Origin of the sequence: Micromonospora arida (assembly GCF_003857035.1) — a bacterium.
Classification (GTDB): domain Bacteria; phylum Actinomycetota; class Actinomycetes; order Mycobacteriales; family Micromonosporaceae; genus Micromonospora; species Micromonospora arida.
In genome coordinates this window covers 1-54,693 of record NZ_QGSY01000282.1, presented here as the reverse complement: position 1 = coordinate 54,693, position 54,693 = coordinate 1, and the positions used below count along the sequence as shown (strand labels likewise).

At 70.3% G+C, this 54,693-nt stretch carries 60 protein-coding genes (1 of these 60 only partly in view); 36 read left to right on the top strand and 24 right to left on the bottom strand.

From position 1 onward, the window contains the following. On the bottom strand, positions 1-370 hold the 5' portion of the coding sequence (locus DLJ58_RS28740; RefSeq protein WP_124860977.1) for a GNAT family N-acetyltransferase. The gene continues 317 nt to the left of window position 1, outside the view; only the first 370 of its 687 coding nucleotides appear in the window; its start codon is at positions 368-370; its stop codon lies off the left edge, out of view. A 176-nt stretch (positions 371-546) separates the two neighbouring features. Further along, positions 547-1,080 (bottom strand): DUF6817 domain-containing protein, encoded by a 534-nt coding sequence (locus tag DLJ58_RS28735; protein WP_124860975.1) that lies wholly within the window; start codon positions 1,078-1,080, stop codon positions 547-549. Between the two features lie 160 nt (positions 1,081-1,240). On the opposite strand from DLJ58_RS28735, the gene DLJ58_RS28730 reads away from it, so the two are divergent. The 8 genes from DLJ58_RS28730 (at position 1,241) to DLJ58_RS28695 (ending at position 8,455) form a co-directional block, all read left to right on the top strand. After that, a complete protein-coding gene (locus DLJ58_RS28730) occupies positions 1,241-1,825 on the top strand; it encodes an NADAR family protein (protein ID WP_124860973.1) in 585 nt (194 codons plus the stop codon). Next, complete coding sequence (locus DLJ58_RS28725; protein ID WP_124860971.1) at positions 1,822-2,361, top strand: HAD domain-containing protein; 540 nt, start codon at positions 1,822-1,824, stop codon at positions 2,359-2,361. Before DLJ58_RS28730 ends, DLJ58_RS28725 begins: the two co-directional genes overlap by 4 nt. A gap of 174 nt (positions 2,362-2,535) precedes the next feature. Further along, the gene (locus tag DLJ58_RS34330; protein WP_208741386.1) at positions 2,536-2,772 is read left to right on the top strand and encodes a hypothetical protein; all 237 of its coding nucleotides are present in this window, start codon (positions 2,536-2,538) and stop codon (positions 2,770-2,772) included. Between the two features lie 36 nt (positions 2,773-2,808). Further along, the gene (locus DLJ58_RS28715; RefSeq protein WP_124860969.1) at positions 2,809-4,248 is read left to right on the top strand and encodes a glycoside hydrolase family 43 protein; all 1,440 of its coding nucleotides are present in this window, start codon (positions 2,809-2,811) and stop codon (positions 4,246-4,248) included. Positions 4,249-4,277: 29 nt separating this feature from the next. Further along, the gene (locus DLJ58_RS28710; RefSeq protein WP_244219172.1) at positions 4,278-5,753 is read left to right on the top strand and encodes an RICIN domain-containing protein; all 1,476 of its coding nucleotides are present in this window, start codon (positions 4,278-4,280) and stop codon (positions 5,751-5,753) included. 343 nt (positions 5,754-6,096) lie between these two features. Continuing rightward, complete coding sequence (locus DLJ58_RS28705; protein ID WP_124860967.1) at positions 6,097-6,324, top strand: hypothetical protein; 228 nt, start codon at positions 6,097-6,099, stop codon at positions 6,322-6,324. Positions 6,325-6,653: 329 nt separating this feature from the next. Further along, positions 6,654-7,364, top strand: coding sequence for a ThuA domain-containing protein (locus DLJ58_RS28700; protein WP_124860965.1), 711 nt, complete (start codon positions 6,654-6,656; stop codon positions 7,362-7,364). Then, on the top strand, positions 7,334-8,455 hold the full coding sequence (locus DLJ58_RS28695; protein WP_124860963.1) for a Gfo/Idh/MocA family protein: 1,122 nt from the start codon (positions 7,334-7,336) through the stop codon (positions 8,453-8,455). Before DLJ58_RS28700 ends, DLJ58_RS28695 begins: the two co-directional genes overlap by 31 nt. A 28-nt stretch (positions 8,456-8,483) precedes the next feature. On the opposite strand, the gene DLJ58_RS28690 is transcribed toward DLJ58_RS28695, so the two are convergent. Together DLJ58_RS28690 and DLJ58_RS28685 are read right to left on the bottom strand one after the other, a co-directional pair. Continuing rightward, positions 8,484-9,983 (bottom strand): FAD-dependent monooxygenase, encoded by a 1,500-nt coding sequence (locus tag DLJ58_RS28690; protein WP_124860961.1) that lies wholly within the window; start codon positions 9,981-9,983, stop codon positions 8,484-8,486. Positions 9,984-10,105: 122 nt separating this feature from the next. After that, positions 10,106-10,726 (bottom strand): TetR/AcrR family transcriptional regulator, encoded by a 621-nt coding sequence (locus tag DLJ58_RS28685; protein WP_091399920.1) that lies wholly within the window; start codon positions 10,724-10,726, stop codon positions 10,106-10,108. Between the two features lie 132 nt (positions 10,727-10,858). On the opposite strand from DLJ58_RS28685, the gene DLJ58_RS28680 reads away from it, so the two are divergent. The 11 genes from DLJ58_RS28680 (at position 10,859) to DLJ58_RS28630 (ending at position 19,936) form a co-directional block, all read left to right on the top strand. Continuing rightward, positions 10,859-11,218, top strand: a complete 360-nt coding sequence (locus DLJ58_RS28680; protein ID WP_124860959.1) for a DNA polymerase ligase N-terminal domain-containing protein — start codon at positions 10,859-10,861, stop codon at positions 11,216-11,218. A gap of 57 nt (positions 11,219-11,275) precedes the next feature. Continuing rightward, positions 11,276-12,010: a VOC family protein gene (locus DLJ58_RS28675; protein ID WP_124860957.1), complete on the top strand. Its 735-nt coding sequence runs from the start codon at positions 11,276-11,278 to the stop codon at positions 12,008-12,010. A gap of 424 nt (positions 12,011-12,434) precedes the next feature. Further along, positions 12,435-12,767: a TraR/DksA family transcriptional regulator gene (locus tag DLJ58_RS28670; RefSeq protein WP_124860955.1), complete on the top strand. Its 333-nt coding sequence runs from the start codon at positions 12,435-12,437 to the stop codon at positions 12,765-12,767. Positions 12,768-12,923: 156 nt separating this feature from the next. Then, complete coding sequence (locus tag DLJ58_RS28665) at positions 12,924-13,967, top strand: aromatic ring-hydroxylating dioxygenase subunit alpha (RefSeq protein ID WP_124860953.1); 1,044 nt, start codon at positions 12,924-12,926, stop codon at positions 13,965-13,967. Continuing rightward, a complete protein-coding gene (locus tag DLJ58_RS28660; protein ID WP_124860951.1) occupies positions 13,964-14,182 on the top strand; it encodes a hypothetical protein in 219 nt (72 codons plus the stop codon). Before DLJ58_RS28665 ends, DLJ58_RS28660 begins: the two co-directional genes overlap by 4 nt. Beyond that, positions 14,179-15,132, top strand: a complete 954-nt coding sequence (locus tag DLJ58_RS28655) for a PDR/VanB family oxidoreductase (RefSeq protein WP_124860949.1) — start codon at positions 14,179-14,181, stop codon at positions 15,130-15,132. The genes DLJ58_RS28660 and DLJ58_RS28655 overlap by 4 nt, the downstream gene beginning before the upstream one ends. A 54-nt stretch (positions 15,133-15,186) precedes the next feature. Continuing rightward, a complete protein-coding gene (locus DLJ58_RS28650) occupies positions 15,187-15,924 on the top strand; it encodes an IclR family transcriptional regulator (RefSeq protein ID WP_244219171.1) in 738 nt (245 codons plus the stop codon). Between the two features lie 112 nt (positions 15,925-16,036). After that, positions 16,037-16,963, top strand: coding sequence for an SDR family oxidoreductase (locus DLJ58_RS28645; RefSeq protein ID WP_124860945.1), 927 nt, complete (start codon positions 16,037-16,039; stop codon positions 16,961-16,963). 36 nt (positions 16,964-16,999) lie between these two features. After that, a complete protein-coding gene (locus DLJ58_RS28640; RefSeq protein ID WP_124860943.1) occupies positions 17,000-17,881 on the top strand; it encodes an amidohydrolase family protein in 882 nt (293 codons plus the stop codon). A gap of 17 nt (positions 17,882-17,898) precedes the next feature. Further along, positions 17,899-18,351 (top strand): MaoC family dehydratase, encoded by a 453-nt coding sequence (locus DLJ58_RS28635; RefSeq protein WP_124860941.1) that lies wholly within the window; start codon positions 17,899-17,901, stop codon positions 18,349-18,351. 58 nt (positions 18,352-18,409) lie between these two features. Next, a complete protein-coding gene (locus DLJ58_RS28630; protein ID WP_167493749.1) occupies positions 18,410-19,936 on the top strand; it encodes an acyl-CoA synthetase in 1,527 nt (508 codons plus the stop codon). On the opposite strand, the gene DLJ58_RS28625 is transcribed toward DLJ58_RS28630, so the two are convergent. The 7 genes from DLJ58_RS28625 to DLJ58_RS28595 all read right to left on the bottom strand — a co-directional run bounded on the left by DLJ58_RS28625 (position 19,860) and on the right by DLJ58_RS28595 (position 27,127). Further along, a complete protein-coding gene (locus tag DLJ58_RS28625; RefSeq protein WP_124860937.1) occupies positions 19,860-20,747 on the bottom strand; it encodes a PaaX family transcriptional regulator in 888 nt (295 codons plus the stop codon). The genes DLJ58_RS28630 and DLJ58_RS28625 overlap by 77 nt on opposite strands. A gap of 39 nt (positions 20,748-20,786) precedes the next feature. Continuing rightward, entirely contained in the window at positions 20,787-21,599 is an 813-nt protein-coding gene (locus DLJ58_RS28620; protein WP_124860935.1) for an ABC transporter ATP-binding protein, read from the bottom strand. Further along, on the bottom strand, positions 21,592-22,416 hold the full coding sequence (locus tag DLJ58_RS28615; protein WP_124860933.1) for an ABC transporter permease: 825 nt from the start codon (positions 22,414-22,416) through the stop codon (positions 21,592-21,594). Before DLJ58_RS28615 ends, DLJ58_RS28620 begins: the two co-directional genes overlap by 8 nt. Beyond that, positions 22,413-23,213: an ABC transporter permease gene (locus DLJ58_RS28610; protein ID WP_244219170.1), complete on the bottom strand. Its 801-nt coding sequence runs from the start codon at positions 23,211-23,213 to the stop codon at positions 22,413-22,415. The genes DLJ58_RS28615 and DLJ58_RS28610 overlap by 4 nt, the downstream gene beginning before the upstream one ends. A gap of 72 nt (positions 23,214-23,285) precedes the next feature. Further along, a complete protein-coding gene (locus tag DLJ58_RS28605; protein ID WP_124860931.1) occupies positions 23,286-24,260 on the bottom strand; it encodes an ABC transporter substrate-binding protein in 975 nt (324 codons plus the stop codon). Positions 24,261-24,466: 206 nt separating this feature from the next. Continuing rightward, positions 24,467-25,648, bottom strand: coding sequence for a 4-hydroxybenzoate 3-monooxygenase (locus tag DLJ58_RS28600; protein ID WP_244219169.1), 1,182 nt, complete (start codon positions 25,646-25,648; stop codon positions 24,467-24,469). A gap of 18 nt (positions 25,649-25,666) precedes the next feature. Beyond that, positions 25,667-27,127, bottom strand: coding sequence for a benzaldehyde dehydrogenase (locus DLJ58_RS28595; protein WP_124860929.1), 1,461 nt, complete (start codon positions 27,125-27,127; stop codon positions 25,667-25,669). A gap of 297 nt (positions 27,128-27,424) precedes the next feature. On the opposite strand from DLJ58_RS28595, the gene DLJ58_RS28590 reads away from it, so the two are divergent. From DLJ58_RS28590 to DLJ58_RS28555, 8 genes are read left to right on the top strand one after another with little or no spacing between them, the layout of a single operon-like run. After that, positions 27,425-28,243 (top strand): CoA transferase subunit A, encoded by an 819-nt coding sequence (locus tag DLJ58_RS28590; RefSeq protein ID WP_124860927.1) that lies wholly within the window; start codon positions 27,425-27,427, stop codon positions 28,241-28,243. Continuing rightward, positions 28,240-29,025 carry a CoA-transferase subunit beta gene (locus DLJ58_RS28585; protein ID WP_244219168.1) on the top strand — a complete coding sequence of 262 codons (786 nt, stop codon included), beginning with the start codon at positions 28,240-28,242 and terminating at the stop codon, positions 29,023-29,025. Before DLJ58_RS28590 ends, DLJ58_RS28585 begins: the two co-directional genes overlap by 4 nt. Next, positions 29,022-29,771, top strand: coding sequence for a protocatechuate 3,4-dioxygenase subunit beta (pcaH, locus tag DLJ58_RS28580; protein WP_124860925.1), 750 nt, complete (start codon positions 29,022-29,024; stop codon positions 29,769-29,771). The genes DLJ58_RS28585 and pcaH overlap by 4 nt, the downstream gene beginning before the upstream one ends. Then, positions 29,764-30,336: a protocatechuate 3,4-dioxygenase subunit alpha gene (pcaG, locus tag DLJ58_RS28575; protein ID WP_124860923.1), complete on the top strand. Its 573-nt coding sequence runs from the start codon at positions 29,764-29,766 to the stop codon at positions 30,334-30,336. Before pcaH ends, pcaG begins: the two co-directional genes overlap by 8 nt. Further along, a complete protein-coding gene (gene pcaB, locus DLJ58_RS28570; RefSeq protein ID WP_124860921.1) occupies positions 30,311-31,651 on the top strand; it encodes a 3-carboxy-cis,cis-muconate cycloisomerase in 1,341 nt (446 codons plus the stop codon). Before pcaG ends, pcaB begins: the two co-directional genes overlap by 26 nt. Further along, the gene (gene pcaD / locus DLJ58_RS28565; protein ID WP_124860919.1) at positions 31,648-32,424 is read left to right on the top strand and encodes a 3-oxoadipate enol-lactonase; all 777 of its coding nucleotides are present in this window, start codon (positions 31,648-31,650) and stop codon (positions 32,422-32,424) included. Before pcaB ends, pcaD begins: the two co-directional genes overlap by 4 nt. Next, a complete protein-coding gene (pcaC, locus tag DLJ58_RS28560) occupies positions 32,424-32,804 on the top strand; it encodes a 4-carboxymuconolactone decarboxylase (protein WP_124860917.1) in 381 nt (126 codons plus the stop codon). The genes pcaD and pcaC overlap by 1 nt, the downstream gene beginning before the upstream one ends. Next, a complete protein-coding gene (locus DLJ58_RS28555) occupies positions 32,801-33,622 on the top strand; it encodes an IclR family transcriptional regulator (RefSeq protein WP_244219167.1) in 822 nt (273 codons plus the stop codon). Before pcaC ends, DLJ58_RS28555 begins: the two co-directional genes overlap by 4 nt. Here DLJ58_RS28555 and DLJ58_RS28550 read toward each other — a convergent pair. From DLJ58_RS28550 to DLJ58_RS28540, 3 genes are all read right to left on the bottom strand, one after another. Then, positions 33,609-34,253, bottom strand: a complete 645-nt coding sequence (locus tag DLJ58_RS28550) for a DUF2306 domain-containing protein (protein WP_124860915.1) — start codon at positions 34,251-34,253, stop codon at positions 33,609-33,611. The genes DLJ58_RS28555 and DLJ58_RS28550 overlap by 14 nt on opposite strands. Positions 34,254-34,351: 98 nt before the next feature. Beyond that, positions 34,352-35,014, bottom strand: coding sequence for a response regulator (locus DLJ58_RS28545; RefSeq protein WP_124860913.1), 663 nt, complete (start codon positions 35,012-35,014; stop codon positions 34,352-34,354). Beyond that, positions 35,011-36,150: a sensor histidine kinase gene (locus tag DLJ58_RS28540; RefSeq protein WP_124860911.1), complete on the bottom strand. Its 1,140-nt coding sequence runs from the start codon at positions 36,148-36,150 to the stop codon at positions 35,011-35,013. The genes DLJ58_RS28545 and DLJ58_RS28540 overlap by 4 nt, the downstream gene beginning before the upstream one ends. 183 nt (positions 36,151-36,333) lie before the next feature. Here DLJ58_RS28540 and DLJ58_RS28535 point away from each other — a divergent pair, with 183 nt between their 5' ends. Continuing rightward, positions 36,334-37,599, top strand: a complete 1,266-nt coding sequence (locus DLJ58_RS28535) for a prolyl oligopeptidase family serine peptidase (RefSeq protein ID WP_124860909.1) — start codon at positions 36,334-36,336, stop codon at positions 37,597-37,599. Between the two features lie 52 nt (positions 37,600-37,651). On the opposite strand, the gene DLJ58_RS28530 is transcribed toward DLJ58_RS28535, so the two are convergent. The 3 genes from DLJ58_RS28530 to DLJ58_RS28520 all read right to left on the bottom strand — a co-directional run bounded on the left by DLJ58_RS28530 (position 37,652) and on the right by DLJ58_RS28520 (position 41,521). Continuing rightward, positions 37,652-38,176, bottom strand: coding sequence for a hypothetical protein (locus tag DLJ58_RS28530; protein ID WP_124860907.1), 525 nt, complete (start codon positions 38,174-38,176; stop codon positions 37,652-37,654). Positions 38,177-38,286: 110 nt separating this feature from the next. Then, positions 38,287-39,867, bottom strand: coding sequence for an RICIN domain-containing protein (locus DLJ58_RS28525; protein ID WP_124860905.1), 1,581 nt, complete (start codon positions 39,865-39,867; stop codon positions 38,287-38,289). A 139-nt stretch (positions 39,868-40,006) separates the two neighbouring features. Beyond that, on the bottom strand, positions 40,007-41,521 hold the full coding sequence (locus tag DLJ58_RS28520) for a family 43 glycosylhydrolase (protein ID WP_124860903.1): 1,515 nt from the start codon (positions 41,519-41,521) through the stop codon (positions 40,007-40,009). A gap of 258 nt (positions 41,522-41,779) precedes the next feature. Between DLJ58_RS28520 and DLJ58_RS28515 the strand changes: the two genes are divergently transcribed. Next, a complete protein-coding gene (locus DLJ58_RS28515; RefSeq protein WP_124860901.1) occupies positions 41,780-42,214 on the top strand; it encodes a glutaredoxin domain-containing protein in 435 nt (144 codons plus the stop codon). 4 nt (positions 42,215-42,218) lie between these two features. Here the strand turns inward: DLJ58_RS28515 and DLJ58_RS28510 are convergent, their stop codons facing one another. Beyond that, on the bottom strand, positions 42,219-43,406 hold the full coding sequence (locus DLJ58_RS28510; RefSeq protein WP_208741383.1) for an amidohydrolase family protein: 1,188 nt from the start codon (positions 43,404-43,406) through the stop codon (positions 42,219-42,221). Between the two features lie 371 nt (positions 43,407-43,777). Here DLJ58_RS28510 and DLJ58_RS28505 point away from each other — a divergent pair, with 371 nt between their 5' ends. Together DLJ58_RS28505 and DLJ58_RS28500 are read left to right on the top strand one after the other, a co-directional pair. After that, entirely contained in the window at positions 43,778-44,665 is an 888-nt protein-coding gene (locus tag DLJ58_RS28505) for a DUF1963 domain-containing protein (protein ID WP_124860899.1), read from the top strand. A gap of 111 nt (positions 44,666-44,776) precedes the next feature. After that, on the top strand, positions 44,777-45,730 hold the full coding sequence (locus tag DLJ58_RS28500; RefSeq protein ID WP_124860897.1) for a cyclase family protein: 954 nt from the start codon (positions 44,777-44,779) through the stop codon (positions 45,728-45,730). Positions 45,731-45,773: 43 nt separating this feature from the next. Here the strand turns inward: DLJ58_RS28500 and DLJ58_RS34755 are convergent, their stop codons facing one another. Both DLJ58_RS34755 and DLJ58_RS28490 read right to left on the bottom strand, forming a co-directional pair. Then, positions 45,774-46,451 (bottom strand): hypothetical protein, encoded by a 678-nt coding sequence (locus tag DLJ58_RS34755; protein WP_244219166.1) that lies wholly within the window; start codon positions 46,449-46,451, stop codon positions 45,774-45,776. Then, positions 46,448-46,975, bottom strand: coding sequence for a hypothetical protein (locus DLJ58_RS28490; protein ID WP_124860895.1), 528 nt, complete (start codon positions 46,973-46,975; stop codon positions 46,448-46,450). The genes DLJ58_RS34755 and DLJ58_RS28490 overlap by 4 nt, the downstream gene beginning before the upstream one ends. A 263-nt stretch (positions 46,976-47,238) precedes the next feature. On the opposite strand from DLJ58_RS28490, the gene DLJ58_RS28485 reads away from it, so the two are divergent. After that, on the top strand, positions 47,239-49,719 hold the full coding sequence (locus DLJ58_RS28485; RefSeq protein ID WP_124860893.1) for a M14 family zinc carboxypeptidase: 2,481 nt from the start codon (positions 47,239-47,241) through the stop codon (positions 49,717-49,719). 80 nt (positions 49,720-49,799) lie between these two features. Here DLJ58_RS28485 and DLJ58_RS28480 read toward each other — a convergent pair whose 3' ends face one another. After that, positions 49,800-50,267 carry a cupin domain-containing protein gene (locus DLJ58_RS28480; RefSeq protein WP_124860891.1) on the bottom strand — a complete coding sequence of 156 codons (468 nt, stop codon included), beginning with the start codon at positions 50,265-50,267 and terminating at the stop codon, positions 49,800-49,802. Positions 50,268-50,378: 111 nt separating this feature from the next. On the opposite strand from DLJ58_RS28480, the gene DLJ58_RS28475 reads away from it, so the two are divergent. After that, positions 50,379-50,855 carry an RrF2 family transcriptional regulator gene (locus DLJ58_RS28475; protein ID WP_244219165.1) on the top strand — a complete coding sequence of 159 codons (477 nt, stop codon included), beginning with the start codon at positions 50,379-50,381 and terminating at the stop codon, positions 50,853-50,855. Positions 50,856-50,894: 39 nt separating this feature from the next. Here the strand turns inward: DLJ58_RS28475 and DLJ58_RS28470 are convergent, their stop codons facing one another. Beyond that, the gene (locus DLJ58_RS28470) at positions 50,895-51,248 is read right to left on the bottom strand and encodes a VOC family protein (RefSeq protein WP_124860889.1); all 354 of its coding nucleotides are present in this window, start codon (positions 51,246-51,248) and stop codon (positions 50,895-50,897) included. Positions 51,249-51,307: 59 nt separating this feature from the next. On the opposite strand from DLJ58_RS28470, the gene DLJ58_RS33920 reads away from it, so the two are divergent. Next, positions 51,308-51,448 carry a hypothetical protein gene (locus DLJ58_RS33920; RefSeq protein WP_158629637.1) on the top strand — a complete coding sequence of 47 codons (141 nt, stop codon included), beginning with the start codon at positions 51,308-51,310 and terminating at the stop codon, positions 51,446-51,448. A gap of 45 nt (positions 51,449-51,493) precedes the next feature. Next, the gene (locus tag DLJ58_RS28465; RefSeq protein WP_124860887.1) at positions 51,494-52,156 is read left to right on the top strand and encodes a tetratricopeptide repeat protein; all 663 of its coding nucleotides are present in this window, start codon (positions 51,494-51,496) and stop codon (positions 52,154-52,156) included. Positions 52,157-52,214: 58 nt separating this feature from the next. On the opposite strand, the gene DLJ58_RS28460 is transcribed toward DLJ58_RS28465, so the two are convergent. After that, positions 52,215-53,429 (bottom strand): RNA polymerase sigma factor, encoded by a 1,215-nt coding sequence (locus tag DLJ58_RS28460; RefSeq protein WP_124860885.1) that lies wholly within the window; start codon positions 53,427-53,429, stop codon positions 52,215-52,217. Continuing rightward, on the bottom strand, positions 53,429-53,815 hold the full coding sequence (locus DLJ58_RS28455; protein ID WP_124860883.1) for a YciI family protein: 387 nt from the start codon (positions 53,813-53,815) through the stop codon (positions 53,429-53,431). The genes DLJ58_RS28460 and DLJ58_RS28455 overlap by 1 nt, the downstream gene beginning before the upstream one ends. Positions 53,816-54,251: 436 nt before the next feature. Between DLJ58_RS28455 and DLJ58_RS34975 the strand changes: the two genes are divergently transcribed. Beyond that, positions 54,252-54,693 (top strand): cellulose-binding domain-containing protein (locus DLJ58_RS34975; RefSeq protein ID WP_208741382.1); only part of this gene is annotated, 442 nt, incomplete at its 3' end.

The window sequence follows — 54,693 nt, the reverse complement described above, 5'->3', positions numbered from 1 at the left end:
GGCGTACCGCCTCGGTGCCCAGGCCGCGGTCGCGGCCGGCGGCGGTGAGCAGGGTGCGGAAGTTGCAGTTCCGGTTGGCGGGGTCCCAGTCGTTGAGGACGACCTCGCCGACGCAGGCCCCGGTGGCGCGGTCCACGACGGCCAGGTCGAGTCGGTCGGTCTGCGCGTTGCGGCTGCCGTACCAGGAACGCAACCGTTCCTCGTCGGGTACGTCGTCGGCCGGGCTGCCGGTCAGCCTGGCCACCTCGGGGTCTGCCACCGCCGCCCGGAAGGTGTCCAGGTCGTCGTCGACGAAGGGACGCAGGATCACCCGCTCACCAGTGAGGGTGGGTTTGATTGAGAAGTCGGGGGTTGCCTGGTCACTGGGCATCGACTGATCTTTGGCGCGACCCCGGCGACGGGCAACCGGTTTCCGGGGCAGGATACGGGGGGTGATCCTGATCGTTCCCGCGAACCCGCTGCGTCCACGCCGCCCGGACGAGCACTTCGTGGCCGAGGCTGAGGCGGCCCGTGCTGCGGGATTCCAGGTGGCGGTGGCCGACCACGTCACTGCCGCAGGACCCGCTGCGCATCGCTGATGACCTGCTCCGAGGCGATCGGGGCCCACGACGCGAACAGCTCCCGGAAGTAGACCCCGTGCCGGTCCGCCACCGCAGGATCGTGCTCGATGACGTCCAGCTCGTTGACGATGCTCAGGTCCACGAGCGACCGAAGTTGAGTCTCACCGGGCGTCCGCACCTGACGTGTGAAGCGGTCGAACACCTCGCCGGTCCTCGCCAGCTCCTGCCAGCTGCGTCCACGGTCGCAGGCGCCGTACAGATAGACGAGCTCCTCGGCGTCGGCGCCAACGAGATCCCGTAGCACCGCACGATCGGCCCGATCAACCAGGGTGACGTCGAACCCGTCGGTCCCGTAGACGGCGTGGGTGAGGCCCGCTGCTTGCACGTCATGGGCGCAGCCGAGCACGGCGAGTCGTTCGCTGACTCGACAGAGGTGGACGTACAGGTTGCCTCCGGGATGGGCGATCTGCTCAGCTCCCTGCCGGCGGAGCCAGACCCGCACGCCGTCGTCGATGGTCATGGTCCGACTGTAGGTATCGGCCGTCGGGTTCGATGGCCGCCGGACGTGGGCAATATGTCACAGCGCTGTGGGCATGCCCGGCGTCGCGGCGGCCGCGAGCACGTGGTCGCGGTCGAAAATACGGGGGTACGCGGAGCGCCGGTGCCGCACACTCGCCATCATGCTGGCATCGGTTCGTAGCGTCGCGGATCTGGCCGCTGCGCAGGCGCAGGGTCATCAGGTCAAAATTCTGTTCTTCTGGGGGCACCAGCCCGAACGTGACGGGGGTGTCGGTGCAGGCTGCCTGAGCCAGTGGTGGCCGGCGCCGTTCACCGCCGACGACATGCGGTTCGCCACTGCGGAGCACTACATGATGTGGCGCAAGGCCACCCTTTTCGGCGACCGCGCGATGGCGGAACAGATCCTCGCCGCGCCGCATCCCCACGCCGCGAAGGTGCTGGGGGGACGCGTCGCGGGTTTCGATCAGCAGACCTGGAGTGAACACCGCTTTGCGATCGTGGTGGCCGGCAACCTCGCGAAATTCGATCAGCATCCCGCGCTCCGGGCGTTTCTGCTTGCCACCCGGCAGCGAGTCCTGGTGGAGGCCAGCCCGGTCGACCGGATCTGGGGCATCGGCCTGAACCGCGACGATCCTGCTGCGGGTGACCCCGGCTGTTGGCGAGGGCTCAACCTGCTCGGCTTCGCGCTCATGCAGGTGCGTGAGGTGCTCGACGATCAAGGTCGGCAGGGGACGGTTCCGGCGTGACTCCCGGCGTCGACCGACGTCCGGTCATCTTCCTCGACGTGGACGGACCACTGATCCCGTTCAAGGCCCGACCGGTTGGCCGGAGACGTTCGTCGGGCGGTACCGCCAAGCGGCAGTCGGAAGACACCGGCAATCCCCTCCTTGATCGTCTCAACCCGGATGACGGTCGTCGGCTGCTCGCCCTGGGCTGCCGGTTGGTCTGGGCAACGACGTGGATGGCGGAGGCGAACGAGGTCGTCTCCCCCCGGCTCGGGCTTCCGAACCTGCCCGTCGTCGATTGGCCCGACGACGACGAGGAGACGGGGCGTGGCCTGCACTGGAAGACCGCGTTCCTGACCCAGTGGGCAGCAGGAGGCCCCTTCGTCTGGCTTGACGACGAAATCACCGACGCCGACCGCCGATGGGTGAGGGCTCACCACCCGGCACGGGCGCTGCTGTATCGCGTTGACCCGTACACGGGCCTGACCGAGGCGGACTTCGCCGTCGTCCATCGATGGATTCAGGTCGCAGGGGAGCGGCCACGGTCGATCCCTTGACACTCGTAGATGCGATCGCTAACACTTGTCCGCAACGCGAACTTAACGAGCCGAACACATTGCGTCTGTGGTCGTGTGAAGCGCCAGAGGCCCCGCTGCGAACACTCCACCCGGTTGCCAGGGCCGCCCAGGCCTGAGACCGGACGCCGCCTGCTCTTGTTAACGCTAACATAGATGATCTTGCGAGAGGGGCCGGGATGGTGGTTCTGTCGGGAGCATCGACGATGCGTCTACGTGCCCTCCTCGTGCTCTCCGCCGTGGCCGCCGTGGCTGTCGTGGTGGTCGCCGACCCGCATCGCCTACCACCGCTTCGCCGTGCCGATCGGCAACGGCACCAACCGCGAGACCGCCATCGACCGGATGGAGTTCAGCACCGACGGCACCATCCGGCCCGTCGTACCAACGCTCTAGCTGACTGGTAAGCCCCTGCGCGAAGGAGAGAGACACATGTCGAGAGTCCTCGCCCGGCTCTGCGCGGTCATGGTCGCCGCTTGTCTGCTGTTCACCACCTGGTCGGCGGCGACACCGAAGGAGGCGGCCGCGCTGGACCCGACCGTCGGCTACCTGATGGCGCACTTCACCGGCGAGTCGTCGACCGACCAGCAGATCTACTTCGCCCACAGCACCGACGGCCTACGCTGGACCGACCTCAACAACGGTGGGCTCGTGCTGCGGTCCACCGTCGGCACCCGCGGCGTCCGCGACCCCGCCCTGGTGCGCTCGCCGGCCGGCGACCGGTACTGGATCATCGCCACCGACCTGTGCATCGGCTGCGGCCAGGACTGGTCGACCGCGATCAACAACGGCAGCCGCAACCTCGTCGTGTGGGAGTCCACCGACCTGGTCAACTGGTCGGCGCCGTGGCTGCTGAACGTCGCCGGCGCAATTCCAGACGGGCGCAACGCCTGGGCTCCGGAGGCGATCTGGAACCCGGCCACCGGCGACTACGTCCTCTACTGGGCGACGAACGTCCCGCTCAACGGTGCGACCAAGCACCGCATCTACTCCGCACGGACGGCGAACTTCCGCAGCATCACCACACCGCAGGCCTACATCAACCGACCCGGTAACCAGGAGATCATCGACACCCAGATCGTCGAGGTGCCGGCCGGAGTCGGCGCCTACCGCTACGTCCGGGCCTCCCGGGACGGCCAGATCGCGATCGAAGGCAGCAACTCCATCCTCGGCACCTGGACCAGCCTCGGAAACCTCTCCGGCATCGGGCTGACCGGCGCGCAGGTCGAAGGCCCGATGTGGATGAAGACGAACACCCGCAACGAGTGGGTCCTCTACCTCGACCAGTACTCCAGCGGGCGCGGCTACCTGCCGGTCCTGACCACCGATCCGTCGAACCCGGGCAGCTACCGACTGCCGGCGTCCGGCTCGTACGCGATGGGCGGCACCAAGAAACGGCACGGAACGATCCTCAACCTGACCGCGGCCGAACAGAACCGGGTGCTCGCCCGCTGGCCCGCCACCGCGGTCAACCGGATCCAGTCGTACAACTTCCAGGACCGGTACGTGCGGCACTACGACTACGACGTCCGCATCGACCCGAACGTCAGCCCTGCCCAGGACGGCCAGTGGCGGCTGGTGCCCGGCCTGGTCGGCTCCGGCACCGTCTCCATCCAGTCGGTCAACTACCCGGGCCACTACCTGCGCCACTACGGATACGACTTCCGGCTGGAAGCCAACGACGGCACCGCCACCTTCGCCGCCGACGCCACCTTCCGACAGGTCGCCGGCCTCGCCAACTCATCGTGGACGTCGTTCCAGTCCTACAGCCATCCGGACCGCTACCTCCGGCACTACAGCTACCTGCTCCGGCTCGACCCGGTGTCCGACGCGCAGAGCCGTGCCGACGCCACCTTCCGCGTGACCAGCTGAACCTGGTCCCTCTCCAAGGAGTTCCGACTGTGGCACCACATCGACGGGTGCTCTGCGCCCTGGTGGCCGCGTTGACGGCGATGGTTGGCGTCGTCGCCGTCGCGTCGTCGCCGGCCACTGCCGCCACCAACCAGTTCCGCGGCATGAACTGGGCCATGTTGGGTGACAACTTCAAGACCAGCCCGCTCGTCGTGCAGGGCCTCAGCATGTCCGACAGCAACGCGACGGTGCGGGCCAAGGCCAATGCCCTCTACGACGACATGGCCTCCACCATGGGGGTCAACACCATCCGGCTGCCCATCAACACCCACACTGTGGGGACGGCCTGGTGGGAGGCGTACCGAGGCGCCATCGACGCGGCCACCGCCCGCGGCTTCAAGGTCATCCTCGCCTACTGGGAGGACGGCGCCGCGTCCGGCGGCAGGATCACGAACCTCGCCGCGTGGAACGCGATGTGGTCCACCGTGACCAACACGTACGGCACGAACACCAACGTCTACTTCGAGCCGATGAACGAGCCGCACGGCTACAGCTCGGCGGAGTGGCGCAACGTCGCGGCGAACTGGCTCAGCTACCACTACTCGGCGGTGCCCGGCCGGGTGCTGATCGGCGGTACCGGCTTCAGCCAGGACCTGCGCGACATCTGCAACGACAGCCGCTTCAACTCGACGCTGCTTTCCTTCCACTACTACGCCTTCTTCTACGGCGCGATGACCTACGACGCCTTCCGCAGCCACATCCAGGCCCGCCTCGGCAACTGCGCCTCCCGCGCGGTCGCCACCGAGTTCGGCGCACCGATGAACGACGGTCGCAACTACGCCGACGCGGGCAGCACCGACAACTTCGTGCGCTACATCCGGGCCATGGCCCAGGTCATGCGGGACAACCAGATGGGCGGCACCTACTGGCCCGCCCTCGGCGGCAAGACGGGCACCATCGGCTACGACTGGTACTCGATGTTCGCCCTCAGCGGCAGCGGCACCAACCTCAATCTCACCGTCCGCAACACCTCCGGCGCGGACCGGATCCGGTACGCGTGGGGTGACACCGTCGGCGACGGCCCGACGACACCCCCGCCATCGACGGGGACGTTCTACCGGATCGACGTGCGGCACAGCGGCAAGGCCATGGACGTCCAGCAGCCCAACACCGACAACGGCGCGCGCGTGGGGCAGTACACGTACGGCGGTGGTGCCTGGCAGCAGTGGCAGTTCCAGGACGCCGGCAGTGGCTACTGGCGCATCGTCAGCCGGCACAGCGGGAAGTGCCTCGACGTGGTGAGCGCATCGACCGCCGACGGCGCCGAGCTCGTCCAGTACACCTGCGGCACCGGCACCAACCAGCAGTTCCAGATGGTCGCCAACGGCGGTTACTTCCAGCTCCGGGCACGACACAGCAACAAGTGCGTGGACGTGCCGGCCGCGGCGACCGCGGACGGAGTGGTCCTCAAGCAGTATTCGTGCAACTCCGGCACCAACCAGCAGTGGTCCCGCACGGCCGTCTGAATTGTCGTCTCGACGGTGCCACTGAGCCACCCTCCGGCCCGCACAACCCGGTACTCGGGATGTGCGGGCCGCAGTGACGCCGGTCATTCGGCGTAGGCGTCGGCCACCTGGAATGAGTCCTCGTAGAGGTGGAGCTCGACGATCTGATCCCCGTGTACCCGGAAATTCTGAAGACGCCGTCCGCGCCGGCGGCCAGCAGGTAACGACTGTCCCGTCGGAGTGGGGGAGCACTGAGCGGGGCCTGGCGTTGCGCTACCGTCAAGGCGCGCGCCCCGGCGCCGACAGTCCGCGTCCGCCAGCCGTCGATGGCCCGCAGGACCCCACCAGATCCAAGGAGAACCCGATGCCGGAGCCTGAGCCCGCCCAGGACGACCCCACGGTGGTTGCCGAGACCTCACCAGCGGCCGAAACCGAGACCGAGACCGAGCCGCCGGCCGTTCCGGCGAATCGGGCTGCCCGGCGCGCGAAGGGCAAGGTGGCCTCGCCCCAACCACACGGAAAGGGCCAGCACTTCGGCGGCCGGGGCTCGGTCCAGAGCCCTCGCCAGTGGGGTAACCGCCGTAGCGGCTGATCCGCGACGGGCGCTTCGTCAGCGAAAACCCGTGATCGACACGGTCGTCAGCTCATGTCGATGCCGGTCGTGAGCCCTGTGGCGTCTCCGCCGCGATGCTCACGATCCAACCCGACCGGCCCCGACCCCTCTGCGCCGGTCCAGCACCGGTTTCGTCAGTGGTGCGGCGACTGCCGACCGGGCAAAGTGGAATCCGGAAGCCGGCGTACGTCGGCTTTGTCGGCGACCACGGGTACGGTTTCGGTGCTCGACACGTACGGGCATCGGCGGCATGTCGTCGGGGCGGGAAGGGCCAGCCCGGTGGCGACGGACCGTGGGAGGGAGCGACGGTGGCGCAGCGGAGAGCATTGGTGGTTCGGGGCGGTTGGGAGGGGCACCAGCCGGTCAAGGCGACGGAATTGTTCCTCCCCTTCCTCGAACGAAGCGGCTATGCCGTACGGGTCGAGGAGTCGACGGAGATCTACGCCGACGCCGCCGAGATGGCCGAGACCGACCTCGTCGTGCAGTGCATGACGATGTCGCAGATCACCGCGGACCAGGTGGCGGGCCTCAGCGCGGCGGTCATCGCCGGCACGGGCTTCACCGGCTGGCACGGCGGCATCGTGGACTCGTTCCGCGCGTCATCGGAATACCTGCACCTGGTGGGCGGCCAGTTCGCGACCCATCCGGGCTTGGAGCCGTGTGAGCGTCACGGCGGCCCGGAGGACAACTTCCTGCCACACACGGTGCGCGTCATCGACCTCGGCCGGGAGCACCCGATCACTGCGGGCATCGAGGCCTTCGACCTGGTCACCGAACAGTACTGGGTGCTGCACGATGACCTGATCGACGTGCTGGCCGTGACCACCCACCCGACGCAGGCGTGGCATCCGTGGCATCGCCCGGTCACCTCACCGGCGATCTGGACCCGGCAGTGGGGTGCCGGGCGCATCGTCGTGACCACCCCTGGGCACAGCCTCGACGTGCTGGAGCACGCGGATGTCCGTACCGTGATCGAGAGGGGGATGGTGTGGGCGACCCGCACCGCGTCGGCGTCATAGGTCTCGGGGTCATCTCCCGCGCGTACCTGGACACACTCGCGGACCACCCTGAGGTCAACATCGTCGCGGTGGCCGACCTCGACGCCTCCCGGTCGGCCGAGGTCGCGGCCACGATTCCTGGAGCCGAGGCGATGAGCGTCGAGCGCCTGCTCGCCCGCCCGGACGTGCAGACGGTGCTCAACCTCACCATCCCCGCGGCGCATGCCGACATCTCGCTGGCCACGATCGACGCCGGCAGGAACGTGTATGTGGAAAAGCCGCTCGCCGTGACGTTTTCGGACGGCCGCTCGATCATCGATCGGGCCGCGTCGGCGGGCGTGCGCGTCGGGTGCGCGCCGGACACCGTCCTGGGTACGGGTACGCAGACGGCGCGGGCGGCGATCGACGGCGGGCTCATCGGCCGCCCGATGTCCGCGTCGGCCGTCATGGTCACTCCGGGACACGAACGCTGGCATCCCAATCCCGACTTCTACTACGCCCCGGGCGGTGGCCCGATGCTGGACATGGGGCCGTACTACATCTCGGCGCTCATCCACCTGCTCGGGCCGGTCCGGGCGGTGACCGGAGCCTCCAGCCGTCTACGCGCCGAGCGCGTCATCGGCTCGGGCCCCCGCACCGGCCAGCGGATCCCGGTGGATGTGGACACCCACCTCACCGGCGTACTGGAGCACGCCAACGGTGCGCTCTCCACCATCACGACCAGCTTCGACGGCGTCAGGACGACGGCCGCGCCGATCGAGGTGCACGGGGAGACCGGCACGCTCGCCGTACCCGATCCCAACTACTTCGACGGTGAGGTCCGCCTCTTCCCGCTCGGCGGCACCGAATGGCGCGCTCTCGAACCGCAGGCTGGTTACGCCAAGGCTTCCCGGGGCATCGGTCTGATCGACCTTGTCAGGGCCGACGGTCAGCGTCCCCCGCGCGCTGACGGCGACGTCGCACTGCACGTACTCGAAACCATGACCAGCCTGCTCCGGTCGGCGAGCGAAGGCCAGCGGATCGAGCTGACGACGACGGCACAGCGGCCCGTGCCGGTTCCGCTCACTCCGCTCGAGGACTGGAAGGCGTACGACGCCGCAAAGACACGCTGAAGAGGGCCAGCCCGAGATGGGTTCGTGGTCATCGTGGAAGGCCGAAGTGGTGGGCGAGCGAGGCGCGCAGCGTGCCGGCGTCCCCGGCGGACCAGGCGATGAAGCAGTCGGGGCGTACGAGCAACGCGGCCGCTGTCGTGCCCTCCAGTGAGCCGGTGACCACGTCGACCCGGTCTCGCCATGGTGCGGCGATCCCGGCGTAGGCACCCGTGGAGTCCAGCAGCAGCGGCCGGGCGGTGCGGGTCAGCTCGGCGAGGCGTGTCGCACCGTGCTCGGTGTGCACGACCACGTCGGGCGCGCAGCGGCCGGCCAGAGGGTCGGCGGGATCGGCGGGGTAGCGGATGTCCGCACCGGACATCAGCGCCGCGATGTGCCCGGTCACCTCCGGCTTGCGCAGCAGTTCGGCGAAGAGTTCCCGCAAGCCGCTGATCTCGTCGCCAGGGCCGATGAGCGCCGACTGCGCCTGGGTGGACATGACGACCCGTTCGGCGACGGGGCGACGCTCGCTTTCGTAGGTGTCGAGCAGGCCCTTCGGTGCCCAGCCGCGCACCGTGGCGGCGAGCTTCCAACCCAGGTTGACCGCGTCCTGTAGGCCCAGGTTGAGGCCAGGGCCGCCCATCGCGGGGTGCACGTGCGCGGCGTCGCCAACCAGCAGCACCCGGTCGGCGCGGTAGCGGGCGGCGATGCGGGTGTTGCGGCCGGTCAAGCGCCGCAGCAGGCCGGGGCCGTCAGGCGGGCCGAGGGGGATGTCGGCACCGAGCACCCGGGCGACGCTGGCGCGGAGTTCCGCCAGGCTCATCGGGGTCTCGTCGTTCGTTGGCGGGTCGGGCCACTCCGTCGTGCTCAGGATCGCCGGGCGGCCGGGGAACGGGGCCCAGGCGATCAGGCCACGCGTGGTGCGGGTGTGCTGGAACGGCGGGACGACACCGTAACCGGGGACGCGCAGGCCGCCTGTCTCAGGGTCGAGGGACGACGCAGGCACGGTCACCGTGGCGGTGCGGGAGATCGACCGGTCGTTGGTGACACCGGGGAAGTCGATACCGGCGAGGCGGCGCACCACGCTGCGGCCGCCGTCGGCACCAACGACGAAGCGACTGGTGAGCTGCGTACCGTCGGCGAGGTGGACCTCGACCGCGTCGAGGCGTTGGCGGAGGTCGACGACCTCGTGGCCGCGGCGCAGGTCGACTCCGAGCTCGGCGGCTCGGACGGCGAGACCGGCCTCGAGCTGGGCTTGCGGCACTCCGAGCACGTAGTGCGGGTTCTCCGCGAGCATTGTGAGATCCAGCGGGAACGCGCCGAAGGTGAAGGCCGGTTGAGGGGCCGGCGGGGTGCTCTCACCGCTGAGCCGCGCGTAGAGGCCGCGTCGGTCGAGCAGGCGGACGACCTGTCCCACGAGGCCGTTGGCGCGGGGCTCGCCGGTGGGCGCGGCGTGGCGTTCGAGGACGACGGGGTGCACGCCGGCGAGGGCCAGTTCGCAGGCGAGCATGAGGCCGTTGGGGCCGGCTCCGACGATGGCGACGTCGATCATGGTCGTGATCCCTTCGGGGTGCGCGTCATCGCCACGGCAGGCGCGGCACGTGGCCGGCCCGCCGCGGGACTGTGATGCGGCTGGAGACGTGGGTGAGGTGGTGCCTGCGTGAGGGCGGAGCTTCAGCGGGGTGGGGCCGGGAGGCCGGCGGCGACCTGGGTGAAGGCGTCGGTGATGAGGCGTTCGATCGGGGCGGGTGGGTCGGCGCTGTCGAGATAGTGCTGCATGGCGACGACGACGGCGGCGCTGGCGGCGGCCGCGACGAGCCTCGGGTACATGTCGGTGGCGAGGTCGGTGCCGGTGCGCTCGGCGACCGCCGCGGCAAGCTCGGCCTCGGCGAGGGCGGTGGCGCGCAGCCGCTCGCCCTGTAGCGCGGGCTCGGCGAGCATGGTGCGTACGCCGGCCACCCACCGGGCATGGTCGGGGGAGGGCATCGCCTCGACCTCGGGACCGCGCGTGAACTGATCCAGCGCGGCCTGGGTGAGCGCCACCCAGAGCGGCTCGTCGGCGGGACGTTCGCGCAGCGCGGCGGCGGTGCGCAGGCTGCGGTCGAGGTGGCGGGAGGCGATCGCCTCGGCCTTGCTGGAGAAGTAGTTGTTGAAGGTACGCGGGGAGACGCCGGCAGCCTCGGCGATGTCCTCGACGCGGACGTTGTCGTAGCCACGCTCCGCGGTGAGGTGGATCGCAGCCCAACCAAGCGCCGCCCGCGTCTCGGCCTTCTTGCGCTCCCGCAGCCCCGTCATGCCGCCACGCTAGCACAAATTGCGTGACACGCAAATATGCGTGTCACGCAAAAAGTGACTGACGGTGGGTTCGGCCGCGTGAGGTGATCGCGTCGACAGGCGGGAGGGCCGGCCTGCGCCGACAATGGGGGAGTGGCACCCGCCTTCGTCCTGCACCACCACCGCAAACCACGACCGCACTTCGACCTGCGGCTCGAGGAAGATGGTGTGCTGCGCTCGTGGGCGGTGCCTCGCGGTCTACCGGACAGCCCCAGCGACAACCGGCTCGCGATCGCCGTGCCCGACCACGACCTCGCTCACCTCACCTACGAGGACGTCGACAAGTCGATCGCCGACATCGGCACCTGGGAGGAGCATGATCGCACCGACCGCCGGATGCTGTTCACGTTGCACGGCCGCACCGGTCGCCGGCGATACGCGCTCATCCGCACCGGCGAGGGGTGGCTGCTCCACCTGACGAAGGAGCAGCTCCCGGACGATCGCGGACGGTAGTGCGCTAGGCGGCGACGACGGTCAGCGAGACGTGGGCACAGGCCCTAGCATCGCGGCATGGCGACACGGCTTGTTCAGATCAACATGAAGGCTCGGGACGACTCCACGCTGGGCGGATTCTGGGCGCAGGCGCTCGGCTGGGAAATCTCCAGTGAGGGACCCGGCGTGACCAACCTCGAACCCGAGGGCTTCGTCTACCCTGACCCCGTCGCTGTCTGCGTCGACCTCATCGTCTCCTCGGAGCCCAAGACGGTGAAGAACCGCGTGCACGTGGACCTCGCCACCACCTCGGCGGCCCACCAGGCGCAGGTGGTCGCCCGCCTGACGGATCTCGGCGCAACCGCCGCCGACGTGGGCCAGGGCGGTGTGCCGTGGACGGTCATGGTCGACCCGGAGGGCAACGAGTTCTGCGTGCTGGAGCCCCGGGCGCTCTACCGGGACACCGGACCGATCGCCGCCGTGGTGGTCGACTGCGCCGATCCGCGAGCCATGGCCCGGTTCTGGAGCGAGGCCACGGACTGGACCCTGCACGAGGTGACCGATCAGGGTGCGAGACTGCGCTCCGCCAAGGGTGTCGGCCCCTATCTGGAGTTCGTCCGTACCCCTGACGTGAAGAGCGGGTGGAACCGCGTCCACCTCGACGTCCGCCCGTACCCCGGTGACGACCCGGAGGTCGAGGCGGCCAGGCTGCGGAGTCTCGGTGCGACCCCCATCGACCTGGGGCAGGACGTCCCGTGGCGGGTGCTCGCCGACCCGGAGGGCAACGAGTTCTGCCTCCTCACACCGGGCTGACCAACCGGCGACACCGTGCCAACGGAGAACCGGACGGCGTCGATCGATTCGGGCAACGGCCCTATTACGGCGAAAAGTGGCAGTTCGTGGCCGGAACGAGGTCCCGCCGCGAACGTTGGCATTAGGGCAACGCCACTCTATGGTTGGGGCATGCCGCCGGTGACCTTCCGCTCGCCCGCCGCCACCGAGGTGGCGGTGGGCGGTGCTGTGCGCGTGCCGACGGCGACCCGTCCCAAGGCCGACATGCGGGTGCCGGTTGTCCGCGCGCCGCACACCGCGCCCGCGCGCACAACGTCGAGCCCGATGCGAACCGGCCGAGGCCCACCTGCGGAGTCGTTGCATACCCAGAACGACCGCCAGGGCGAAGCTATCCAAGCTTCGGCCCTTTTTGTTTTTCCCACCCGTTTTCCCTGGAAGGCAGATCATGAGCGTCGATCATCGTCCTACTCTCGACCAGAGTTGGCTGGCTGACCTACGAGCGTCCCTGGCGGACGACTTCGCCACCCAGACGGCTCGGCTGCGGGAACTGACCGAGCTCAACGCGGACACCGGCGACCCCGGCGAGGCCCACAACCAGGCCGCGCTGCTGCTGGCCACCCGCCAGAACATCGAGCAGATCACCGGTGCGCTGAACCGGATCAGCGACGGCACCTACGGTGCCTGCCAGAGGTGCGGCCAGAGCATCCCGGCCGAGCGGCTCGAAATTCTCCCGCACGCTCGCTTCTGCGTGCCGTGCCAGGAGAAGCAGAACAGGTGACGCCCGGGTGTGGCTGCCGTACCGCCGGCACGGCAGCCACACCGTCAGGTGCGAGAGCCCGGCCTTTCATTCAGTGAAAGCTCCGGTTCCCCAGCGGGGACTCCGCACGGGACGATCCGGCTCCATCGACGTCCGTCGGCATGGAGGTCCGGTCGCATGACATTCGCGCGAAACCAGTGGTATGTGGCCGCCTACGGCAGTGAGGTGGGGCGAAACCTGCTCGCCCGGACGGTGCTCGGTGAGCCGCTGGTGCTGTACCGCACCGGTGCCGGGCAGGCGGTGGCGCTCGCCGACCGGTGCGTACACCGGCGCTTCCCGCTGTCGGAGAGCCGCCTCGACGGCGACACGATCGTCTGCGGCTACCACGGCTTCACCTACGATCCGACCGGCGCCTGCGTCTTCGTACCCGGTCAACAGCGCATCCCGCGCACCGCGCGGGTGGTCTCGTTCCCGGTGGTCGAACAGGACTCCTTCATCTGGGTCTGGATCGGTGACCTGGACCGGGCCGACCCGGCTGCGATCCCCCGCGCACCGTGGCTGGCCGATCCGCGCTACGCGGTGGTGCGGGGCATGGCGCCACTGAACGCACGGTACGGCCTGCTGGTCGACAACCTCCTGGACCTGTCCCACGAGACCTATCTGCACGGCGGTTACATCGGCACGCCGGAGGTGGCGAACACCCCGATCACCACCGAAGTGGACGAGGACCGGGGGATCGTCTACGTCAGTCGGCACATGGACGACGCCGAGTGCCCCCCGTTCTACGCGCGCTCCACCGGCATCCAGGGCCGGATCACCCGGTGGCAGGACATCGAGTACCACCCGCCCTGCCTCTACCTGCTGCACAGCCGGATCGCCCCGCAGGGTGTCTACCCGCCCGCGGAGGGCGAGGACCGCGAAGCGTTCCACGCCGAGATCGTGTACGCCATCACCCCGTCGACGGAGCACACCACCTATGACTTCTGGGCGGTGGCGCGCGACTTCGCGATCGACGACGAGTCGGTCAGCGAATACCTCCACCACAGCAATCACACAGTCGTCATGCAGGACGTGACCGCGCTCAACATCCTGGAGCAGGTGATCGCGACCGAGCCGGACAGGTATCAGGAGCTGAGCATCAACATCGACACCGGTGGCCTGGCCGCCCGGCGGCTGCTGGCGCGGATGGTCGGGTCGGGGACGGTGGGAGCGGCGCGATGAGGCCTCGGGCAGGCTCCCGCACCGGGGACCGGGTCTACCGGATCCACTGGGTGCCGGGCACCGACACCCTGCGCGGGATCTGCCACTGCGGGGCCGAGCGCCGCACCGAGGAACCGGTCGAGTTGTGGGAGTGGCTGCTCGGCCACCCGCAGGGCCACCAGGGTGCGGCCGTGCCGGTGCCCGGACCGCCGAGGCGGCTGGCGATGCGCGAGTGACGGCGGACGTGCTGACCGGTGTCGAGCTGATGGTCGCCGGCCGCGATCAGGTGGCGGCCGAGGTGGTGGCGATACGCCTCTGTCGTGCGGACGGCGGTGACCTGCCCGAGTGGGCGCCGGGCGCGCACATCGACCTGGAGTTGGGCGTCGGGCTGGCCCGTCAGTACTCCCTCTGCGGTGACCCGGCGGAGCGGTCCGTCCTGCGGATCGCGGTGCAGCGCGAACCGAACGGGCGCGGCGGCTCCCGGCTGGCGCACGAGCGGCTCACCGTCGGCTCGACCGTCCGGGTGAGCGGACCCCGCAACACCTTCCCGCTGGTCGCGGCACGCCGCTACCTCTTCATTGCCGGCGGCATCGGTATCACCCCCGTCGTACCGATGGTCGCCGCGGCCGACGCCGCGGGCGCCGACTGGCGGCTGGTGTACGGCGGACGCAGCCGCGCCACCATGGCCTTCGCCACCGCCCTGCGGGAGAAGTACGGCGACCGGGTGAGCCTGCACCCGCAGGACGAGACCGGGCTGCTCGACCTGGCCGGGTTGCTGGGCCGGCCCGGCACCGGGCTCGTCTACTGCTGCGGCCCGGAACCATTGATCACCGCGGTCGAGGAGCACTGCCGCGGCTGGCCACCCGGCTGCCTGCACGTCGAGCGTTTCACCGCCCGGGGCGACACCGGCGCGCCGGAGACGACAATCGAGGTCGAACTCGCGCTCTCGCAGCGGACGGTGACCGTGCCGCCGGGCACGCCGATCCTGCGAGCGGTGGAGGAGGCCGGAGTCCACGTCCTCTCGTCCTGCCGGGAGGGCACTTGCGGCACCTGCGAGACGCCGGTGCTCGCCGGTGTGCCGGAGCATCGCGACAGCCTGCTCACCGCCGAGGAGCGGGCCGTCGGGGACACCATGATGATCTGCGTCTCCCGGGCCCGTACGCCCCGACTCGTGCTGGAGCTGTGAGCGCCCGGCGTGGGCGGGGATGATGACGGGGTGCGCGCAGAACCGGGACGGTCGGTGACGAGCAAAGTGCTGGCGTTGCTCGACGCGTTCAGCCCGGCCACCCCGGCGTTGACCCTGAGCGAGTTGGCGCGTCGCACCGGGATGCCACTGCCCACCGTGTACCGGCGGGCCGCGGAGCTGGTCGCGTGGGGGGCACTGGAACGCGGCGACGACGGGCGGTACCGGATCGGTCTGCGGCTGTGGGAGGTGGGCTCGCTCGCCCCCAGGGGCCTGGGGCTGCGGGAGCTGGCCCTGCCGGTGATGGAGGACCTGTACGAGGTGACCCACGAGAACGTTCAGCTCGCCGTCCGGCAGGATCTCGAACTCGTCTTCATCGAACGGATCGCCGGGCGACACGCGGTGCCCGTGCTCACCCGGGTGGGGGGTCGCTTCGCGCTGCACGCCACCGGCGTCGGGCTGGTCCTGCTCGCTCACGCGCCCGCCGAGGTCCAGGAGCAGGTGCTGGCCGCGCCGCTGGAGCGGTACACCGAACTGACCATCACCGACCCGAAGCGGCTGCGTCGCTGCCTCGCCGAGGTACGCCGGGCCGGGTACGCGGTCAGCGACCGTCAGGTCACGATGGACGCCCTCTCGGTGGCCGCGCCGATCCGCGTACCAGAGGGTGTGGTGGCGGCGATCTCGCTGGTGGTCGCCCACGACCGGGCGGACCCGGTGGCGTTGGCGCCGCTGGTCCAGGCCGCCGGCCGGGTGGTCTCCCGGGCGCTGAACAACTCCACCCGCCCTGCCGTCTGATGTAGACAGACTGCAAATCGTTGACGCCCGGTCAAATTCTGCATTACGTTGCCGGTGCGCGTGTTACTCCCCACCTTCGTGCGCAGATCGGCATCGACGAAAGGGAGCACTCATGTCACTGGACGGCAAAGTCGCCATCGTCACCGGGGCCGGGCGGGGTCTCGGCCTCGCCTACGCGCAGGAGTTGGCGCGGCGGGGCGCCTCGGTCGTGGTCAACGACGTCGACGCCGAGGCCACCGCCGACACCGTGGCGACGATCGAGACGTCCGGCGGTCGGGCCGTCGCGGTGGTCGCACCGGTCGGCCCGACTGAGACCGCGAAGGAACTCGTCAGCACGGCGGTCGAGCACTTCGGACGGCTGGACATCCTCGTCACCAACGCCGGCGTGCTGCGCGACACGGTGCTGTGGAAGATGAGCGACGACGACTTCGACACCGTCATCAACGTGCACCTGCGTGGCACGTTCACCACCGTGCGCGAGGCGGTGCAACACATGCGGCAGGCCGGCGAGGGCGGGCGGATCATCTGCGTCGGGTCACCCACCGGGCAGCGGGGCAACTTCGGCCAGACCAACTACGCGGCCGCCAAGGCGGGCATTGTCGGCATGGTCCGGACCTGGGCACTGGAGCTGAAGCGGGCCGGCATCACCGCCAACACCGTCGTCCCGGTCGCCGCGACCGCGATGACCGCCACCGTTCCCTACTTCGCGGCGGCGGTGCGGGCCGAGGCGAACGGCGAGCCGATGCCCGCGTTCTTCCGACATGAGCTGGGATTCGGCACGGCGGACGACGTAGCCGGGCTCGTCGCGTTCCTCGGCTCCGACGCGGCGGCCTCGGTGACCGGGCAGGTGATCGGTGTCGGCGGGGACCGCCTGCAGATCTGGACCCACCCGGAGGCGGCGCTGACCGCGCACCGCGAGGGCGGCTGGACGTACGACGCGCTGCTGGAGGCCTGGCCGACGACGTTCGCCGGTGCCGCGCAGAGTGTCGGCGAACGCTTCCCGGAACTCCCCGAGGAGTTCGAGCCCGCGCCGTCCTGACCGGCCCGAACAGACCCGCCGACGGAGGTTGGCCCCATGTACCAGCCCGCGATCGACCTCGACGACGTCACGGCGATCGACATGCACGTGCACATCGAGGTCGACGACCACGGTCACACCTCACTGCCCGAACCACTCGTGGCGGCGGCGTCGGCGTACTTCAAGACGGACGGCCCACGGCCCGCCGTCGAGGCGGTGGCGCGGTACTACCGCGAGCGGCACATGGCGGCGGTCGTCTTCACCGTGGACGCGCGCACTCAACTGAAGCACCAGCCACTGTCGAGCGTCGCCATCGCCCGCGCGGCGGCCGAGCACGCCGACGTGCTCATCCCGTTCGGGTCGGTCGATCCGCGCACCGGGGGAGCGGCCCTCGAACTCGCCGATCGGTTGATCCGGGAGGAGGGCGTTCGCGGCTTCAAGTTCCACCCCACTGTGCAGGGCTTCGACCCCAGCCACGACGAGTACGCGCCGCTGTGGGGCCTACTGGAGCAGGCCGGCGTCCCGGCGCTCTTCCACACCGGGCAGACCGGCATCGGCGCGGGTACGCCAGGCGGCTACGGCCTGCGCCTTGGCCGGTCGAACCCGATCCTGCTCGACCCGATCGCGGCCGACTTCCCCGACCTCCAGATCATCATGGCCCACCCGTCGGTGCCCTGGCAGGACGAGGCGTTGTCGGTGGCCACGCACAAGCACAACACCTGGATCGACCTGTCCGGCTGGAGCCCGAAGTACTTCCCGCCCGAGCTGGTGCGCTACGCGAACTCGCTGCTGAAGCGACGGGTGCTCTTCGGCACCGACTACCCGATGCTCACCCCGGACCGGTGGCTTCGCGACGTGCAGGCGACCGACCTCAGGCCGGACGTGCTCCCGGGCATCCTGAAGGACAACGCGGCCCGACTGCTGGGCCTGGCCCGGTGACGACGAGAGGAAACGCCATGACGACGACCATCACCTACGACCGGCTCGGCGACCTCGCCGGCACCGATCTCGGCTACACCGGGTACCGCACGGTCACCCAGGACCAGGTGGACCTGTTCGCGGACGCCACGGACGACCACCAGTGGATCCACGTCGACCCGGAACGGGCGAGGACCGGCCCGTTCGGCGCACCGATCGCGCACGGCTTCCTCACCCTCTCCCTGGCGGTTCCCTTCTGGACCGAGCTGCTCGAGGTCAAGGGCGTGACCACGAAGGTGAACTACGGCCTCGACAAGGTGCGTTTCCCCGCGCCGGTCGTGGTCGGGGCGCGGGTGCGGATGCGGGCCACCGTCGTCGAGGTCGTCGAGGTCCGCGGCGGCTACCAGCTCGCCGTCGACCAGACGGTCGAGATCGAGGGCGGGACCAAGCCGGCGGTCGTCGCGCGCGGGCTGTACCGCTTCTACGCCTGATCCCGGGGGCATCCGTCGAGCCGGGCGAGCACACCACCTCCACCCCAGGAGAATGATGATGCACCAGCACGGAATTGGCGCCTGGCTGGCCAAGCGCCGGCTCAAGTCCCCGGACCAGATCGCGATCATCCACGGCGACCGGTCGCCCATGACGTACCGCCAGTTCGCCGACGCCGCGGACCGGATCTCGGCGGTGCTGCGCGAGCGGGGCGTCGGCAACGGCGACTCCGTCGCCTACCTGGGCGAGAACAGCCCCGAACTCCTCCAGGTGATGTTCGGGGCGGCGCAGGTAGGGGCGGTCTTCGTGCCGGTCAACACCCGACTCGCCGCACCCGAGATCGGCTACGTCCTCGCCGACTGTGCCGCGCGGGTGTTGATCCACGACCCGGACTTCGCGGTGCCGGTGGCCTCCGCCGCGGCGACCGCCCAGACCCCGTACATCATCGTCAACGGTGCGGGCAGCGTGGACCGGCCCGGGCTGGCCCACCTGGCCCGGGTCGCCGCCACCCCGTTCATCGACCACGCCGACACCGCCCACGAGGATCCGGCCGCGATCGTCTACACCTCGGGCACGACCGGCCGGGCCAAGGGTGCGGTGCTGACCCACGGCAACCTCACCTGGGTGGCGCTCAACTGTGTGGTCGACTACGACGTCGTCTCCACCGACGTCGCCCTCATGATCTCGCCGCTGTTCCACGTCGCCTCGCTCGGGATGGGCGCCCTGCCCGTCATCCTCAAGGGCGCCACGATGGTCATCGAGAGGGGCTTCGAGCCGGGCCGCGCGCTCGCGCAGATCGAGCGGCACGGGGTCACCATGCTCAGCGGTGTGCCAACCACCTACCAGCTGCTGGCCGACCACCCCGCCTGGGCGTCGACCGACCTCTCGACGTTGACGAAGCTCACCTGCGGAGGTTCGGCGGTGCCGGCCCGCATCCTCAACGCGTACGAGGCGCGGGGCCTGTCGTTCTCCCAGGGTTACGGAATGACCGAGGCCGCGCCGGGCGCCACCGCGCTGCCGCCCACGATGACCCGCGTCAAGCAGGGCAGTGTCGGTCTGCCGCACTTCTTCACCGACGTGCGGATCACCGATGCGGCCGGTGCCGTGCTGCCCGCCGGCGCTGTCGGTGAGATCGAGGTGGCCGGTCCCAACGTCTTCCCCGGCTACCACGAGTTGCCGGAGGCGACCGCCGAGGCGTTCACGGCCGACGGGTGGTTCCGCTCCGGCGACCTCGGCCACCTGGACGCCGACGGCTACCTCTACATCTCCGGCCGCCTCAAGGACATGATCATTTCGGGGGGCGAGAACATCTACCCGCTCGAACTCGAGCAGCTGCTCACCGAGGTCGACGGGGTGACCTCGGCGGCGGTCATCGGCGTGCCGGACGAGCGTTGGGGGGAGGTGCCGTGGGCGATCGTGACCGTACGGGAGGGGGCGTCGGTGGACACCGCCACCGTTCGGGCCCGCCTGGACGGCAGGATTGCGCGCTACAAGCTCCCGAAGAACGTCGTCATCGTGGACGAGCTGCCGCGGACGGCGTCGGGGAAGGTGCGGAAGGCCGATCTGCGGACCCGGTTCGGCGCCTAGTCGCGGGCCGGGCCGCGACGAGTTCGGCGAATTCCGCCGCGGACGCCTCGGCCAGCTTGTCGTGCATTCGGCGGTAGGTCCGCACCGATCTCGCGGCGGGCCACTCCGCGTCCATGAACTCGGCCGGCAGCCTCGGGTCGGCGCGCAGCAGCGCGAGCCAGTCCGCCACGAGCATGGTTCGTACGGTGAGGGCGCTCGGCGCCATCGCCAGCGCGGACGGGTCGTCCCACACCTCGATGAAGGCGAGGTGCGCGCGTCGGATCGCCTCGATGTCCCAGGCCGCGCGCACGCTCTCGCCGATCGGGAAGCCGGCGAGTTCGCGGGCGTGGAAGGCGACCACGGTGTTGGGTGCGAGGTCCTGCCGCAGCCGCTCCAACGACCCGGCGAGGTCGACCTCGCCGGGCGCCAGCCAGAGCCCGTCCCGGAGCGGCGCGAAGCCCTCCCAGGTGAGGGTGGAACGCAGCCGGTGCCGCAGCATCCGCTGGCCCTCCGGGATCGAGAAGGTGACCAGGGTCCACCCGCTGCCCTGTGGGTCGAACGGCCGTGGCCCGCGAACGCGGTACGTCGCCTCGCGCAGCACCGCGGACCCGTGCTCGGTCAGTGAGAACAGCGTCTCCCGGCCGTTCCTGCTGCGGGCGAGGATGCCGCTGTGCACGAGACGGTCGAGGGTCGCGCGGGTGGCCGGCGCGGCGACGTCCGCGCCTTCCAGCACGTTGATCAGAGCGCTTGCCCGGATGGGTCCGGTGGCGGCGTCGACGACGTGTTCGCCGAAGAAGGCGAGCAACAACTGCTTCGGCTGACGACTACCCACAGCGCTTCCCTTCGGCGAACTCGTTGGCCTGGCCGCCGATCACCGCGCGGATCGCGGGGCCACAGCCTGCCCGCGCTTGGCCCGCTGGATCTGGTCGTAGACGTGCGTCCGCAATTCCGTGAAACGGGGCAGAGCGCGGGTCGTGATCTGATCGCGCTCCGGCGGCAGGTCGATCGCGAGGTCCTCCTGGACCCAGGTCGGCGACGTGGACAATACTAGAACCCGCTGACCGAGATAGACCGACTCGTCGATGTCGTGGGTGACGAAGACAACCGAGATGGTGCGGCTGGCGTGCAGTTCGCGGACCAGGTCCTCCAGGTCGGCCCGGGTCTGCGCGTCGACGGCGGCGAACGGTTCGTCCATGATCAGGACGTCGGGCTGGTAGGCGATCGCCCGCGCGATCGCCACCCTCTGTTGCATCCCCCCAGACAGCTGCCACGGGTGGCTTCGCGCGGCGTGCGCGAGCCCCACCGCCTCAAGAGCGTCGACGACCAGCTTGTCCCGGGCCGCGCGGGTGAGCTTCTTGTGCCGCAGTGGCAGCTCGACGTTCCCGCGCACCGTCAGCCAGGGGTAGAGGCTGCGACCGTACTCCTGGAACACGACGGCCATGGCCGGGCTGGGCCCGGTCACCGGCGAGCCGTCCATCTCGACCACGCCGCTGGTGGGCCGCAGCAGGCCGGCGAGGCACTTCAGCAGGGTGGTCTTGCCACAACCGGACGGCCCGACGATGCAGACGAGCTCACCGGCGTCCATGGTGAAGCTGATGTCCCCGATCGCCTCGACGGTGCCGGTCGCCGACTCGTAGACCTTCCGCAGGTGCTCCACCCGCAGCAGCGTGCTCCGATCAGGCACGGTTGACCTCCCTGATTCCGTGGTACCAGCGCAGAACACGCCGTTCGACGAGACCGAAAGCTACGGCGAGGAAGACGCCGACGAGACCGAGGAGGAGGATGCCACTCCACATCTCGGCGATCAGGTAGTTGCGCTGGAAGTAGGCGATCCGGTAGCCGAGGCCGGAGGAGGAGGCGAACATCTCGGAGATGACCATCAGGATCAGCGCTACCGAGAGGGCCTGCCGGACCCCGGCCATGATCCGTGGGCTGGCGGCCGGGAGCACGAGGAACCAGAGCCGCTCCCACCAGGTGACCTGAAATGATTCCGCGGTCTCCGTCATGACGCTGTCCGTCCCCCGGACACCCTCGATCGTGTTCAGCAGGATCGGCCAGATCGCGCCGGAGACGATCACGACGATCTTCATGGTGTCGGTGATCCCGAGCAGGAGCATCGCCACCGGAATCAGCACCGGTGGCGGGATGGCCCGGAGGAACTCCAGCAGCGGTTCGAGGAGTTCGCGCAACCAGCGGGTCAGGCCGATGACGGTGCCGGCGGCGATGCCGAGCACGATCGACGCCGCGACACCGAGGCCGAGGCGGGCGAGGCTGGGCAGCACGTCCTCGACGAACGCCGGGCCGATCCAGGTCTCCCTGAAAGCCTCGGCGATCGTCAACGGGTCGGGGAAGAACCGATTCGTCGACCTCGTCGCCACCAGACCCCAGAGCACCAGCAGCAGCGTCGGCAACCCCAACGGGTAGAGCACGCTCGCCGCGATCCGGGATCCGACCGTCCGGCTGCGTGTCGTGGTGGCGATCCGCCCGGTGTACGCGGTCACAACGGCTCCTCTCCTCGTACCGACTGGTGCCACGACAGCACCCGACGCTCGATGAACCGGAAGACGATGTTCACCATGAGCCCGAGCAGGCCGGTGACCACGACCAGCGCGTACAGGCCGGCGGCGTCTCCGGCGGACCGGGAAAGCTCGATCATGCGCCCGAGGCCGGGGTTACCGATCACCATCTCCGCGGTGATGGCGAGGATGAGCGCCACCGCCGCCGCGAGGCGCAGGCCCGTCATGAGGTACGGCAGGGTGGTGGGCAGGACGAGGTGCGACAGCTGTTCCCGCCGGGTCAGACCGAAACTGCGGGCGGTGTCGCGCGCCACCGCGTCGACGTCGGCGACACCGTAGATCACCTGCACGAACACCTGCCAGAACGACGCGTAGATGATGATGACGAGGGCGGCCTGCCGCTGGATGCCGAACATCAGCACGGCGAGCGGGATGAGGGCGACCGATGGGATCGGTCGCAGGAACTCGACCATGGTGTGGGTCGCGCGCCGAAGGAACGGCACCAGCCCGACGACCGTGCCGAGGATGACGGCGGCGACCGTCGCCACCGTCAGGCCGATCGCCCAGGACGTCATGGTGCTGCCCAGCCGCCGCCAGAACGCGAGGTCGACGAGCTGCTCGAACAGCCGCGCCAGCACGTCCGTCACGTACGGCAGATACAGCGGGTTGATCAGGCCCAGTGTCGGGATCAGCTGCCAGACGACGAGGAACCCGGTCAGGCCGACGACACCCAGCATCGCTTTGCGCAACGCGCGCAGGCGTCGGGTGGGGAACACTCGCATGTCACTCCCGTCGTCAGGCGGGCGGCGAGGCCCTCCCCGATCCGGGGGTCGGGGAGGGCGGGGACGCGCCAGCTACTGCTGCTGGATGAGACGATCGAAGTTGGGTTGCTTGTCGAGAACCTTGTACTTCTGCGCGAGCTCGGCGAGCGTCTGCAGGCTCGACCGGTCGACCTCCCAACCGAAGGCCGGCAGCCGCACCGACTCGGCCACCGGTGGCGGCAGCTCCAGGTTGTCCTTGATGGCCTGGCGCAGGGATGCCTCGTTGGCGGGGTCCTTGGCCCACTCCAGCGTCTTCTTCATCGCTGCGGTGAAGTCCTCGACCAGCTTGGCGTCCTTCTCGGTGCGTTCCTTGGTGGTGATGGTGGTGAGCGTGGTCAGGCCGGGCACCACCGCCTGGTAGGGCGCGACGATGAAGGTGTCGCCGCGGGTCTTCAGTTGGGTGACGAAGGGCTCCGGCACCCAGGCGGCGTCGATGTTGCTGGATTCGAGTTGGGCCGGGGCGTCCGGGAAGGCGACCTCGACGAACTTGATTGTCGACGGGTCACCGCCGTCCTTCTCGACCGCCGCCATGATCGTCACGTCGCCGGCCGCGCCCAGGCTGTTGACCGAGACCCGTTTGCCGGCGAGGTCGGCCGGTCGTTTGATGCCGGATTTCGCCGAGGCGACAACGGCGTTGATGTCGTCGCCGTCGGCGTACGAGGAGGCGTAGTTGCCGATGATGACGACGCCGAGATCCCGCAGGTCGGCCCGGAACGGGCCGAAGGGCTGGCCGATCGCGAAGTCGATGTCGCCGTTCATGAGTGCTGGAATGGCCTGCGCGCCGCCCTGGGCGGGCAGTACCTCGACCTGGAGCCCGCGCTCGGCGAAGATGCCTGCCTTGACGCCGCCCCAGAGCGCGGCGGTCTCGGTGATGGGCAGCGCCGCGACCCGGACCTTGCGCAGGTCGTCCGAGGGCTGGTCGGACTGTTTGGACGCGTCGGAGTCGGTACATCCGGTGAGGGCGATCGCGGTAGCGGCGATCAGCCCGAGAGCCATGACCTTCTTCATTGACGAGGCCCTTCCTGGGCGGGTGGTGGGTGCGTCGGAAGTCGGCGGATGCCTCGGATCTGCAGGTGAACTACCGCTGCGTGGGGGCGCACGCCGCTGTGTTGGCCATGGTCAGTCACCCCGGCATTGAAAGTCAATAATTTCTGACGCCCGTCATGAATAAGTTGAACAACGCTCTGCTGTGGAGGCGTCGCACCGGCTCGCGCTCAGACCTCGGGCAGGCCCACGTAGTTCTCGGACAGGCTCCTGGCGTACGCCTCGGAGGTGGCGACGTACCTCAGCGTGGCGGTCTGCAGCTTCGTCTCGTACGGGTCGTCGCGCTCCAGCCGGTGCAGCATCGAGGTCATCCACCAGGAGAAGTGCTGGGCCCGCCAGACCCGGCGCAACGCCGTGGCCGAGTAGGCATCCAGCAGATCGGTGCGGCCCCCGTCGTACCACGCGGCGAACGCGTCCCCGAGCAGCGCGACGTCGGCGAGGGCAAGGTTCATGCCCTTCGCGCCGGTGGGTGGGACGATGTGCACGGCGTCCCCGGCCAGGAACAACCGCTCCCACCGCATCGGCTCGACCACGAAGCTGCGCATTCCGGTGATGGACTTCTCCAGGATCGGCCCCTCGTTGAGCGACCATCCCGGCACCGTCTCCAACCGGGCACGCAGCTCCGCCCAGATCCGCTCGTCCGGCCACGCGGCGATGTCCTCGTCCGGCGCGACCTGTAGGTACAGCCGAGAGATCTCGGGGGAACGCATGCTGTAGAGGGCGAAGCCCCGTTCGTGGTTGGCGTAGATGAGTTCGTCCACTGCCGGCGCCGCGGCGGCGAGGACGCCCAACCAGGCAAAGGGGTACGCCCGCTCGTAGGTGGTCAGCACCCCCTCGGGCACCGCGCCGCGGCTCACTCCATGGAACCCGTCGCAGCCGGCCACGAAATCGCAGTGCAGCTCCTCGTCCCGCCCGTCGTGTCGAAAGTGGACGACCGGCGAGTCCGAGTCGAGACCGTCCAGGCCGACCGCGTCGGCCTCGAAGAGGATCGAGCCACCGGCCGCGAGTCGGGCGGCGATCAGGTCCTTGACCACCTCCTGCTGCCCGTAGACGGTGATCGCCCGCCCGGTCAGATCCGCCATCGGCACCCGGTGTGACTCCCCGGCGAAGCGCAGCTCGATGCCCTCGTGGCGCAGCCCCTCCCGTCGCAGCCGCTCACCGACGCCGCTGCGGCAGAGCAGGTCGACCGAGCCCTGTTCGAGGACCCCGGCCCGGAGCCGGTGCTCGACGTGGTCGCGGCTGCGGCTCTCCAGCACCACCGACTCGATTCCGCGCAGGTGCAGCAGGTGCGACAGCATGAGCCCCGCCGGCCCGGCGCCGACGATGCCGACCTGGGTACGCATTCCCGACATGCTCCTCTCCTCCCGGCGTCAGAACGGGTACCGCGTGATGGCGCCCTGCACGGTGAGCCACTGGGTCTCGGTGAACGCCTCGACGTTCGCCGCGGCCCCACCGAACCGGGAGCCGGTGCCGGACGCCCCCACCCCACCGAACGGCGCCACCGCCTCGTCGCTCACTGTCTGATCGTTGATGTGCACGATCCCGCTGGGGATCCGGTCGGCGATGGCCATCGCCCTCATCACGTCGCGGCCCAGGATGCCCAACGACAGGCCGTACTCGGTCTGCCGCGCCAACTGCACGGCCTCGTCCTGGTCGGCGAAGGTGATCACCGGCGCGACCGGGCCGAAGACCTCCTGGGCGTACGCCGGGGTCGCGGGGGTGACGTCGGTGAGCACCGTCGGCCGATAAAACAGCCCCTCGTACGTGCCCCCGGCCGCCAGTCGGGCACCCGCGTCGACGCTCGCCGTGACCAGTGCGTGGACCTTGTCGCGCTGGCGCTCGTCGATGATCGGCCCGAGCGCCACCTGCTCCTTCGCCGGGTCGCCGACCGGCAGGTGGTTCGCCTTCTCCGCCAGCCGCTCGACGTACCGCTCGGACAGACTCTCGTGCACCAGGTGGCGGCCGGTGGTCATGCAGATCTGGCCCTGGTGCAGGAACGACCCCCAGGCGCCAGCGGAGACCGCGAGGTCCAGGTCTGCGTCGTCGAGCACGATCAGCGCCGAGTTGCCACCGAGTTCGAGGTGTGCGCGTTTGAGGTGGCGTGCTGCCGCCTCGCCGACCTTGCGGCCGGCAGCGGTCGACCCGGTGAAGCTGATCACCCGTACGTTCGGGTCGGCCACCAGCGCCTCCCCGACCTCGACCCCGCCGGGAAGGACGTGCAGCAGCCCGTCGGGCAGGCCGGCCTCCTCGAAGACTCGGGCGATCGAGACACCGCCGCAGACCGCCGTGCGCGGATCGGGCTTGAGCACCACGGCGTTGCCCAGCGCCAGGGCCGGGGCGACGGAACGGGTGGCCAGGATGAGCGGGAAGTTGAACGGCGCGATGACCCCGACGACGCCGACGGGCAACCGGCGAGCCAGGCTGAGCCGCGGTTGCGCGCTCGGGACGATCTCGCCGAGCGGGTGCGAGGCCAGCGCCGCCGCCTCGTAGCATTCCTGCGCCGCAGTGTCGGTCTCGACGCCGGCCTTGGGTGGGATGGACCCGGACTCCCGCACGATCCAGTCGCCGATTTCGGCGGCGTGCTGCTCGAACAGCTGCCCGGCCCGGCGCAGCACCGCGGCCCGCTCGGCGTAGCCGGTGGCGGCCCAGGCGCGCTGAGCGGCAGCGGCACGAGCGCAGGCGCGCGTCACGTCCTCGGCGTTCGCCACGCCGACCCGGCCGATCTCCTCGCCGGTGGCGGGGGATCGCACCGGTGCCGTGCCGCCGGCCGGTTCCACCCAGCCGTCGCTGTGCAGGGTGCCCTGCCAGGTCGTGACGTCCAGCAGTGTCATGGCGGTCCTCCTCGGAGCGTGGGGGCCGGTGGGCTGGTCCCGGGGTGACCGGGCGGACTTCCGCTCATGAAGGGCCCGGAGGTGTTCGCTTACCGAACGGCCGTTCTCTCCATGAACGTTGGCACGTGGTCCCGCTCGCGTCAACGCATCGCTCGGCGTGATTGCCGGTCACTGTGGACGGCGGTCCGGCCCGTCGTTGACGGATGTCGTTCCCCGTCGTACGTTCGAGATGAGTACGGCAGTCCGCATAGCGAACGGCTGGCGGCAGCACGGTTCACGCAGGAGGCGGGGAGGCCCATGGCGAAGCTCGTCTCGCTGACCGACGGCGTGGCGCACCTGGTCCGCGACGGCGACGTGGTGGCCCTGGAAGGGTTCACGCACCTCATTCCGTTCGCCGCCGGTCACGAGATCATCCGCCAGGGGCGGCAGGATCTGACCCTCGTGCGGATGACCCCCGACGTCATCTACGACCAGCTGATCGGGGCGGGCTGCGCGCGTCGCCTGGTCTTCTCCTGGGGTGGCAACCCGGGCGTCGGGTCGCTGCACCGCTTCCGGGACGCCGTGCAGCACGCCTGGCCACGTCCACTCGAACTGGAGGAGCACAGTCACGCGGGCATGGCCAACCGGTACGTCGCCGGGGCGTCCGGGCTGCCGTTCGCCGTCCTGCGCGGCTACACCGGCACCGACCTGCCCGGGCACACCACCAACATCCGGCCCATCACCTGCCCGTTCACCGGAGAGACGCTGACCGCCGTCCCCGCCCTGCGTCCGGACGTGACGGTGGTGCACGCCCAGCGCGCCGACCGGAACGGCAACGTGCAGATGTGGGGCATCACCGGGGTGCAGAAGGAGGCGGTGCTCGCCGCCCATCGGTCACTGGTCACCGTCGAGGAGATCGTGGACGAGTGGGAACCCGTACCCGGGCAGGTGGTCCTGCCCGGCTGGGCGGTCACCGCGGTGGCCGAGGTGCCCGGAGGCGCGCACCCCTCCTACGCCCACGGCTACTCGGTGCGCGACAACGACTTCTACCGCGACTGGGACGCCGTCAGCCGGCACCGCGACACCTTCCGCGCCTGGGTGGACGAGCACGTGCACAAGGCCGGGGCGCCGGCGTGACCGACGAACTGACGACCGGCTGGACCGCGGACGAGATGATGACCGTCGCCGCAGCACGGCAACTACGCGACGGCGCCGCCTGTTTCGTCGGGATCGGGTTGCCCAGCACGGCGGCGAATCTCGCCCGGGCGACCCACGCCCCGAACCTGGTGCTCATCTACGAATCCGGGTGCCTCGGCGCGAAGCCGGACCGGCTTCCGCTCTCCATCGGAGACGGGATCCTCGCCGACACCGCTGACGCGGTCGTCTCGGTGCCCGAGGTGTTCAACTACTGGCTCCAGCCCGGCCGGATCGACGTGGGCTTCCTCGGCGCCGCGCAGCTCGACCGCTACGGCAACATCAACACCACGGTCGTCGGCGGCGACTACGACGCCCCGACGGTCCGGCTGCCCGGCGCCGGTGGCGCCCCGGAGATCGCCGCCTCCTGCGGCGAGGTCGTGGTGATCGTCCGGCAGGACCTCCGGACGTTCACCGAACGGGTCGACTTCGTCACCTCGGTCGGGTACGGGACGGGCCCGGGCGACCGGGAGCGACTCGGTCTGCGGGGCGGAGGCCCCCGAGTGGTGATCACCGACCTCGGCGTCCTCGAACCCGATCCGGTCACCTGCGAACTCACCCTGACCCACCTGCACCCCGGCGTGACCCGGGAGCAGGCGCGGGCGGCCACCGGCTGGGACCTCGCCGTCGCCGACGGACTGGCAACCGGTGCGCCGCCGACGGCACGCGAACTCGCGGCGCTGCGGGCGCTGGAGGCGACGAAGTCCGACGGGAGACGACCATGACCACGCAGGACACCCAGGCCAGCAGCGCGCTGGTGCTACCGCGGTACCGGCGCGACGACGTCGACGCCCACCCACCCCTGCTCAGCCCCGGCTACAAGTCGACAGTGGCGCGGGCGCCGAGACACCCACTGGTCTACCTGCCGCAGCGGCTGACCGAGGTCACCGGGCCGTTGCTGGGGGAGGGGCGGCTCGGTGCGCTCGACCACGACCTGACCCGCCAGCACGACGGTGAGCCGCAGGGACAGCGGATCATCGTGCACGGGCGGGTCCGCGACGGTGACGGCCGACCGGTACCCCACACGCTGGTCGAGATCTGGCAGGCCAACGCCGCCGGTCGGTACCGCGACGCACGGGACACCTGGCCGGCGCCGCTCGACCCCCACTTCGAAGGGGTGGGCCGGGCGCTCACCGACGACCAGGGGCGCTACCGGTTCATCACCGTGCAGCCCGGCGCCTACCCCTGGCGTAACCACGACAACGCCTGGCGGCCGGCGCACATCCACTTCTCCCTCTTCGGCCGCGCGTTCACTCAGCGGCTGGTGACGCAGATGTACTTCCCGGGCGACCCGCTCTTCTTCCAGGACCCGATCTTCAACGCGGTCCGCGACCCGAAGGCCCGGGAACGGATGATCGCCCGGTACGACCACACCAGCACCGCACCGGAGTGGGCGCTGGCGTACGAGTTCGACATCGTGCTGCGCGGCCGGGAGAGCACCCCTTTCGAGGACGAGGACGACGATGAGTGAGCAGTTGGGCGTCATGCCCGCGCAGACCGTCGGGCCGTACCTGCACATCGGCCTGCGCTGGCCCGACGGCCCGTACGTGGTGCCCGAGGGCACGCCGGGCGCGTTCTGGATCAGCGGTCGGATCGTCGACGGCACCGGGACGCCGGTGGTCGACGCGATGGTGGAGAGCTGGCAGGCCGACCCGGAGGGCTGGTTCGACCATCCGGACGACCCCCGGGGGGCCCGGCCGTCCGCGCTCGCGGGTTTTCGCGGATTCGGGCGGAGCGAGACCGACGGGCAGGGGTGGTACCGGCTGCTGACCGTCAAGCCCGGTGCGCTGCCCGAGCCGGACGGCGGCACCGAAGCCCCCCACCTGACCCTGTCGGTCTTCGGGCGCGGGCTGCTGCACCGCCTCGTCACCCGGCTCTACTTCCCCGACGAGTCGACGGCGAACGCTGCCGACCCCGTGCTGCGCAGCGTCGACGCCGACCGCCGTGGCACTCTGCTGGCGAGTCCCGCCGTGGACGGGTTCCGGTTCGACATCCACCTTCAGGGCGACCATGAGACCGTCTTCTTCGCCCTCTGACGGCCTGCTCGGCGGCCTCTCCGGTGCCCCGGACGTCGACGCGGAACTCAGCGACCAGGCCCTGCTCCAGGCGATGCTCGACGTGGAGGCCGCGCTCGCCCGGGCCGCGGCGGACGCCGGCATCGTGCCCGTGTCGGCGGCCGAGGCGATCGTCGAACAGTGCCGTGCCGAGCGGTACGACCCGGCGGCGCTGGGCCGGGCCGCCGACGCCACCGGAAACCCGGTCGTCCCGCTCGTGGGAGAGCTGACCGCCGCCGTGCCGGAGCACGCCCGAGCCTGGGTGCATTGCGGAGCGACCAGCCAGGATGTGCTGGACACCGCGCTGGTCCTGGTGGCGGTGCGGGCGCTCGGGCCGCTGCTGGCTCACCTCGACGGGGCAGTGGACGCCGCCGCCCGGTTGGCCCATGCCCACCGGGACACCGTGATGGTCGCCCGGACACTCGGGCAGCAGGCGGCACCCAGCACCTTCGGGCTCAAGGCCGCTGGCTGGTTGACCGGTCTGGTCCAGGCCCGGGACCGACTGCGTCAGGTCCGCGCCGCACAGCCCGCGCAACTCGGCGGCGCGGTCGGCACCCTGGCCGCGTTCGGCCCGGCCGGCGCCGAGGTCATCGAGCGGTTCGCGGCGCACCTGGGCCTCCCGCCCAGCCCGCTGCCCTGGCACACCCGCCGTCAACCCTGGCTCGACCTGGCCGCCGCCCTCGGTGGGCTCCTGGTGGCCGCCGGCAAGATCGCGCTCGACGTCGGGTTGCTCGCCCAGAACGAGGTGGGTGAGGTCGCCGAGGGCGGCGCCGGACGAGGCGGCTCCTCGGCCATGCCGCACAAGCGCAACCCGGTTGACTCGATCCTCGTCACCGCCGCGGCGCGACGCGGTCCGGGTCTCGTCGCCACCCTGTTCGCCGCGGCGGTGCAGGAGCACGAGCGGGCCGCGGGCGGCTGGCACGCCGAGTGGGAGCCGCTCCTCGATCTGCTGCACCTGACCGGTGGGGCCACCGCCCGGTGCGCCCGGATGCTGACCGGGCTCCAGGTCCGTCCGGAGCGGATGCGGGAGAACCTCGACGCGACCGGCGGCCTCCTGCTCGCCGAGGCGGTCGCCGCGCGCCTGGCGCCCGCCGTCGGCCGCCGCGTCGCACACGATCTGGTGACCCGCGCCGCCGCCGAACCCTCGTTCCGCGCCGCGCTGCTCGCCGACCCCGAGGTCCGCGCCCACCTGTCCGACACGGACCTGGCCGAGGCGCTCGACCCGTACCGCTGGCTCGGCTCGGCCGGCCGGTTCGTCGACCGCGCCCTGGCCGCCGTCCGGGGAGCGGGCGGATGACCACCCGGTTGCATCTCACCGTCGACGGCCCGGCCGCCGCGCCGGTGCTGCTGCTGGGCAGCTCACTCGGCACCGCCGCCGCGATGTGGGAACCCCAGGTGTCGGCGCTCGCCCAACGGTTCCGGGTCATCCGATACGACCACCTGGGCCACGGCCGCTCGGCGGTGCCGCCCGGGCCGTACACGCTGGACCTGCTGGGCCGGGAGTTGCTGCGGACGCTGGACGACCTCGACGTGCCGTGGGTCCACTACGCGGGGTTGTCCCTCGGCGGCATGGTGGGCATGTGGCTCGCGACGTACGCGCCCGACCGGGTGCGGCGGCTGGCGCTGCTCTGCACGTCGGCGTCGCTCGGCCCCGCCGAGCAGTGGCGGGCCCGAGCCGCGACGGTACGCGCCAGGGGAATGCCGGCGATCGCCGACGCGGTGGTGGCCCGCTGGTTCACCCCGGCCTTCGCCGCCGCCCGGCCGGAGGTGGTCGCCACCCACCGCGCCATGCTGACCGCGACGTCGCCGGCCGGATACGCCGCCTGCTGCGAAGCGATAGCCGCGATGGACCTCCGACCCGACCTCGGCCGGGTCGCCGCGCCGACGCTGGTCATCGCCGGCGCGGACGACCCGGCCACCCCGGTGGAGCACGCCCGCGAGATCGTCTGGCGCATCCCACGGGCCCGGCTGGCGGTGGTCGACGCGGCGGCGCACCTGGCCAACGTCGAGCAGCCCGAGCAGGTGTGCCGACTCCTGTTGGAGCACTTCCACGAGGGACGTGGTGACTGATGAACGACCGCGAGCGGCACGAGGCGGGCATGACGGTACGTCGACAGGTGCTGGGTGACGCGCACGTGGACCGGGCGATCGCCGGCACGGACGAGTTCACCGCCGACTTCCAGGACTTCATCACCCGCTACGCCTGGGGGGAGGTGTGGAGCCGGCCGGGCCTCGACCGGCGGACCCGTAGTTGCGTCACCCTCGCCGTGCTCGCCGCCCTGCACCACGACGAGGAGTTGGCGATGCATGTCCGGGCCGCGCTGCGCAACGGGCTCAGCCCGGAGGAGGTGGCGGAGGTCCTGCTCCAGGTCGGCGTCTACGCTGGTGTACCGGCGGCGAACCGGGCGTTCAAGGTGGCCCGGGAGACCCTGCGGCAGGAGGCCGGGTGAGCGTGAGCGATGAGGCGACGAGGTCGCCGGAGTTCGTTCAGTCGCTGGAGCGCGGTCTCGCGGTGATCCGGGCGTTCGACGGCGAACATCCGCAGCTCACGCTCAGCGAGGTGGCCAGGCGGACCGGGTTGACGCGGGCCGCGGCGCGCCGGTTCCTGCTCACCCTGGTCGAGTTGGGCTACGTGCACACCGACGGCCGGCTCTTCTCGCTGCGGGCCCGGATCCTCGAACTCGGCTACGCCTACCTGTCCAGCCTGAGCCTGCCCGAGGTCGCGCAGCGGCACATGGAGGCGCTGGTCGCGCAGGTGCACGAGTCCTGCTCGGTGTCCGTGCTCGACGGCGACGAGGTGGTCTACGTCGCCCGCGTGCCCACCAAGCGGATCATGACCGTGGGGATCAGCGTCGGCACCCGGTTCCCCGCGTATGCCACCTCCATGGGCCGGGTGCTGCTTGCCGCTCAACCGGTGCAGTGGCTGGACGACTACCTCGCCAGCGCGCAGCTGCGGCCGCTGACCCGGCGCACCGTCACCGACGCGGCCAAGCTGCGCGCCGTCCTGACGAAGATCGCCGCTCAGGGCTACGCCATCGTGGACCAGGAGTTGGAGGAGGGGCTGCGTTCGGTGGCCGCGCCGATCCACGGCGAGAACGGGTCGGTGATCGCCGCGGTGAACGTCTCCGCGCACGCCAGCCGGGGGTCCTTCGAGATGATCCGTCGAGAGCTGCTCCCGCCGCTGCTGGCCGCCGCGAAGCGGATCGAGGAGGACATCCGGGGTGGCCTGAGCCGGTCACCGACGGCCGGCGGGCTCAGCTCAGCCTGAGGGCCGGCGCGGTGACGACCCGCGCCGGACGGCGCAGGTACCACTCAGCCACCGCAAGGTTGATCAACCAGCCGGCGACCACCAGCCCGGCCCGGACGTTCCCGTCGGGCTGCTCGCCGGTCGCGATGAGGTACGGCGCGTGGGTGAACGCCTGGGTGCCGGCACCGAGGCCGATCGCGTAACCGCGCGCCATCCACCTGCGGTGCCGGGCGATGTCCCGGCGTAGCACGGCGGCGAGACCGAGCAGGATCGCGCCGGCCATGGCCGAGCCGAAAACGAGTCGCATGCCGGCGAGCACGTCGTTGTCGTGGGCCGGCAGGTCGTACGCGACGGCCATCCACAGGCCGGTGAAGGCGACCGTCAGCCCGCAGGGGACGAGCGCGCGGCCGGCCCGGCGATGCCAGGAGTGGCGGCGCAGACGGGGCACGAACTGGAACGCGCCGAGGATCGTGTAGACCACCGCGCCGACGATGTGCAGCACCACCGGCAGCGGATCGGCGACGAAGCGCGCATTGGCCGGGGTGATCTCCGGTCCGCTGCCCAGCTCGGTGAGGCGTCCCGCGCCGGCGAGCATCGGGATCAGGCCCAGCAGGATCAACGCGGCCGGTAGCCGCCACTCGCGCATCGTCATGCCACCGATGGTGGTCGCCGCACCCGCCCTCGCTCATCGGCACAAGGGCCGCGATCGGGTCGGCCCATGGTCGGACGCCGTCGTCGTACTTCCGCCGGTCACCAGTGCCGTCGGCGGCGGTTGGTCTCGTACGCCCACATCGCCAACTCGACCCGGTTACGCACCCCCAGCTTGGTCATCAGGCTGGTGACGTGCGACTTGACCGTGCTCAACGTGATGTAGAGCTCGTCGGCGATCTCCTGATTGGTGCGTCCGCGCGCGACGGCGACCAGGACCTGCTCCTCCCGGTCGGTGAGCGCCTCGATGGGCTGCGTGCGCGGTGCGGCCGGATCCGCGTCGGCGAACGCCTTCAGCAGCCGCGTGGTGACGCTCGGCGCGATCAGCGCGTCCCCGTTGGCGGCGGCGTGCACGGCCTGGCTGAGCAGGTCAGGTCCGGCCTCCTTGAGCAGGAAGCCGCGGGCGCCGGCCCGCAGCGCCGCGTACACGTACTCGTCGAGGTCGAAGGTCGTGATGACGACCACCGCGAGCGGCTCCGGGACCGTTGGCCCGGCGAGCGCCCGGGTGGCCTCGATGCCGTCCATGCCCGGCATCCGAATGTCGAACAGACACACGTCGGGGCGGAGCCGCCGGGCGAGTTCGACCGCGTGGCGGCCGTCGCCGGCACCACCGACGACCTCGATGCCGGGCTGCGTGTTCAGGATGATGGTGAGGCCGGTACGGACGATCTCCTGGTCGTCCGCCACGAGCACGCGAACCGTCACGCGCCGACCCCCTCGCGCGGAAGCACGGCCGTGACGGTCCATCCGCGGTCGGGATCGGGGCCGGCCTCGCAGGTGCCGCCGAGCAGGTCGGCGCGCTCCTTCATTCCGACCAGGCCGAAACCGGGAGGGCCGGCCGGACGGGCGGCGCCGACCTCGCCATCGTCGCTGACCCGCAGGCGCACGGACGTGTCGTCGGCCGCGACGCTGACCTCGATGCGGGTGGCGTGGCGGGCGTGTCGACGGGCGTTGGTGACCGACTCCTGGGCCAGGCGGTAGAGCGCGGAGCCGACAGTGGGCGGAAGGTCGCCGAGGTCGCCGCACAGCTCCACGTCCACGGCGGGCCCGGTGCGGAACTGCCCGGCGAGCCGCCCGATGTCGGCGACCTGCGGGTTGGGCGCCAGGTCGGCGGGCTCGTCGCGGCGCAGGACGCGGACCATCGCGCGCATCTCGGCCAGCGCACGGGACGCCTCGGCCTCGATGGTGTGCAGTGCCTCGACGGCGGCACCCGGCTGGGTCGCCGACGCGGCGATGCCGGCCTGGGCGCGGATCGCCATCGCCGACACGTGATGCGCCACAGTGTCGTGCAGGTCACGGGCGAGCCGCTCCCGCTCCAACAGCTTCACCTGATCGAGTTCGCGCAGCCGGGCGGCGGCGCGGAAGCGGATCGCGACACCCAGCGTGGCGGCGGCGAACATCACCGCGAAGCCGGCGACCAACTCGCCACCGTCGACCGACCCGACCAGACCAGCGGTCGTCACCTTGGCCACCACGAAGAACGAGCCGATCACGGCATCCCGGCCGGAACCCCAGCGGAACAGCGCGTGCACCAGGACAACCAGGAAGCTCGCCGTGAACAGTTGGCACGGATCGCCGGGCAGCACGAACGGCGCGACCGTCGTGCAGCCGAACGCGATCACCACCATCGCGAGCGGCGCCGTACGCCGCCACAGGAGCGTGGGCAGCAGCGCGAGCACGACGACGACGCAGCCCACCCGCCAGGGCAGATCAGGTCGGACGATCCCTTCCACCACGATCGCCGGCCCGAGGACGACGATCACCGCCCAGTCGCGCCACGTCCGCGACGGGGCGGGGGAGACACGCGGCTCGGCCAAAACCGCGTGCAGGCGAGGGTGCATGGCATTCATCGTACGAACGGTGGTGCGACTCCAGATCGTCCCAAAGTACGAGGCGGGCGGCCTGGTTGCCGGTGGATCAGGCGGAGTGGAGTCCAGTGCCCCACACCGGTTGCCAGCTGATCTCCACCGCGTTACGTTGAGATGCCATCGACGATCGTCTAAATCGTGAGGTACGGGGGCCGCATGTCCACGCCTGTCACTCGTCGCACCGTTCTGGCCGGAGGGGCCGGTGCCGCCATCGGCCTGGCCCTGCCCAGCGTCGCCGCCCACGCCGGTGGTCACCACCCCACCAGCGTGAGGTTCACCCTCGACGCGAGAACGCTCGACGGCGGTGAGCAGGTCACCTCGGTCACCCTCGACACCGCCCGGCTCGGGCCGATCGACCCGGCCGGGCTGACCCCGCGCACGTTCAGCGTGCACGCCAAGGCCACCAGCCCGATCCCGATCGCCCCCGGCGACCTGATCTTCAGCGAGTACGACCTGGACCGCACGGTGACCGCCGCCCGGCTCGACCGGCACGGCAACATCGTGCTGGAGCTGAGCCACGCCGAGGGCCAACCCGGCGGTGGCACCCTCGGGTACATCCTGAGCAGGGGCCGCAACGTCCGGCTGGACCTCGTCTACACCATCACCCAGAACACCCCGATCGTCCGGCGCCACGGCACGCCGCTCACCATCACGCGCTTCGTGCAGGGGCGGCTGTCCAACCCCGAGGTCGACGCCTTCAGCCACCACGTCTCGGGTTCGGGTCTGAAGTACCGGCTCTACTCTCCCGACCACTCGCCCCGGCACGGTAGGCGACCCCTGATCGTCTGGCTGCACGGCGGCGGCGAGGGCGCCTCACTGCCCGACGACTACTACGACAACGAGACCACGCTGCGCGCCAACCGGGGCGCACTCGGCTTCGCCACCCCGCAGGCCCAGCGGATCTTCTCCGGCGCGTACGTCGTCGCTCCGCAGAGCACCTCCTACTGGATGGAGGACGGCCCCCGGTTCGCCCCGCTGATCCGCGAGATCGTCCAGGACCTCGTCCGCCGCAAGCGTGTCGATCCGGACCGGATCTACGTGGTCGGGTGCAGCAACGGTGGCTACATGTCACTGGAGATGACAGTCGCCTACCCCGACCTGTTCGCCGCGTCGGTGCCGATCTGCGGCGTCGTCCAGCCGCTCAGCGGGGAGGGCCCGCCGCTGATCACCGACGCGGAACTGGCGCAGATCCAGACCCCGACCTGGCTGGTCACCTCGCTCGACGACGACACGGTGCCGCCCCAGACCAACACGATCCACGCCCACGACCTCATCCCGGGATCCCTGGTCAGCCTGTACGACAACGTCGTCTGGAACGGCTACCAGTTCCCCGGCCACTGGTCCTGGATCTACGTGGCCCGCAACGACCCGAGCCTCAACGGCACCCACATCTGGCAGTGGATGGCCCGCCGTCGTCGGTGATCTGCCGTCCAGGGTCATGCCAGCCGGTGCCGGTGGCACCGGCTGGCGCCGATCACCGGTTGCGGCCTAGTTCCCGCAACACCCCGTGCCGGCGCAGGGCCCAGGCGAGGCGCCGGACGCTCGGGTGCCGCACGAACAGCACCGCCGCCCGGCGGATCAGACCGAACCGGTCCTCGCTCAGCTGGTTCTCGATCGCCTGCCAGATCAGCTCGCGCACCTTGGCGCTGGCCAGCACCGCCCGCACCTCACGCCGCACCACAGGATCCTCGGCCGCCGACGCGATGGCGGCAGCCTGACCCGGCCGGTCCGCCAGCGGCTCCACCGCCGCCGCGACGAGCGGCCTGCGCACCTCGTCCTGCTCCAGCAGCAGCAACACCGCTTCGCGGATCTCGACAGTGTCCAGGGCGGACCGCAGCAGGCTCAGCAGGCTGCGTTCCACCTCGTGGTCATGGTCCGGAACGGACAGCGTGGCCAGCAGCACCGCGACCTCATCGAGATCGACGACGTGTCGCACCCCGGTGCGGAACTCCGGCAACTCCCACGCGACCTGCAGAGCCTTGACGAGATTGCGGTTCATGGGCCATCGCTACCCGCAAGCGCCAGCGGACGAAACCCCGCTACCGGTCCGGGCTGGCGCGATCCGGCTCGGAGCGGCCGCCCCGATACGGGCGGCCGCTCCGCACCGGGTCAACACCACGTCAGCGTCGAGTTGACCCGCGTGACGTTGCTGATCGTGTTGTTCGCTCCACCGCACGGGCTCTGGGTGATGTTGGTGCCGCTGACGGTCAGATTCTGGAATCGGATGCCGGAGGAGATCGGGAACTCGCTCCGGGCCGCGATCCGCACCTCGCCGCCGCCCGTCACCGTCCCGGACACCCCGGCGATCACGACGTTGTAGCAGTTCTCCACCAGAATCGAGTTGTTCCCCGTGTTGGAGATCGTCACCCGGTCGATGACCGCGCCACCGGACTCCGACACGCAGAAGATTCCCCGACCACCGCCGGACGCGAGCACGGTTCCGACCCGGATGTTGGTCGGGTACGAGTTGCCCACCCGGCCGTTGCGGTTGGCCATCCGGAACGCGGCGTACCCGGTCCCGGCCCCGGCGCCCTGCGCGTCGACGGTGCCCACAGTGGCGTTGATCGTGTCATTGAGCAGCAGGCCGGAGTCCCGGGTGTTCCGGGCCGTGACCGTGCCGATCGTCAGACCGTCCACGCCGTACGTCTCCACCCCGTGGGTGCCGGTCCCCGACACGTACACGTTGTCGATGCGGACGTTGCGCACCTTGACCGCTCGATCTCCACCGTGGTTGTCGATGCGTACGCCCAGACCGGCGGAGAGCCGCATGTCGATCTGCCCGAGAGTCAGGTTGTTCACGTTGCGCATGAAGATCCCGTACAACGGCGCACCGGTCAGCGTGAGGTTCTGCACCTCGACGTCCGTGGTGCCCCGCGAGTACACCGGCGCCTGGTCACCCGAACCCGACCCGGTCACGTTGATCGTGCCGCAGACGGCCAGGGTCGTGTACGACGGCAGCGACAACCGCGAACCCGCGCTCATCGAGCCGGAGCCGCGAACCACCACCCGCTGCTTCGACGTACGGCCCGCCGAGAGCGAGTTGACCGCCGCCTGCATCGCCGACAGCATGTCCGCGCCCGAGTAGACCGTCGACGAGCCATTGCGGGCCGTCCAGGTGCTCCCGCTCAGTACGGCCTCGGCGTTGCTCGACCCGCTGCCACAGCCGGTGGTCGGTGGCGTGCTGCCGCCACCTACCGCGACCAGCTGCCACTGCTGGTTCGGGCCGTTGAGGTCGGCGTACTGACTGATCCGGCCCCCGTCGGCGGTGGACCGCTCCCAGACCTCAAGTGCCTTGGCGGAGTGGCGGTTGATCAGCCGGACGTAGCCGCCGTCGGAGTCGAGGACCTGGAACTGCTGGTTGGTGCCGTTGAGATCGGACCACTGGCGGTACTCGGCGCCGTCGGCGGTGTTCCACTCCCAGAGGTCGACGACCTTGCCGCTGTGCCGGGCCTTGAGGCGGTAGTAGCCGCCGCCGGACGAGACGAACTGGAACTGTTGCCACGCGCCGTCGTTACGGGACCACTGCTGGATCACTGCGCCGTCTGACGTCGAGGTGTCCCGGACGTCGAGGACCTTGCCGCTGTTCCGATTGACCAGGACGTAGTAGGCGTTGGTGTCGATGCTCGCCGCCGCTGCCGGCGGTGCGCCGACCAGAGTGGCACCGGCCGTGCCGACCAGCGTGGTGATCATGGCGAACACCAGGCCCGTACGCCGGCCGCGACAAATCGATCCGCCGCTGGACGGTCTTCTGGTGATGCTGAAGGGCATGGCTCCTCCTGGCTGGAATGGGCTCCGGGCGAACCTGGACGGGTGTCGACGACCGCGGTACCTACTCGAGGTGGAAGGTGGCCGAGGCGCGCTCGGCGCTCGAAGTGACCGCCTCGATGTAGAGCAGTCCGTCGCGGTGGCGCACGTGGCGGCCCGGGAAGTTCTGCGACTCCAGGGAGATCCCGGCGCTGTCGGCGAGGCCGGCTTGACGACGGAAGCTCGCGTCGCCGCCGAACAGCGCCGAGCCGTCGTTCTTCTCCACGTACAGGGCGTAGCCCCGGTGGCGTAGGTAGTAACCGGGGAAGTTGGTCGACTCCAGCGACACCGAACCGCCGCCAGCGAGGCCGGTGACGATGCGGAACTGGGAGTCGGCCAGGTTGGTCACGTTCGGCTCGATCCGTGCCCGGTAGTCGTAGTGCCGGATGAAGCTGCCGGCCTGGTCATGGGACCGCAGCCGCACCGGTGTGACCCCGTCGGGCACCGGGATGCCGAAGTTCGGGGTGCCGTCGGCGTTCCAGTACACCTTCTGTAGCCGGGTGCGTCGGTTCGGGTCGTTGAGCGGATCGCCGGTGATGTCGCGGTAGTTCCGGTCGTGGTAGACGAGGACGTCACTCTGCCCGTCCTCGGAGACGGTGAACGAGTTGTGGCCGGGGCCGTACTGGCCGGTGGCCGCGTTGCTGGCGAACACCGGGCTGGGGCTCTTGCTCCAGGAAGCGGCGTCGAGCAGGTTCGCGCTGGCGGAGGCGCTCAGCATCCCGAGGCAGTAGTTGGCGTCCGTGGCACTGGCCGAGTAGGTCAGGAAGATCCGGCCGTTTCGTTGGATTACCGCCGGTCCCTCGGCAACCCGGTAACCGCGGGTCTCCCAGTCGTACGTCGGCACGACGAGTCGGGTCACGGTGCCGGTGATCTGCCACGGGTTGGCACCCATTCGGGCGAGGTAGACGTTGGAGTTGTTTCCGATCGACGGCTCCTGCTGTGCCCAGGTCAGATAGCGCACTCCGTTGGCGACGAAGGTCGAGGCGTCCAGGCTGAAGGTGTCCCAGGGTGTCGTGATCCGGCCGCGTTCCGTCCACAGACCGGTCAGCGGATTCGCGTTGGCGTTCTCCAACACGTACATCCGGATCCGCCACACGTCGTCGGTCCGGCCCGCGGCGAAGTAGACGTACCACCGGTTGTTGATGAAGTGGATCTCCGGCGCCCAGATGTGGGCGCCCATCTCTCCGCTGGTGTGACGGCTCCAGATCGTCGTCTCCGCGGCCGTTGCCAACCCCTGCAGGGTGGTCGCCCGGCGCAGCACGATCCGGTCGTACTGCGGCACCGTAGCGGTCAGGTAGTAGTAGCCGTCGGTGTGCCGGAAGATGTGCGGGTCGGCCCGCTGGTTCACCAACGGGTTGGTGAAGTTGACGGCTGGCGCGGCGTGCGCCGGCGCGGCCGCGGGCAGGCCGGCCGACACGGCCAGCACCACCAGCGCCGCGGCCAGCGCCGACCGCAGACGTCGAGGGACACCGTGGCCGGCAGACCCCCGGCGGACGGCCCGACGGGTGTTCGGGTCGGTTCGAGGGAATGGCAGCGGCATGTGTCCTCCGCGAGATTGGGAACGGCCATTGACCAGCACCTGTAGCGCCGCCGCGATGCCATGGCCGGTCCGGTCGACGTCGAGCGGTGGCGTCGGGCAGGACCGGGGGAGAAGCGCGAAGGGCTGGGAATGTGACGGTGGCGTTGCTACCAGGTGGCGGAGTTCATGTTGGCGTTAACATCGATACATGTCAAGGCTTGATGGCCGCCGACCTGGCCGGAAGAGCGCCATCGCGTACCTGGGGGTAGGGTCCTCGGCGTGCTGCGACGATGGGTTCTGGCGATCCTGATGGCGGCGTGCGGCGTGCTGGTGGCGGTGACGCAACTGGCCGCCGGTCTGCCCGTCGTCGGCGGCGTCGAGTTGCTGGTCTTCCTGGCGTTGGCGCTGCTGCTGTCGCCGTGGGCCTTCCCCCGCTCGATGGGCGCCGCCGAGGCGCAACGGGCCAGCGCGGTGGACGGCCGGCCGATCGTGTACTGGCGTCCCGGCTGTCACTACTGCCTGCGGCTGCGGTTCTCCCTCGGCCGGCTCGCCCGGCGGGCGCACTGGGTGGACATCTGGCGCGACCCGGCCGCTGCCGCCGCCGTCCGGGCGGTAGCCGACGGCAACGAGACAGTGCCCACCGTCGTGCTCGGCGATCAGGCTGTCGTGAACCCCGACCGGGCCTGGGTCCGCGAGCAGCTCCGCGCATCCTGACCCTTCATCTCACCGGCACACCGGCGCGGTACACCGCGAGCGGGCGGCGCAACACCGTTATGTCGCTCGTCGGGTCGCCGTCCACGATCAACAGGTCGGCCTCGAACCCGGGGCGGACCCGGCCCTTGCGTCGCCCCAGGCCACACACCTCGGCGCCGACCGACGTGGCCGCGGCGAGGGCGACGGTGGCGGGAATGCCGCAGGCCACGTACTCGACGAGCGTCTCGGGCAGGATCCCGTGCGGCTTCGCAGGGCCGAGGCCCGCGTCCGAACCGGCCACCAGGCGGACCCCGGCCCGGTGCAGGGTGGCAACGCCCTCGCGCAGCGCTGCCTCGCTGAGCCCGGCCCGCGCCGCCATCTCCACCACCTCCGGTGGCGTGACCACGGCCGGGTCGGTGCCGAGCGTGGCACAGACCGCCACCCCGGAAGCGGCCAGTCGGTCCGCGAGCTCAGCGGGAACACGAGCGCCGGTCACGGTGACGCAGGTGCAGTGCTCGATGCCGTCCACACCGACGCGCAGCGCCTGCTCGACCGCGCTGAGCGCGTGCGCGGTCACCGGCAGGTCCAGATCGTGGGCCTGCGCCAGTGCGGCGGTCAGCTCCTCGTCGGTGAACTGCGGCCTCGTGGTGTCGGTGCCCGGGGTGAACACCCCACCGCTGGCCATGACCTTCACCAGATCGGCACCCGCCGCCGCCCGCAGACGTACGGCCTCGCGAACCCCGTCGACACCGCTCGCCTCACCTCCCAACGACCAGCAGTGCCCGCCGACGCTGGTGAGCGGTGCGCCGGACCCCACCACCGTTGGTAGGTCGTCCCGCACCCGCCGATCCCGCCAGCGCAGCACCGCGCCTCGCCGGTCGCCCAGGTCCCGGACCGTCGTCACGCCAGCGGCCAGATGTTTGCGCAGTGACGCCTCGACGACCGCGTCGAGGCCCGCCTCGCGCTGCTCGGCGAGCCGACCGAGCGCGTCCGGTCCGGCGTCGGCACAGAGGTGTACGTGTGCGTCCACCAAGCCGGGTAGCAGGGTGCCGTTCGGCTCGTCGCGCACCGGCCAGCCCTCCGGCACCGCAGCCCTGTCCCGGCGCACGTCGGCGATGCGTCCGCCGTCGAGCAGGACCAGCGCCCCACCGTCCACGAGCCGTTCGCCGTCGAACATCCGGGCCACCCGGACCGCATGTTTCGTCATCGTCATCCCAGCCCACCCCCGCTCGGCGCAGTTACCACCGGTCATGGCCTGACCATCGCACCGCCGAGCGCGCGCAGCCTCCCTCGCCAGGGCGATGTCTCGTCCCCCAGCCGGGTTAGCGGCCCGCCGCATGGTGTTCCGCGCCGGGAATCCGCCCTTTGCTCTGCACCCGCCCATGCACCAGGCACGGTCCGTAACTGGCGCATGGGCGGGTGCAGAGCAAAGGTGGGCTGTATCTGGTGTGGCCGGCGGGGGGCGGGGCCACCGCGACCAGCGCGACCCGGACGGATGTCTGGTCGAGGTCGGACACAGCCTCCGGCGCCCCCGGTCGCCGGGTTCGTCCTCACATCGATGTCCTCATGGCATCATGCTGGCCCATGGATCATCAGGGGCAGTTTGGTCGTGCCGCGCGCGAGTTGAGCATCCCGGACGACGAGATCAGCCGGTTCACCGGGCACCTGCGTCTGTCGATCCGGTTGGGCGGCGGCTCCGGCGGTGCCCCGGTCGGGCAGTTCGGCGGGCTGCCCCGGCTGCCGGTGGGCGTGGACTGGCCGAGCGCCGGTGCCGGTCCGTTGCCGTTCATTTTCTCCGTCGACTGTGCGGCGTTGCCGAGAGTCGACGGCTTCGGCCTGCCGGCGGACGGCTCGCTGCTCTTCTTCCTCGACCACGCGGAGGACCACCTGGCCGGTGGCACCGGAGACCGGAGGTACGCGCGCGTCGTGTACGTACCGGCCGACACCGAAACCGAGGTGGCGGAGGACCCCAGCCTCCCCACCTTCGTCGGCGAGCAGTACGACCTCCGCGCGAGACTTGGCGCGGAACTGCCCCCTTGGATCACAACGCACGACGACGAGGACGAGGGCGACGAGGACGACCTGTCGCCCTTCCAGCAGCAGTTGGCCCGTGACCTGGAGCGTGACCTGCCGCATCTGGAGGAGCTCCGTGCGCTGGCCGACGACCTCTGGCCGCCCGATGAAGGGCTTGCCAGCGCCGATATCGGCGGATATGCCGACGACGAGGTGATGAGGAATATCGCCGAGCAGACCCTCGCCGGGCGGGAGAAGGCCGGTGAGATCGTCGTCCCGGTGGCGCAGTGGTATTCCCAGGTGGAGCAGGAAAAGCACCGGCTGACGAGCGAATGGGTGTCGCTCGCCCGGTTTCCGCTGGCCGATGGGTACTACTACGGCAGTTTCGTCATCCGCCACGACGACCTGGCCGCCGGTCGGCTGGGCGAGGCGCTCTCCGTGACCGATTTCAGTGAGTAGAACAGCGACGGCAGCACACCTGCGCTGCCTACGGCCGTCCGACGATCAAGCGGCCGGCTACCCTGACCTGCGGTGCCTCGACACCGCGTGACCAGAGGAGTCGATGCTGACATGACGGCAGGGCGACCGACGCCGACCCAGGACGGAGTGCTCGGGTACTTCGACACGCTGTCCAACTGGGGGCGGTGGGGCGACGACGACGAACTCGGAACGCTGAACCACATCACCGACGACGTCCGGCTTGCGGCGGCGCGGGCCGTGCGGCACGGCAGGAGTGTGTCCTGCGCGTGGGAGGTCGTCGCACCGGAAGACATGGAGCGGTCGACGACGACGTGCCCGTGCACCGCCGACATGCCGGGTGCGGAGAACATGCCGCCCGCCTTCCACGCCGACCGGCGCTGGGGCTTCTCGTCCGAGCGGCTCGGCATCTCGTTCCACGGCAACACCCTCACCCACCTCGACTCGCCGTGCCACATCTACTGGGACGGCACGATGTACAACGGGCGGTCGCACTCGTTGGTCGACGCCTCGACGGGCTCGGCGTGGGCGGCCGTCACGGCGGCCGCGAACGGGATCATCACGCGTGGTGTCCTGCTCGACGTTGCCGCGGCCCGCGGCGTGCCGTGGCTGGAGCCGGGGGAGGGCGTGCATCCCGACGATCTCGAGGAGACCGAGCGTCGCCAGGGGGTGCAGGTGCAATCCGGCGACGCGGTACTCCTGCGGACCGGCTACGGCCGTTTCCGGCACGAGAACGGTGCGGCCAGCGGCTTCACGCAGGCGGGCTGGCACGCGTCCTGCCTGCCGTGGCTGCACGAACGGGGGGTGGCCCTGATCGGCGCCGACACCCCCCAGGACGTTCAGCCGTCGGGGTACGACGACGTGTTGATGCCGGTCCACGCCGTGAGCCTCGTCGCGATGGGCCTGTGGATGCTCGACAACTGCGACCTGGAGGCGTGCGCGACGACGGCTGCCGAGCTTGGCCAGTGGGACTTTCACCTGGCGATCGCACCGGTCCGCTTCGCCGGCACGTCAGGCAGCCCGGTCAACCCGATCGCGACGTTCTGACCGGGAAGGCGTACGCGGGCGCGGCGGGGGCTTGCCGCGTTGCTCAGCTCAGCTCCAGGACGGGTCGGGTCAGGATCTCGTCGGCGTACCCGTCGTCAGAGGCGAGCCACTGGCCGAGATCCTCGTCCCGGTAGGCGGTGGCGAGGGCGAGCCACCCCAGGAAGAAACCGCTGCCTCCGCAGGTGGTGCTGCCGCCATCGCCGCCACAGACGATGGCACCGGCACGGTCAGACCGTGCCGGTCGGCGATCTCCTCGGTGACGCGGCGCGCGGCACCATCGGTGAGGTTGTTCCACTGCGTCGATCTGGTCGGCTCGACCCGGACCACCCTCAATGATCTTGACAATGAAGACGTGGTTGACCATCGGGCTGCCGCCTTCCGGGACGACGGCGGTCACCAGTGCGGTGTCGCCCACCATGCTGACGCACGTCACCTCGGCGTGCCCCTCGCTCACCACGCTCCCGTCGGGCAGCGCGTGCCGGAAACGGAACACGCCGTGGCCTGTCCCGTGGCGGTCGACCCAGCCCAGGACGCCAAACCGGATCTGATGACCGACCGTCCCCGGCTCGTCGTAGACGAATCCGCCGATGCCGGCGATCCACGCACCCGGCGTGGCCGGCACCTGGGGTGGGTCCTGGTCGTCGGCCCGCGCCGATCCCGGGGCACCGACGAGCACCACGGCCCCGCTGAGTACGGCGACAAGCAACCCGCGGATTGTCATGGCTTCTCCATTCTTCGAACATTGGCTGCGCGCCGGCCGTAGTCGGCCGCCACGGCGATGACGAGCGGTCCCCACCCGAGCATCGGGGCGTAGTAGCGGAGCACTTCCCAGCCGGGAGGCGGGTGCACCGGTTCGTCGTCGCCGATGCCTACCCAGGTGCTCTGCACGAAGTGGAACCTCTGGTTCAGGAGGAAGTAGACGCAGATGGCGACCAGCGACCAGCCGCCGATCAGCGCGACGCGCACGATCGGACGCGCGGGTATGCGGCGGCCTCCAACGCGGGGTAGCCAGGGCGGAAATCGCTGTCCCCACCTGTGCACCAGCCCGAGTGTCAACAGGGCCAGTCCCATCGACAGGGCGGATAAGAAGATCATGTACCACGGTGTGACGGCATCGTCGGTGAACACCAACGACAGGCGCCAGAGCGCGGACGGCAGGACGCAGAGCGGGACGGCGTAGGCGGCCCAGATCGCCCAGGGCGGCGGGGCGGCGGTCGAGACATGGGCAGAGTCAGCGAGGTTCATGGACGCTCCGATCCGGCTAGGCGGTCATGGCCGTGTCTACGATCGCCGGCTGCGTATCAGCTCTCCTCCCCGACAGATGGGGAAGCACTCCCTCTGCCGGGGGAAGGCCATCCGGGGTACGGACGCGGGCGGTGCGGGGCCGGCGACGGTCGCCTCAAGGAATGCTCAAATTCGATCGAGGCCAGCCACTGGAGCCGCGAACGCACATACGCTCACCGGACCGGTCCGCCGGCAATCACCCGTCGTAGGCAGAAGGAGGGGGAATGCGGCGATCACAACGGCGCATCGCGCTACTCGCGCTGTCCACCCTGGTGGGTAGCATCCTCGTGACGACCGGCCCTGCGGGCGCGGATCCCACGGGGTCGTCAGCCGCCGCGAGCCGATCCCAGCCTGAGGATCGTGAGTCGGTACGCCTCGTACACGTCAGGCTGACCGGCGCGGACATGCTGGACAAGGTGGCCGCGGCCGGCTTCGACCTCGAACATGGCCTCCGGCGCGTGCCGAACGGCATCGAGGGCGAAGCGGTGGTGACCGCCGAGCAGGCCACCGAACTCACGGCGATGGGCGTCGAGCTGCTCGGCGACGACGCGGGCTTCGCCTGGAGCAACGAGGCCGACGGTGGCATTGGCATCGGCGCGGCCAGCGCGCGGGCGGCCCAGCCGGCCAGCCACGACGCGACGGTACGCGTGGTTCGCGCCGACTGGTTCACCACAAAGGGTCAGGGCTTCCTCTACGTCGAGGCGCGGACCACCGAGGGGCAGCAGGCGGACCCGATCGTCGGGATGCAGTTGGAGAACGACTCGGGGAAGGGCACGCCGTTCGGCTTCGCCCGGACGATGAGCCGGTTCGTCGATTCGGGGCAGTACATGTTCCACCGGAACCTGTTCAAGCTCGACGTACGCCCCAACAAGATCAAGCTGACGAGTTCCACCGGTGGCGTCGCGACCGGCGTCGTCTCGAACTGGCTCGAGGACGCCCCGCCGCCGCTGACGGCGAACCCGTCCTACAAGTCGGACTTCGTGGACGGCTACCGTCACCCGCAGCAGCTCTACAGCCGTGCCATGGAGATCGCCCGTCAGTACCCGGACATCGCCGAGATCGTCTACCTGCCGAACCAGACGAACGGGTACCAACGCAAGGCGCAGGCCCAGATCGGTGGTACGGGGCAGGCAGCGGTCGTCGTCACCTCGGCGGCATGGGGTCACCAGGGCGGCAACGACATCACAGTGGACTTCGTGGACCGGCCCGACGCGAACCTTCCGCTCGCGGTGGAGGTCACCGGCAAGGCGGTTCGTGTCCTGCTCGCCACGGACGCCTCGGGTGCGCCGACGAGCACGGCCGCCGAGGTGGCCGAGGCGCTGCGGACCCGCTCTGCGGGGCTCATCGACCGGGCGCACCCGTACCGCACCAACGAGGGCACCGGCATCGTCGCTCCGACGGCCGGCCCGGTCGCGCTGACCGACTTCCTCGACCAGAAGCGCGTCGGGGCACCGGAGGGCGAGGTGCCGCGCGGCCCCGCGACGATCCCGGTCCTGCGGATCGGCAAGCATCGTGACGGTAAGAAGCCTGGTGTCCTCATCCAGGCGCAGGACCACGCCCGCGAGTGGGTGCCGGCGACGACCAGCCTGGAGTCGGCCGAACGTCTGGTGCACAACTACCGGTCCGACCGGGAGACGAAGAAGATCGTCGAGAACACCGACGTCTTCTTCATCCTGTCCAACAACCCCGACGGGGCGAACTACAGCTTCTACAACTTCGCCTCGCAGCGTAAGAACATGACGAACCACTGCCCGGACGCGAGCGCCGATCCGGCGCAGCGGAACTCCTGGGGCGTCGACCTGAACCGGAACTACCGGGTCGGGTCGGGCCACGACGGCTACGCGGGAGGGTCGACCAACTGCGTCAGTGGCACCTACCAGGGGCCGGGGGAGCTGTCCGAGCCCGAGTCGAAGAACATCATCTGGCTGGTCGAAAAGTACAAGAACATCAAGTTCATGATGTCGGTGCACTCCAACGGCGGCCAGCTCTTCTGGCAGCCCGGTGCCTACATCGCGGACGGCCGGATCACCACGCCACGTCCGCCACTGGGTGACGAGGCGTTCTACTGGCAGTCCGCCGCCCGGATCCTGTCGCAGGTCAAGGCGCACCGGGAAACTGTCGTCACGCCGGAGAACGTCGGCGGCTCGTCCGACGTCCTCTACTCCTCGGCGGGCAACGTACGCGAGGATCTGTACCACACCTACGGGATCTACGCGTTCGGCTGGGAGGTCGGCGGCTCCGTCTACAACCCGGCCACCGGCGACTGGCAGGGCGGTTCGTTCCAGCCGGAGTGGGACGGGAACCCCGAGCTCGTCAGTGGCCACGCCGAGACGATGGAGTACGCCAACGGGATCATGGAGATGTTCCGGGTCGCGGCGGACTGGGGCAGGGACAACAAGAACCCGACGTCCCAGCTGGTGCCCGGTGCGGGGCGCTACTCCGGGCCTGTCGACGTGCACTTCGAGACCAGCGAGCCGGCCACCATCTACTACACGACCGATGGCAGCCGGCCCACGCTCCAGTCGCCCCGCTACGCGGCGACCGAGTTCCGTGAGCCAGGGCAGGTGTTCCACGTGACCGAGACGACGACGTTCCGCTGGTTCTCGGTCGACAGCGCCGGCAACATCGAGAAGAACTACGACCCGACGAAGAACGACAAGCGCAACAACTACCGCACCGCGACGATCAAGATCGCCAAGAGGTAGCGCCCCACGGCAATCGTTGCCCCGTCGGTGCGGACCACCCGCGCCGACGGGGCGACTTCTGCACGAACAGGTCGCGCCGGTCAGCCCCGTCGGCCGGCCCACAACGGGCTGTCCACGTAGTGGTTGTCGTAACGGTCCTGGGTCTCGGCGACGTCCTGCCAGGTGGCTTCGCCCTGGTGCACCTTCTCGAGCAGTCGGTAGTAGTCGAACCGAGGCTTGCCAGGGGTGATCACGACGAGGAAGTCGGCATCCTGGCCGTCGGCGGGGGCGAAGGCGTGCCGGGTGCGGGGCGGAACGAACAGCGTGTCTCCCTTGCGCAGGGTGCGCACCTTGTCGTCGACGAGCATGTCGAGGGCGCCGTCGAGGATGAAGAACAGCTCGCCGGACTGGGTGTGCAGGTGTGGCGGAGCACCGTCGCTGCCGTGCTTGAGCAGGGTGCGGTTGCTGGTCAGGGCGCCGCCGGTGTGCTCGGGGTCGAGGAGCAGCGTGATCACGCTGGACGGGTCGCTGTCGAGAACCTCGGCCTGGGCTGCGCGTACCAAAGTCATTGTCGGCTCCTTCGTCGTTCAAACGGTTCCTAGACATTAGATATCCAGAATAAGATGACGCCACCGTTCATGACCGACGTCCCAAATCCTGGACAGGTAGAGTCCAGGAACATGCGGATGAGTCAGGGTGTCGAATGGGCCCTCCACACGTGCCTCAACCTGAGCTGGCTGGACGCGCCGGTGCCGACCAGCACCCTCGCCGCCTTCTACGAGCTACCGCCGGCGTACCTGAACAAGCAGCTTCAGGCCCTGGTCCGAGCCGGCATCCTGACGTCGACCTCGGGGCCGCGCGGGGGCTTTCAGCTCGCCCGCACCCCGGCGGAGGTCTCCCTGCTGGACATCGTGGCCGCGATCGAAGGCCCCGAGGAGCTGTTCCAGTGCGACCAGATCCTCCGCAAGGGCCCGGGCGAGCACGCGGGCGTCGACTATCGACAGTCTTGCGCGTTCGCCCAGGCCATGCGCGGCGCCGACCTGGCCTGGCGGCGGGAGTTGGCCGGTAAGACCGTTGCCGACGTCCGGGCCGACGTCGAGCGCGGGCACCCCGAAGCACCAGCCAACACCCGCGCCAGGATCGTGGAACTGCGCTAGGCCGTGGTCCGGCCCGCGGTCAGAATTGTCGAGATCACCTCAGGTGCGGTGAGCCGCCACGTTGATGACATTGCCGTCCGGAGCGCGGACGAAGAACCTGCGCACACCCCACGGCTCGGTGGTCAGCGGGTGCACGATCTCGTAGCCGAGCCGCTGTGCCTCGACATATGCGCCGTCCACGTCATCCACCTGCACGCTGATGACCGAGTCCTCGGGTGCGGTCGCGTCGCCGGAGACGAGCTGCACGGCCACGTCGGGGTCGGGCGAGGTGTAGCGGGCCACCCAACCCAGGTTGAATGCCTCGGCGCTCAAACCGAGAAAGTCGGTGTAGAAGCCCTTCGCGGCGCTGACGTCAGCCACCGGAAGGTTGGGCAGAATGCGGATGACGCGCATGCGGACCTCCAGCTCGGATGTCTGAGGCCCCTGATTATCCGCCTGACACAGCACTCGCCATGGCCGATCCTGACGCGGTGGCAGCCGACGACATGAGCGATGCCGAGAACTGGACCGGCGGGTTCTACGAGCTGATCCTGATCCTCGGGGCAGCCGATGACGCCCGACTCGACCGGGCCGTGGGCGCGTCTGCCGATTAGGCTGCCGGGCCCAGGACGGTAGCGGCGATGCCAGCGGGGGCGAGGATGAGCACCGACGATCGGATCGTACGGGCCCGAGAGATCTATGAACGGGCGGTGTTCGGCGGCGACGCCAGCGGGCTGAGAGGCGCCGAGCAGGGTCTGCACGCCGTCGAGGCCGATGCGGCGTTGGCGCGGGGGATGATCCTGCACGCCCGGTTTCAGAACGCGCCCGCCGACGCCGGCTCGTCGCCTACCGAGGATCCCGCCGAGCTGCCGCTGTTCGAGCGTGCGCTCGAGCTGTACCGGGCGCTGGGGGACCCGCGCGGGGAGGCCGAGGCGTTGTTCTGGATTGGTTGTCTGCACCAGTTCATCCGACGTGACGACGAAACCGCGGTTCCGTACCTGGAGCGGTCCTGCCGGCTGGCGGCGCAGACCGGCGACAAGCCGACCCGGTCGGAGGCGCTCCGGCATTTGGGCATCGCGGCGCACGCCGCCGGCCGGCTGGACGAGGCGCGCGAGCGGCTTGAGGAGTCGACCCGGCTGCGCCGGGAGGTCGGAGCGCTGGCGGGCGTGGCCTCCAACATGGTCGGGCTGGCTTACATCGCCGCCGCCCAGGACCGCGGAGCGGACGCCCTCGCCATCCTCGACGAGGCGCACGTCATCGCACGTACGCACGGCGCGCACGCCATCGCCCGGCACATCGAGCAGGCGAGAACGCAGATCTGAGCCTGCGACCACGGGCGGGCGAGCGGCCTTCGGGGTTCGGTCGGCGGTGCTGGAGCAGTCAGCTCAGCGCGGCCGCCTTGCCGAGCAGCACCGCGCGTTCGCGCTGATTGGCGCAGAGCCGGGCGGCCAGTTCCAGCTCGGCGCGCGCCTCCGGAAGCCGGCCGAGGCGGGTCAGCAGCTCGCCGCGTACGGTCGGGACGAGGTGTGACCCGGGGAGCCGGTTGGAGGCGATCAGCTCGTCCACGATGGCCAGGGCTGGCGCCGGACCCGAGGTCATGGCGACGGCGACGGCCCGGTTGAGTTCGACCACCGGCGAGGGCGCGACCCGGCCGAGAGTCTCGTAGAGCCGGACGATCCGGGCCCAGTCGGTCTTCTCGACCGAGGGTGCCGACGCGTGCGTTGCCGCGATCGCGGCCTGTAGACCGTAGGGGCCGAGGCCGCGCTGCGATGCCCTGGCCAGTGCGGCCAGCCCACGGCGGATCGCCGGGAAGTCCCACAGCCGGCGGTCTTGGTCCTCAAGGAGGATCGGAGTGCCGTCCGGGTCGGTCCGGGCCGGGAAGCGCGCGGCCGTCAGCTCGCACAGCGCGAGCAGGCCGTGCACCTCCGGCTCGTCCGGCTGTAGCGCGGCAAGTGTGCGGGCCAGCCGGATCGCCTCGTACGCCACGTCGGGGCGCAGCAGCCGGTCGCCCGACGTGGCCGTCGACCCCTCCGTGAAGATCACGTAGAGGACGCTGAGCACGCCGCCCAGCCGCTCCCGGCGCTCGCCGGCCGGTGGCTGCTCGAACGGCACTCCGGCCGCCGCGATCGCCTTCTTGCCCCGGGTGATGCGGGCCTGCACGGTCGGCACCGGCACCAGGAACGCACGGGCGATCTCCTCGGTGGACAGGCCGCCGACCACCCGCAGGGTCAGCGCCACCCGCGCCTCGCGGGAGAGCACCGGGTGGCAGCTGACGAACATCAGCGCCAGCACATCGTCGTCGATCCGGTCGGGGTCGATCTCCTGATCGAGCGCGGGATCGGCCGCCAACAGGGCGTATCGCTCGTGGAGGGCGACCCGGCGGCGGATCGCGTCGATCGCCCGCCGCCGGGCCGTGGCCATCAGCCACCCGGCCGGGTTGGCCGGAGAGGCACGTGGCCAGGACACCAGCGCCTCGGCCACCGCCTCCTGGGCGGCGTCCTCGGCCAGCCCGAAGTCGCCGGTGAACCGGGTCAGCGCGGCCACGATCCGCGCCGACTCGATCCGCCAGACGGCCTCGACGTCGGCCGTACCCATCAGACCTGGCCGTTGCTCTCGCCGCCCTGCGGGACCTCGTCGGCCTCGGCCACCCGTCGGACCTCGATCTTGGACCCGCGGACCGCCGGGACCCGCCTGGCCCACTCGACCGCCTCCTGTTTCGTGGCGACATCGAGCAGGAAGTAGCCGCCGAACAACTCCCTGGTCTCGCCGTACGGACCGTCGGTGACCACCGGTGCCTCGCCACCGAAGTCGACCACGACGCCCTGGCGCGGATCGTCCAGCCCTTCGGCCGCGACGAGAACGTCGGCCTTCATCATGTCCTCGATGAACTGGCGGGTGGTGGCCATCATCTCGTCGAGGTTGGCCATCATGGCCGAGTTCGTCTCATCGGTGCCCCGCATGATCAACATGTACTTCGACATCGCGTTCTCCTCATCCGACGGGGCCGTCTCCCGGCCCCAGCATCCCCACGTCGAACGGGCAGCCCACGGATCGACACGAGCCCGGACCATTCTTTCCCTGTCCCTGCTCCGCGATCTTGCACTTGCTGTCCCGGCATAAGGGGCATCCCGCCTATGTCGACAACTGAAACTGCATGATCGACGCGGCGGGGGAGCGCCGCCGACGCTTGATTCAATAGGCGTTCGTCAATAGATTGAGGGTGGGCGCCGCCGGGGTCCGGGGGACCGGACCGTCGGCGACTGACAGGTCCACCCCGAGCCGGGCATTTCGGTCGTACGCGCGACCGGTCGCTGTGGCGCACCGCCGCGCCGCATCCAGGGCACGTTGTCGCGCCGCGTCCGTCCAGGACGCGCCGCCGTGCCGCCTCCGCTCAGCTCGATGGCAGAAGGACCCTTCATGACGATTTTCCGTGCCCGCCCCGCCGCGACCCTGGTGGTCGCCGCCGCGCTGGCCACCGCCGTGACCACCACCGGAGCGGCCCTGCTCACCGGCCCGGCCGCAGCCGCCCAGGGCTGCCGGGTCGACTACACGCCCAACCAGTGGCCCGGCGGATTCACCGCCACCGTCAAGGTCTCCCCGGGAGACGCGGCCGTCTCCAGTTGGACCGTCACCTGGACGTACGCCGGGGACGAGCGGGTCACCAACGGCTGGAACGCCACGGTCAGCCAGTCCGGCGCGACGGTGACCGCTCGCAACGCGTCGTACAACGGCAGTATCCCGGCCGGCGGCTCCACCGAGTTCGGGTTGCAGGGCACGTACGGCTCCAGCGGTGGCGCGCCGACCGGGTTCAGCCTGAACGGCGTGCCACCGCTGGAGCCGTACGTGCCCTGCAACCCGA

Excerpts from the sequence above, each read along its gene's own strand:
- DLJ58_RS28735 (WP_124860975.1), bottom strand. The coding sequence starts at position 1,080 with ATGACCATCGACGACGGCGTGCGGGTCTGGCTCCGCCGGCAGGGAGCT.
- DLJ58_RS28730 (WP_124860973.1), top strand. The coding sequence starts at position 1,241 with ATGCTGGCATCGGTTCGTAGCGTCGCGGATCTGGCCGCTGCGCAGGCG.
- DLJ58_RS34330 (WP_208741386.1), top strand. The coding sequence starts at position 2,536 with ATGATCTTGCGAGAGGGGCCGGGATGGTGGTTCTGTCGGGAGCATCGA.
- DLJ58_RS28715 (WP_124860969.1), top strand. The coding sequence starts at position 2,809 with ATGTCGAGAGTCCTCGCCCGGCTCTGCGCGGTCATGGTCGCCGCTTGT.
- DLJ58_RS28705 (WP_124860967.1), top strand. The coding sequence starts at position 6,097 with ATGCCGGAGCCTGAGCCCGCCCAGGACGACCCCACGGTGGTTGCCGAG.
- DLJ58_RS28690 (WP_124860961.1), bottom strand. The coding sequence starts at position 9,983 with ATGATCGACGTCGCCATCGTCGGAGCCGGCCCCAACGGCCTCATGCTC.
- DLJ58_RS28685 (WP_091399920.1), bottom strand. The coding sequence starts at position 10,726 with ATGACGGGGCTGCGGGAGCGCAAGAAGGCCGAGACGCGGGCGGCGCTT.
- DLJ58_RS28675 (WP_124860957.1), top strand. The coding sequence starts at position 11,276 with ATGGCGACACGGCTTGTTCAGATCAACATGAAGGCTCGGGACGACTCC.
- DLJ58_RS28670 (WP_124860955.1), top strand. The coding sequence starts at position 12,435 with ATGAGCGTCGATCATCGTCCTACTCTCGACCAGAGTTGGCTGGCTGAC.
- DLJ58_RS28665 (WP_124860953.1), top strand. The coding sequence starts at position 12,924 with ATGACATTCGCGCGAAACCAGTGGTATGTGGCCGCCTACGGCAGTGAG.
- DLJ58_RS28660 (WP_124860951.1), top strand. The coding sequence starts at position 13,964 with ATGAGGCCTCGGGCAGGCTCCCGCACCGGGGACCGGGTCTACCGGATC.
- DLJ58_RS28645 (WP_124860945.1), top strand. The coding sequence starts at position 16,037 with ATGTCACTGGACGGCAAAGTCGCCATCGTCACCGGGGCCGGGCGGGGT.
- DLJ58_RS28640 (WP_124860943.1), top strand. The coding sequence starts at position 17,000 with ATGTACCAGCCCGCGATCGACCTCGACGACGTCACGGCGATCGACATG.
- DLJ58_RS28635 (WP_124860941.1), top strand. The coding sequence starts at position 17,899 with ATGACGACGACCATCACCTACGACCGGCTCGGCGACCTCGCCGGCACC.
- DLJ58_RS28630 (WP_167493749.1), top strand. The coding sequence starts at position 18,410 with ATGCACCAGCACGGAATTGGCGCCTGGCTGGCCAAGCGCCGGCTCAAG.
- DLJ58_RS28610 (WP_244219170.1), bottom strand. The coding sequence starts at position 23,213 with ATGCGAGTGTTCCCCACCCGACGCCTGCGCGCGTTGCGCAAAGCGATG.
- DLJ58_RS28605 (WP_124860931.1), bottom strand. The coding sequence starts at position 24,260 with ATGAAGAAGGTCATGGCTCTCGGGCTGATCGCCGCTACCGCGATCGCC.
- DLJ58_RS28600 (WP_244219169.1), bottom strand. The coding sequence starts at position 25,648 with ATGTCGGGAATGCGTACCCAGGTCGGCATCGTCGGCGCCGGGCCGGCG.
- DLJ58_RS28595 (WP_124860929.1), bottom strand. The coding sequence starts at position 27,127 with ATGACACTGCTGGACGTCACGACCTGGCAGGGCACCCTGCACAGCGAC.
- DLJ58_RS28590 (WP_124860927.1), top strand. The coding sequence starts at position 27,425 with ATGGCGAAGCTCGTCTCGCTGACCGACGGCGTGGCGCACCTGGTCCGC.
- pcaH (WP_124860925.1), top strand. The coding sequence starts at position 29,022 with ATGACCACGCAGGACACCCAGGCCAGCAGCGCGCTGGTGCTACCGCGG.
- pcaG (WP_124860923.1), top strand. The coding sequence starts at position 29,764 with ATGAGTGAGCAGTTGGGCGTCATGCCCGCGCAGACCGTCGGGCCGTAC.
- pcaB (WP_124860921.1), top strand. The coding sequence starts at position 30,311 with ATGAGACCGTCTTCTTCGCCCTCTGACGGCCTGCTCGGCGGCCTCTCC.
- pcaD (WP_124860919.1), top strand. The coding sequence starts at position 31,648 with ATGACCACCCGGTTGCATCTCACCGTCGACGGCCCGGCCGCCGCGCCG.
- pcaC (WP_124860917.1), top strand. The coding sequence starts at position 32,424 with ATGAACGACCGCGAGCGGCACGAGGCGGGCATGACGGTACGTCGACAG.
- DLJ58_RS28550 (WP_124860915.1), bottom strand. The coding sequence starts at position 34,253 with ATGACGATGCGCGAGTGGCGGCTACCGGCCGCGTTGATCCTGCTGGGC.
- DLJ58_RS28540 (WP_124860911.1), bottom strand. The coding sequence starts at position 36,150 with ATGCACCCTCGCCTGCACGCGGTTTTGGCCGAGCCGCGTGTCTCCCCC.
- DLJ58_RS28535 (WP_124860909.1), top strand. The coding sequence starts at position 36,334 with ATGTCCACGCCTGTCACTCGTCGCACCGTTCTGGCCGGAGGGGCCGGT.
- DLJ58_RS28530 (WP_124860907.1), bottom strand. The coding sequence starts at position 38,176 with ATGAACCGCAATCTCGTCAAGGCTCTGCAGGTCGCGTGGGAGTTGCCG.
- DLJ58_RS28525 (WP_124860905.1), bottom strand. The coding sequence starts at position 39,867 with ATGATCACCACGCTGGTCGGCACGGCCGGTGCCACTCTGGTCGGCGCA.
- DLJ58_RS28520 (WP_124860903.1), bottom strand. The coding sequence starts at position 41,521 with ATGCCGCTGCCATTCCCTCGAACCGACCCGAACACCCGTCGGGCCGTC.
- DLJ58_RS28510 (WP_208741383.1), bottom strand. The coding sequence starts at position 43,406 with ATGACGATGACGAAACATGCGGTCCGGGTGGCCCGGATGTTCGACGGC.
- DLJ58_RS28505 (WP_124860899.1), top strand. The coding sequence starts at position 43,778 with ATGGATCATCAGGGGCAGTTTGGTCGTGCCGCGCGCGAGTTGAGCATC.
- DLJ58_RS28500 (WP_124860897.1), top strand. The coding sequence starts at position 44,777 with ATGACGGCAGGGCGACCGACGCCGACCCAGGACGGAGTGCTCGGGTAC.
- DLJ58_RS34755 (WP_244219166.1), bottom strand. The coding sequence starts at position 46,451 with ATGACAATCCGCGGGTTGCTTGTCGCCGTACTCAGCGGGGCCGTGGTG.
- DLJ58_RS28490 (WP_124860895.1), bottom strand. The coding sequence starts at position 46,975 with ATGAACCTCGCTGACTCTGCCCATGTCTCGACCGCCGCCCCGCCGCCC.
- DLJ58_RS28485 (WP_124860893.1), top strand. The coding sequence starts at position 47,239 with ATGCGGCGATCACAACGGCGCATCGCGCTACTCGCGCTGTCCACCCTG.
- DLJ58_RS28480 (WP_124860891.1), bottom strand. The coding sequence starts at position 50,267 with ATGACTTTGGTACGCGCAGCCCAGGCCGAGGTTCTCGACAGCGACCCG.
- DLJ58_RS28475 (WP_244219165.1), top strand. The coding sequence starts at position 50,379 with ATGCGGATGAGTCAGGGTGTCGAATGGGCCCTCCACACGTGCCTCAAC.
- DLJ58_RS28470 (WP_124860889.1), bottom strand. The coding sequence starts at position 51,248 with ATGCGCGTCATCCGCATTCTGCCCAACCTTCCGGTGGCTGACGTCAGC.
- DLJ58_RS33920 (WP_158629637.1), top strand. The coding sequence starts at position 51,308 with ATGGCCGATCCTGACGCGGTGGCAGCCGACGACATGAGCGATGCCGAG.
- DLJ58_RS28465 (WP_124860887.1), top strand. The coding sequence starts at position 51,494 with ATGAGCACCGACGATCGGATCGTACGGGCCCGAGAGATCTATGAACGG.
- DLJ58_RS28460 (WP_124860885.1), bottom strand. The coding sequence starts at position 53,429 with ATGGGTACGGCCGACGTCGAGGCCGTCTGGCGGATCGAGTCGGCGCGG.
- DLJ58_RS28455 (WP_124860883.1), bottom strand. The coding sequence starts at position 53,815 with ATGTCGAAGTACATGTTGATCATGCGGGGCACCGATGAGACGAACTCG.